Origin of the sequence: Ruegeria sp. HKCCA0370 (assembly GCF_013033705.1) — a bacterium.
In the GTDB taxonomy this organism is placed as follows: domain Bacteria; phylum Pseudomonadota; class Alphaproteobacteria; order Rhodobacterales; family Rhodobacteraceae; genus Ruegeria.
Genome location: NZ_WQEP01000003.1, coordinates 287,161 through 344,559 on the forward strand (window position 1 = coordinate 287,161; position 57,399 = coordinate 344,559).

General features: G+C 59.2%; 54 protein-coding genes (2 of these 54 cut by a window edge). 36 read left to right on the forward strand and 18 right to left on the reverse strand.

What is annotated here, in order from left to right:
• The 3 genes from GOW31_RS09940 to GOW31_RS09950 form a co-directional block, all read left to right on the forward strand.
• On the forward strand, positions 1-694 hold the 3' portion of the coding sequence (locus GOW31_RS09940) for an aromatic ring-hydroxylating dioxygenase subunit alpha (protein ID WP_171169716.1). 464 nt of this gene lie to the left of the window's left edge; 694 of the gene's 1,158 nt are visible here — the last part of the coding sequence; its start codon lies beyond the left edge, outside the window; it ends in the stop codon at positions 692-694.
• Positions 695-950: 256 nt separating this feature from the next.
• Positions 951-1,190 carry a hypothetical protein gene (locus GOW31_RS09945; protein WP_171119331.1) on the forward strand — a complete coding sequence of 80 codons (240 nt, stop codon included), beginning with the start codon at positions 951-953 and terminating at the stop codon, positions 1,188-1,190.
• A gap of 45 nt (positions 1,191-1,235) precedes the next feature.
• Positions 1,236-2,267: a GlxA family transcriptional regulator gene (locus GOW31_RS09950; RefSeq protein WP_171169717.1), complete on the forward strand. Its 1,032-nt coding sequence runs from the start codon at positions 1,236-1,238 to the stop codon at positions 2,265-2,267.
• On the opposite strand, the gene GOW31_RS09955 is transcribed toward GOW31_RS09950, so the two are convergent.
• From GOW31_RS09955 to GOW31_RS09995, 9 genes are all read right to left on the reverse strand, one after another.
• Positions 2,226-2,789, reverse strand: coding sequence for a sarcosine oxidase subunit gamma (locus GOW31_RS09955; protein ID WP_171169719.1), 564 nt, complete (start codon positions 2,787-2,789; stop codon positions 2,226-2,228). The genes GOW31_RS09950 and GOW31_RS09955 overlap by 42 nt on opposite strands.
• Entirely contained in the window at positions 2,782-5,736 is a 2,955-nt protein-coding gene (locus GOW31_RS09960; RefSeq protein ID WP_171169721.1) for a sarcosine oxidase subunit alpha family protein, read from the reverse strand. Before GOW31_RS09960 ends, GOW31_RS09955 begins: the two co-directional genes overlap by 8 nt.
• Entirely contained in the window at positions 5,733-6,020 is a 288-nt protein-coding gene (locus tag GOW31_RS09965) for a sarcosine oxidase subunit delta (protein WP_171169723.1), read from the reverse strand. The genes GOW31_RS09960 and GOW31_RS09965 overlap by 4 nt, the downstream gene beginning before the upstream one ends.
• A 12-nt stretch (positions 6,021-6,032) precedes the next feature.
• Positions 6,033-7,283, reverse strand: a complete 1,251-nt coding sequence (locus tag GOW31_RS09970) for a sarcosine oxidase subunit beta family protein (RefSeq protein WP_171169725.1) — start codon at positions 7,281-7,283, stop codon at positions 6,033-6,035.
• 213 nt (positions 7,284-7,496) lie between these two features.
• Positions 7,497-8,741 (reverse strand): gephyrin-like molybdotransferase Glp, encoded by a 1,245-nt coding sequence (gene glp, locus GOW31_RS09975; RefSeq protein ID WP_171169727.1) that lies wholly within the window; start codon positions 8,739-8,741, stop codon positions 7,497-7,499.
• Positions 8,734-9,081 carry a hypothetical protein gene (locus GOW31_RS09980; RefSeq protein WP_171169729.1) on the reverse strand — a complete coding sequence of 116 codons (348 nt, stop codon included), beginning with the start codon at positions 9,079-9,081 and terminating at the stop codon, positions 8,734-8,736. The genes glp and GOW31_RS09980 overlap by 8 nt, the downstream gene beginning before the upstream one ends.
• A gap of 330 nt (positions 9,082-9,411) precedes the next feature.
• Positions 9,412-10,842: an NAD-dependent succinate-semialdehyde dehydrogenase gene (locus GOW31_RS09985; protein WP_171169731.1), complete on the reverse strand. Its 1,431-nt coding sequence runs from the start codon at positions 10,840-10,842 to the stop codon at positions 9,412-9,414.
• Between the two features lie 81 nt (positions 10,843-10,923).
• Entirely contained in the window at positions 10,924-11,889 is a 966-nt protein-coding gene (locus GOW31_RS09990) for a LysR substrate-binding domain-containing protein (protein ID WP_152460344.1), read from the reverse strand.
• Between the two features lie 2 nt (positions 11,890-11,891).
• On the reverse strand, positions 11,892-12,665 hold the full coding sequence (locus GOW31_RS09995) for an aspartate dehydrogenase (protein ID WP_171169733.1): 774 nt from the start codon (positions 12,663-12,665) through the stop codon (positions 11,892-11,894).
• A gap of 146 nt (positions 12,666-12,811) precedes the next feature.
• On the opposite strand from GOW31_RS09995, the gene GOW31_RS10000 reads away from it, so the two are divergent.
• The 8 genes from GOW31_RS10000 to GOW31_RS10035 all read left to right on the forward strand — a co-directional run bounded on the left by GOW31_RS10000 (position 12,812) and on the right by GOW31_RS10035 (position 21,826).
• Entirely contained in the window at positions 12,812-13,765 is a 954-nt protein-coding gene (locus GOW31_RS10000) for a dihydrodipicolinate synthase family protein (RefSeq protein WP_171169735.1), read from the forward strand.
• A gap of 105 nt (positions 13,766-13,870) precedes the next feature.
• Positions 13,871-14,413, forward strand: a complete 543-nt coding sequence (locus GOW31_RS10005; RefSeq protein ID WP_152460347.1) for a 3-hydroxyanthranilate 3,4-dioxygenase — start codon at positions 13,871-13,873, stop codon at positions 14,411-14,413.
• 23 nt (positions 14,414-14,436) lie between these two features.
• The gene (locus tag GOW31_RS10010) at positions 14,437-15,411 is read left to right on the forward strand and encodes a TRAP transporter substrate-binding protein (RefSeq protein ID WP_171169737.1); all 975 of its coding nucleotides are present in this window, start codon (positions 14,437-14,439) and stop codon (positions 15,409-15,411) included.
• A 63-nt stretch (positions 15,412-15,474) separates the two neighbouring features.
• On the forward strand, positions 15,475-16,008 hold the full coding sequence (locus tag GOW31_RS10015) for a TRAP transporter small permease (RefSeq protein WP_171169739.1): 534 nt from the start codon (positions 15,475-15,477) through the stop codon (positions 16,006-16,008).
• Positions 16,005-17,264 (forward strand): TRAP transporter large permease, encoded by a 1,260-nt coding sequence (locus GOW31_RS10020; RefSeq protein ID WP_171169741.1) that lies wholly within the window; start codon positions 16,005-16,007, stop codon positions 17,262-17,264. The genes GOW31_RS10015 and GOW31_RS10020 overlap by 4 nt, the downstream gene beginning before the upstream one ends.
• Before the next feature lie 120 nt (positions 17,265-17,384).
• Positions 17,385-17,933, forward strand: coding sequence for a thioredoxin family protein (locus GOW31_RS10025; RefSeq protein WP_171169743.1), 549 nt, complete (start codon positions 17,385-17,387; stop codon positions 17,931-17,933).
• A 3-nt stretch (positions 17,934-17,936) separates the two neighbouring features.
• The gene (locus GOW31_RS10030) at positions 17,937-18,314 is read left to right on the forward strand and encodes a VOC family protein (protein ID WP_171169745.1); all 378 of its coding nucleotides are present in this window, start codon (positions 17,937-17,939) and stop codon (positions 18,312-18,314) included.
• Between the two features lie 143 nt (positions 18,315-18,457).
• On the forward strand, positions 18,458-21,826 hold the full coding sequence (locus GOW31_RS10035; protein WP_171169747.1) for an AAA family ATPase: 3,369 nt from the start codon (positions 18,458-18,460) through the stop codon (positions 21,824-21,826).
• Positions 21,827-21,911: 85 nt separating this feature from the next.
• On the opposite strand, the gene GOW31_RS10040 is transcribed toward GOW31_RS10035, so the two are convergent.
• Together GOW31_RS10040 and GOW31_RS10045 are read right to left on the reverse strand one after the other, a co-directional pair.
• Positions 21,912-22,919 carry a D-cysteine desulfhydrase family protein gene (locus tag GOW31_RS10040; protein ID WP_171169749.1) on the reverse strand — a complete coding sequence of 336 codons (1,008 nt, stop codon included), beginning with the start codon at positions 22,917-22,919 and terminating at the stop codon, positions 21,912-21,914.
• 206 nt (positions 22,920-23,125) lie between these two features.
• Positions 23,126-23,818 (reverse strand): Crp/Fnr family transcriptional regulator, encoded by a 693-nt coding sequence (locus tag GOW31_RS10045; RefSeq protein WP_152460355.1) that lies wholly within the window; start codon positions 23,816-23,818, stop codon positions 23,126-23,128.
• A 187-nt stretch (positions 23,819-24,005) separates the two neighbouring features.
• Here GOW31_RS10045 and hemA point away from each other — a divergent pair, with 187 nt between their 5' ends.
• Positions 24,006-25,229, forward strand: a complete 1,224-nt coding sequence (gene hemA / locus GOW31_RS10050) for a 5-aminolevulinate synthase (protein ID WP_171169751.1) — start codon at positions 24,006-24,008, stop codon at positions 25,227-25,229.
• 55 nt (positions 25,230-25,284) lie between these two features.
• Here hemA and GOW31_RS10055 read toward each other — a convergent pair whose 3' ends face one another.
• From GOW31_RS10055 to GOW31_RS10080, 6 genes are read right to left on the reverse strand one after another with little or no spacing between them, the layout of a single operon-like run.
• Positions 25,285-25,572: a cytochrome C oxidase subunit IV family protein gene (locus tag GOW31_RS10055; protein WP_171169753.1), complete on the reverse strand. Its 288-nt coding sequence runs from the start codon at positions 25,570-25,572 to the stop codon at positions 25,285-25,287.
• 4 nt (positions 25,573-25,576) lie between these two features.
• Entirely contained in the window at positions 25,577-26,125 is a 549-nt protein-coding gene (locus tag GOW31_RS10060) for a cytochrome c oxidase subunit 3 (RefSeq protein WP_171169755.1), read from the reverse strand.
• Positions 26,122-28,044, reverse strand: a complete 1,923-nt coding sequence (locus GOW31_RS10065; RefSeq protein WP_171169758.1) for a nitric oxide reductase activation protein NorD — start codon at positions 28,042-28,044, stop codon at positions 26,122-26,124. Before GOW31_RS10065 ends, GOW31_RS10060 begins: the two co-directional genes overlap by 4 nt.
• An 8-nt stretch (positions 28,045-28,052) precedes the next feature.
• A complete protein-coding gene (locus tag GOW31_RS10070; RefSeq protein WP_371813739.1) occupies positions 28,053-28,862 on the reverse strand; it encodes a CbbQ/NirQ/NorQ/GpvN family protein in 810 nt (269 codons plus the stop codon).
• Positions 28,863-28,867: 5 nt separating this feature from the next.
• A complete protein-coding gene (locus tag GOW31_RS10075; protein WP_171169762.1) occupies positions 28,868-30,235 on the reverse strand; it encodes a cbb3-type cytochrome c oxidase subunit I in 1,368 nt (455 codons plus the stop codon).
• Between the two features lie 16 nt (positions 30,236-30,251).
• Entirely contained in the window at positions 30,252-30,701 is a 450-nt protein-coding gene (locus GOW31_RS10080; RefSeq protein ID WP_152460362.1) for a cytochrome c, read from the reverse strand.
• Between the two features lie 267 nt (positions 30,702-30,968).
• Here GOW31_RS10080 and GOW31_RS22035 point away from each other — a divergent pair, with 267 nt between their 5' ends.
• Complete coding sequence (locus tag GOW31_RS22035; protein WP_254441680.1) at positions 30,969-32,081, forward strand: Hint domain-containing protein; 1,113 nt, start codon at positions 30,969-30,971, stop codon at positions 32,079-32,081.
• 18 nt (positions 32,082-32,099) lie between these two features.
• On the opposite strand, the gene GOW31_RS10090 is transcribed toward GOW31_RS22035, so the two are convergent.
• Positions 32,100-33,296, reverse strand: a complete 1,197-nt coding sequence (locus GOW31_RS10090) for an NnrS family protein (protein ID WP_171169764.1) — start codon at positions 33,294-33,296, stop codon at positions 32,100-32,102.
• 245 nt (positions 33,297-33,541) lie between these two features.
• Here GOW31_RS10090 and GOW31_RS10095 point away from each other — a divergent pair, with 245 nt between their 5' ends.
• The 23 genes from GOW31_RS10095 to napA all read left to right on the forward strand — a co-directional run.
• A complete protein-coding gene (locus tag GOW31_RS10095; protein ID WP_152460364.1) occupies positions 33,542-35,218 on the forward strand; it encodes a cytochrome D1 domain-containing protein in 1,677 nt (558 codons plus the stop codon).
• A 124-nt stretch (positions 35,219-35,342) separates the two neighbouring features.
• On the forward strand, positions 35,343-37,127 hold the full coding sequence (locus GOW31_RS10100; protein ID WP_171169766.1) for a NapC/NirT family cytochrome c: 1,785 nt from the start codon (positions 35,343-35,345) through the stop codon (positions 37,125-37,127).
• A gap of 55 nt (positions 37,128-37,182) precedes the next feature.
• Entirely contained in the window at positions 37,183-37,584 is a 402-nt protein-coding gene (locus GOW31_RS10105; protein ID WP_171169768.1) for a plastocyanin/azurin family copper-binding protein, read from the forward strand.
• Between the two features lie 198 nt (positions 37,585-37,782).
• A complete protein-coding gene (gene cobA, locus GOW31_RS10110; protein ID WP_152460367.1) occupies positions 37,783-38,544 on the forward strand; it encodes a uroporphyrinogen-III C-methyltransferase in 762 nt (253 codons plus the stop codon).
• Entirely contained in the window at positions 38,537-38,920 is a 384-nt protein-coding gene (locus GOW31_RS10115) for a cytochrome c (protein ID WP_171169770.1), read from the forward strand. The genes cobA and GOW31_RS10115 overlap by 8 nt, the downstream gene beginning before the upstream one ends.
• On the forward strand, positions 38,917-40,062 hold the full coding sequence (locus GOW31_RS10120; protein ID WP_171169772.1) for a cytochrome D1 domain-containing protein: 1,146 nt from the start codon (positions 38,917-38,919) through the stop codon (positions 40,060-40,062). Before GOW31_RS10115 ends, GOW31_RS10120 begins: the two co-directional genes overlap by 4 nt.
• Before the next feature lie 3 nt (positions 40,063-40,065).
• Positions 40,066-41,055: an AsnC family transcriptional regulator gene (locus GOW31_RS10125; protein ID WP_171169773.1), complete on the forward strand. Its 990-nt coding sequence runs from the start codon at positions 40,066-40,068 to the stop codon at positions 41,053-41,055.
• Entirely contained in the window at positions 41,052-41,501 is a 450-nt protein-coding gene (locus tag GOW31_RS10130) for an Lrp/AsnC family transcriptional regulator (RefSeq protein ID WP_171169774.1), read from the forward strand. Before GOW31_RS10125 ends, GOW31_RS10130 begins: the two co-directional genes overlap by 4 nt.
• On the forward strand, positions 41,498-41,980 hold the full coding sequence (locus GOW31_RS10135; RefSeq protein WP_171169775.1) for an AsnC family transcriptional regulator: 483 nt from the start codon (positions 41,498-41,500) through the stop codon (positions 41,978-41,980). Before GOW31_RS10130 ends, GOW31_RS10135 begins: the two co-directional genes overlap by 4 nt.
• Positions 41,981-41,983: 3 nt before the next feature.
• Positions 41,984-43,198, forward strand: a complete 1,215-nt coding sequence (nirJ, locus tag GOW31_RS10140; protein WP_171169776.1) for a heme d1 biosynthesis radical SAM protein NirJ — start codon at positions 41,984-41,986, stop codon at positions 43,196-43,198.
• 76 nt (positions 43,199-43,274) lie between these two features.
• The gene (locus GOW31_RS10145) at positions 43,275-44,798 is read left to right on the forward strand and encodes a nitrite reductase (protein WP_171169777.1); all 1,524 of its coding nucleotides are present in this window, start codon (positions 43,275-43,277) and stop codon (positions 44,796-44,798) included.
• Complete coding sequence (locus GOW31_RS10150; RefSeq protein WP_171169778.1) at positions 44,755-45,018, forward strand: hypothetical protein; 264 nt, start codon at positions 44,755-44,757, stop codon at positions 45,016-45,018. The genes GOW31_RS10145 and GOW31_RS10150 overlap by 44 nt, the downstream gene beginning before the upstream one ends.
• 89 nt (positions 45,019-45,107) lie before the next feature.
• On the forward strand, positions 45,108-45,572 hold the full coding sequence (locus tag GOW31_RS10155; RefSeq protein ID WP_217356658.1) for a DUF2946 family protein: 465 nt from the start codon (positions 45,108-45,110) through the stop codon (positions 45,570-45,572).
• 44 nt (positions 45,573-45,616) lie between these two features.
• Positions 45,617-47,740, forward strand: a complete 2,124-nt coding sequence (locus GOW31_RS10160; RefSeq protein ID WP_217356662.1) for a NosR/NirI family protein — start codon at positions 45,617-45,619, stop codon at positions 47,738-47,740.
• A gap of 14 nt (positions 47,741-47,754) precedes the next feature.
• A complete protein-coding gene (gene nosZ, locus GOW31_RS10165) occupies positions 47,755-49,662 on the forward strand; it encodes a TAT-dependent nitrous-oxide reductase (protein WP_152460377.1) in 1,908 nt (635 codons plus the stop codon).
• Between the two features lie 3 nt (positions 49,663-49,665).
• Complete coding sequence (locus GOW31_RS10170; protein ID WP_171169781.1) at positions 49,666-50,922, forward strand: nitrous oxide reductase family maturation protein NosD; 1,257 nt, start codon at positions 49,666-49,668, stop codon at positions 50,920-50,922.
• Positions 50,912-51,805 (forward strand): ABC transporter ATP-binding protein, encoded by an 894-nt coding sequence (locus tag GOW31_RS10175; RefSeq protein WP_171169783.1) that lies wholly within the window; start codon positions 50,912-50,914, stop codon positions 51,803-51,805. The genes GOW31_RS10170 and GOW31_RS10175 overlap by 11 nt, the downstream gene beginning before the upstream one ends.
• Positions 51,802-52,623 carry an ABC transporter permease gene (locus tag GOW31_RS10180; protein WP_171169784.1) on the forward strand — a complete coding sequence of 274 codons (822 nt, stop codon included), beginning with the start codon at positions 51,802-51,804 and terminating at the stop codon, positions 52,621-52,623. The genes GOW31_RS10175 and GOW31_RS10180 overlap by 4 nt, the downstream gene beginning before the upstream one ends.
• On the forward strand, positions 52,620-53,135 hold the full coding sequence (locus tag GOW31_RS10185; protein ID WP_171119369.1) for a nitrous oxide reductase accessory protein NosL: 516 nt from the start codon (positions 52,620-52,622) through the stop codon (positions 53,133-53,135). The genes GOW31_RS10180 and GOW31_RS10185 overlap by 4 nt, the downstream gene beginning before the upstream one ends.
• Positions 53,132-54,031, forward strand: a complete 900-nt coding sequence (locus tag GOW31_RS10190) for an FAD:protein FMN transferase (RefSeq protein WP_171169785.1) — start codon at positions 53,132-53,134, stop codon at positions 54,029-54,031. Before GOW31_RS10185 ends, GOW31_RS10190 begins: the two co-directional genes overlap by 4 nt.
• A gap of 136 nt (positions 54,032-54,167) precedes the next feature.
• On the forward strand, positions 54,168-54,674 hold the full coding sequence (gene napF / locus GOW31_RS10195) for a ferredoxin-type protein NapF (RefSeq protein ID WP_254441681.1): 507 nt from the start codon (positions 54,168-54,170) through the stop codon (positions 54,672-54,674).
• Positions 54,671-54,964, forward strand: a complete 294-nt coding sequence (locus GOW31_RS10200) for a chaperone NapD (protein WP_171169787.1) — start codon at positions 54,671-54,673, stop codon at positions 54,962-54,964. Before napF ends, GOW31_RS10200 begins: the two co-directional genes overlap by 4 nt.
• Positions 54,961-57,399, forward strand: the 5' portion of a protein-coding gene (gene napA / locus GOW31_RS10205; RefSeq protein ID WP_171169788.1) for a nitrate reductase catalytic subunit NapA. The gene runs 54 nt beyond the window's last position; the window shows 2,439 of its 2,493 coding nt (coding positions 1-2,439); its start codon is at positions 54,961-54,963; its stop codon lies off the right edge, out of view. The genes GOW31_RS10200 and napA overlap by 4 nt, the downstream gene beginning before the upstream one ends.

Below are 57,399 nucleotides of genomic sequence, written 5' to 3' on the forward strand. Positions count from 1 at the left end.
CGTAAATGTGGATGGCAACGCCCCGGAGTTCGAAGAGGTCCATCGCGAGTTGATGGAACGCTGGAAAGATTTTGAACAGCCCATGCATCATGGCGGTGCCGGCGCGTCTGTCCGGCTCGAGCTGGAGTCGAACTGGAAACTGGCGGTCGAGAATTTCTGCGAAAGCTATCACCTGCCCTGGGTTCACCCGGGTCTCAACAGCTATTCGCGTCTGGAAGACCACTACAACATCAATGAACTGGGCAAGTATTCGGGTCAGGGCACCTACGTCTATCGCCAGTTCGAAGGTCAGAACGGCGAAAAGCTGGATGACTTCCAGAATCTGAGCGAAAAGTGGAACGAAGGGGCGGAATACATCGTCGTGTACCCGAACACCTTGCTGGGTGTTCAACGCGACCACGGATTCGCCTTCATCATTGATCCGATCACGCATGAACGGTCGAACGAAAGGATCGAGCTGTACTACGCCAAAAAACCGGAAGACGCACCCGAGCACGAAGCGTTGCGCGCAAAGAACGCGCAGCTTTGGAAAACCGTTTTCGAAGAGGATGTGTTCGTGGTCGAGGGCATGCAGAAAGGCCGTCATGGCGTCAAATTCGACGGTGGCCGTTTCTCGCCCGCGATGGATGGCCCAACGCATTGTTTCCACCACTGGGTGGCCACTCAGATCGAAAAAGCCCGTGCCGAGGCATAAGCGGCTTTCCGGCCGGATCATGGGCTGACGGCGCCACGGATGCGCCCTGCTCGATCATTTGCAATCAGGAACATCGCAGATGCAGGCGATGTTCCGCGATCGCGCAAAGACGCATGCGGATGCGCCTGATGGGTTCATCACAGGCCGGTCCGCATCGTTGACGGCGCTGGGAAATCAGTATTCAGGCGCAATAAGGTAGAAAGCGTATGATTGCGTACAGACCAACACACTTCGCGTTTCCGGTAAGAGGCTAACCTTGGATCTGCAAGAACTCGACAAGCACCTGTTGCAGGCTCATGCGGATAATGATGTGCCTGCGCTGATCCGGCTGTACCACGAGGCAGCCGACCGGGCCGAGCAAAACCAGGATCTCGACGCTGCTTGTTTTTACCTTACACATGCGTTTGTGTTCGCGCTGGAATACGGCGCGCCCGAAGCGGATGAGTTGAACCGAAAACTATACGAGCGCGGCCGCGCCCATCGTTTGGTGTTCTGACGAAATCGGTGTAGTTGGGGTATCGTGCTGGCAAAGAGACAAAGCATGACCCATTTTACCTTTCTGTGCCTCGAAGATTTCCCGCTTGCTGCCTTGTCCATGGCCATCGACCCGCTGCGCGTGGCCAATGAGATCAGCCGCAGCGATGGTCTTGGCTGGACTGTCGTTTCGGAAGATGGACAACAGGTTATGTCCAGCTCACGCCTCAGCATCAACCCTGACAAGGCATTGTCCGAGGTGGAAGAAACCGACGTCGTGCTGGTCTTTGCCGGGGCATCAGCCCGGTTGAAGGATCGCAAGGCTTCGGGCGGAGCGCTGCGACGGCTATTGTCCCGTGGCGCGCGGATCGGTTCGGTCAGCGGCTCACTTTTTGCGCTGGCGGAAGAAAAGTTCTTCGATGGTTACAGTTGTAGCGCACATTTCTGTTACACCGCTGCTTTGAAGGAACAATTCGACAGGGTGAACCTGTGTGACACGCTCTATACGATAGATCGCAACCGAATGTCCTTTGCCGGGACTTCAGCGGTGTTTGAGTTCATGCTGGGCGTGATTTCGGACGAGGTGTCCGATGCGGTTGCCGTCGAAACCGCCTGCTGGTTCCAATACGCGACGTTGCGCGATGCGGATACGTTGCAGGTTTTGCCGGGCTACAGCAAAAATCAGACCCGCAATGCCCTGCCGCGCCCGGTTCGACGGGCCATCGAGTTGTTTGCAAACAACATCGAAAACAAGATCTCGATCGAGCAGGTTTCGAAGCGCGTTGGCATGTCCATCCGGCAATTGGAACGGCATTTCAAGAAGGAAACCGGGATCAGTCCCGGAGGGTACTATCGCAGGCTGCGACTGGATGCGGCGCGGCAAAAACTGCTTTATACCGACCAGCCTTTGCAGGAAATCGCGCTTTCGGTCGGGTATGACAGCGCCAGTTCGTTTTCAAGCAACTATCGGCGCGAATTCGGTCTGCCACCGACTCAGGAGCGCAAGGACCGAAGCCGCGGCGCCAGACACGCGGCTTTGTCCTTCGGGCACCGTCCTTCACAGGGCCCTGGCCACCTCGATCAGCATGTGGTGAACTGAAATCGCATAGCTGCGTGGCGCGTAGATCGAAAAATCCGTTCCCGCTTCATTGCAGCGCAGCAGGCATCCCACATGATGGATTGCGGTGCGGTTGAAGGCTCCGGCCTGCATCTGTTCGACATCCAGAACGGTCAGTCGTTGCAGCAAGCCTGTTGCACCCTGCCCGGTCATGTCGATGCGTGTAAACGCGTCCGACTGATCGGTCACCGACGCTATGCCGGCCAGCTCAGTTTCCATACGCCGGGCCAGGTCCAACGGGCCTGCAAAAGCTTCTTCGCACAGGTACTGATCCGGGCCCAGCCAGTGCAGGCTGCTGGTTTCGCCCTTTTCCCACCGCCCCGCCTCAGGCGCCGGGATTCCGCAAACGGTTTGAAGTTTGGCTTTGACGGTTTCCTCCTGTCCCAACCGGGCCGAGACGGATGCCAGCGCCACATCCTCCCGTTCCTGAAAGGTCAGAGTTCCGACCACGTCCCGTTTGGGTTCACTGCCGCCAATGGCGGTCTTGGTAACAAAATCACGCACGGAGCCGTTCTCCTTCGGGGTCAACGAAATGCGCGCTGACAAGCGTCGCTTTGATGTTGGTGTCATCCACCGGGCTGACAATCTGCACGGTGTCGCCCAATCGCTGCGCCCCGCGTTTTACAAAGGCCAGGCCGATGCAGCTGGACAGGTGCGGCGAATAGGCAGCCGATGTGACATAGCCCAGATCGTTTTCCGGCAGGTGTGGCGCATCCTCGTCGAACACATGGCCACCGGCCAGCACGGTATCGGCGTTGTTGACCGGCTGAATGCCGACCAAAGCCAGGCCATCCGGATCGGTCAGTGCTTCGCGTGCGCTGAGCGTCGCACCGATACTGTCTTTCTTGGCTGAGACCATGCGCCCCATGGCCAGATTGTGGGCGCTGGTGGTTCCGTTCAGTTCGTTTCCGGTGGCATGGCCCTTTTCAATCCGCAGAACGCCAAGCGCTTCGGTGCCATACGGCGTTACGCCAAAGGGCTCTCCAAGCGCCATCAGATGTCGGATCAGCGCGTCACCGTACCGGGTAGGCACAGCCAGCTCATAGGCCAACTCGCCCGAGAACGAGATGCGGAAAAGCCGCGCCGGGATCCCCCCGGCAATGGTCACCTCGCCACACGCCATAAAGGGAAAACCTTCGTTGCTGATGTCATGGCCGTCATCAACGACCTTTTGCAGCAACTCGCGGGATTTCGGGCCCGCTATGGCATATTGTGCCCAGGCGTCGGTGGTCGAAATCATCTGCACATCCATGTCCGGAAACAGGCATTGGCGCACGAACTCCATGTGGTGATAGACACCAACCGCGTTTGCGGTTGTGGTGGTGACCACAAAGTGATCCTCGGCCAGGCGGGCGGCGGTGCCGTCATCCATGGCAATACCGTCTTCGCGCAGCATCAGGCCATAGCGGGTTTTGCCCACCGGCAGTTTGGCGAAGCCGTTGCAATAGATCTTGTTGAGGAATTCCGCGGCATCCGCGCCCTGCACGTCGATTTTGCCCAGCGTGGTCACGTCGCAGACGCCGACACCGCTGCGTACAGCCAGAACCTCGCGATCCACGGATTCGCGCCAATGGGTCTCACCAGCCTTGGGGAACCATTGCGCACGCAGCCAGGGGCCCACCTCGACGAATACCGCGCCCTGTTCTTGGGCCCATTGGTGGCTGGGCGTCAGTCGCGTAGGTTTGAATTCTTTTCCGACCGAGCGCCCGGCCCAGGCCCCCATCGCCACGGGCGTGTACGGTGGCCGGAAGATGGTCGTGCCGGTTTCGGGAATGCTCTTGCCGGTGATCTCGGCCATCACGGCCAGCGCGCCGACATTCGCGGTTTTGCCCTGATCCGTCGCCATGCCAAGGGTGGTATAGCGTTTCAGATGCTCAACACTGCGGAAGCCTTCCTGTTCAGCCAGTTTGACATCCTTGACGGTCACGTCATTCTGGAAATCCAGCCAGGCGCGGCCTTTGCCGGGCACATGCCACAACGGGGTGATGCGGATTTCATCATCCTCGGCTTTCGGCAGGTCGACCGGGCAGGCCCTGATCCCCAGCCCGTCAAGCGCCGCAAGTGCCGCATTGGTGCCCGAGGCGATCGCCCCGTGGCTGGTCAGGTTGCCCGCGGCGGCACCGGCGACACTCATACCCTTGGGCAGTTCGACAGGTGGGATGAAGGCTGCGAGCGGTTCGAACCATTGCGGCCGGCCGCGCTGATGGCATGTCAATTGCACATTCGGATTCCACCCACCCGAAACGCCCAGACCGCTTACTTCGATGGGGCGGGTCTGACCATCGGCCATCTGCACGGTGATCGATTTCAGCCCCAAACGGCCCTGCGCGTTCGTGACCTGCGCCCCGGCCAGCAATTCACATTCGGCAATGCGCGGTGCATCGTGGCGCGGGTCGATCACGGCAACAACTTTGATCCCGGCTTTGATCAAATCCTGTGCGGCGCGGTGTCCTTCGTCATTGTTGGTGAAGATCGCCACGCGCTGGCCCGGTGTCGCAGCCCAGCGGTTTGCATAGGCCCGCATCGCGCCCGCCAGCATTATGCCCGGTCGGTCGTTGTTTTCGAAAGCAATCGGACGTTCGGTAGAGCCGGCACAAAGCACCGAGTGCTTCGCGTAGATGCGCCACAGAATCTGGCGCGGTTTCCCCGCCTCGGGCACCGCAAGGTGATCCGAGACCCGCTCAAGCGCGCCGTGAATGCCGTGATCATAGGCGCCGAACACGGTGGTGCGCGTCAGAAGGCGCACATTGTCCATCGACGCCAGCTCTCCCAGTGTCAGCGCGACCCAATCGGCATTCGATATGCCCTCGAACCGATCACAGTCAGACAACAGACGCCCACCCATCCGGCTGTCTTCGTCCGCCAGAATGACCCGCGCGCCAGACCGCGCCGCCGTCAACGCCGCGATCAGGCCGGAAGGACCGGCGCCGATAACCAAGACATCGCAATGCAAATAGCCCTTGTCGTAGATATCCGGGTCGGCCTCCTGCGTCAGGCTGCCCAGACCGGCCGCCTTGCGGATCATCGGTTCATAGAGCTTTTCCCAGAACGCCTTGGGCCACATGAAGGTCTTGTAATAGAAACCCGCCGTCAAAAAGGGCGAGAGCCGATCATTGATCGACAGCGCATCGAAGGCGAGTGAGGGCCAGCGGTTCTGCGATGTCGCCTCGAGCCCATCGAACAGTTCGACCGTGGTCGCGCGTGTGTTGGGCTCCTGCCGGTTGCCCGTACGCAGCTCGACCAGCGCGTTGGGCTCTTCCGAGCCCGAGGCCAGCACACCGCGTGGACGGTGGTATTTGAACGAACGGCCAACCAACCGCACGTCATTGGCCAGCAGCGCCGAGGCCAGCGTATCACCCTGATAGCCTTCGTAGGATTTGCCATCGAAGGTAAAGCGCAGCTTTTTGGACCGGTCGATCAGACCGCCCTGCAAACGATTGTTCTGGGTCATTTTCCCCGTCCCGTCTTGCGGGCTACATCCCGCGCCAGTTCTGTAGCCAGAATTTCATGGGTCAGCGTGTCGCGTGTCACAACAAGCCACGATCTGTCGCCCTGCTCGTGAAACCACAGCTCTCGGTGGGTTCCTGCCGGGTTGTCGCGCAGGTAGACATAGTCGTGAAACTCGGCGGCGGCCGTTTCGGATTGCCAGTCGGGTCGATTGATCAGGCTCGCGTCGCCCAGATAGGTGAATTCCGACGCGTCACGCGGGCCAAGCAGTGGATGATTGATGATCATGTCCGGGCTTCCTCAGTGCAGGTTGGGCTGTGCGCCCACGCCTTTTTCGTCAATCATCCGCCCGGTTCTGAACCGGTCCAGACGATAGGCAGTTGCAACGTCATGCGGTCGGTCGGTGGCCATCAGATGCGCGAAACAAAAACCAGATGCTGGCGTTGCCTTGAACCCGCCATAGCACCAGCCACCATTGAAATAGAGCCCTTCAATTCCGGTGTGATCTATGAACGGCGAACCATCCATCGACATATCCATCACGCCGCCCCACATCCGCAGCAGGCGCGCGCGGCCGATCATCGGCATCAGGGACATGCCGCCTTCGGCCACGTCCTCGACCACGGGCAGGTTGCCGCGTTGTGCATAGGTATTGTAGCCATCGATATCGCCGCCAAAGACCAGACCGCCCTTGTCCGATTGGCTGACATAGAAATGTCCGGCGCCATAAGTGATCACCCCGTCAAGCACCGGTTTCAGCCCTTCCGTCACAAAGGCCTGGAGCACGTGGCTTTCGATCGGCAGGCGCATCCCCGCCTGTGCCATCACGCGCCCGGAAGACCCGGCAACCGCCACGCCTACCTTCTTGGCGCCGATGTAACCCCGTGTGGTTTCAACACCCAGCAGTTTTCCGTTTTCGATGCGGAACCCGGTGACTTCGCAATTCTGGATGATGTCGACCCCCCGTTGATCCGCGGCACGGGCATAGCCCCAAGCGACACCGTCATGACGCGCCGTACCACCGCGACGATGCAACAGACCGCCCTTGATCGGAAAGCGCGCATCGTCAAAGCTCAGGAACGGATACATCGCACGAACGCCCTCTGCATCCAGCAGTTCCGCCCCAGAGCCGGTGAACATCATCGCGTTGCCACGACGACGATACGCGTCACGCTGCGCGTCCGTATGACAGAGGTTCAGAATACCGCGCTGACTGACCATCGCATTGTAGTTCAGGTCCTGTTCAAGATTTTCCCACAGTTTCAGCGACAGCTCATAGAATGGCTGGTTGCCATCCAACAGGTAATTGGCGCGAATGATCGTTGTATTGCGCCCGACGTTGCCGCCACCGATCCAGCCTTTTTCCAGAACCGCCACCTTGGCGGCGTTGTGTTCCCTGGCCAGATAGTATGCCGTCGCAAGGCCGTGACCGCCGCCGCCGATCACGATGAAATCATAGCTTGATTGAGGCTCGGGATCGCGCCAAGCCGGTGTCCAGCCCCGGTGCCCTTTCAAAACCTGCCGCATGATCGCGAGTGCCGAATACCGCATGAATATGTGTCCTTAACCCTCAGTGCGCCGAAGCATCATGTGCCGCCGGGAAAGCCCCAGTCACGACGTAATCCGTCACGGAGTTTATCGGTTGCGACAATTTTCAGGCCGGTATTCGGATTGATTGGCGCGCGATCGGGCAGTTTTCCGGGTGCCCACCATGACCGCGGCGTTGCAGTTGCAAGATAAATCGCATCGCACCTGTTGCGGGGATCAGAACCTCAACAATTCAATCGAATGCCCGGCGGGCAGGTCTTCGATCTCGGCCGGTATGATCGCCAACCCGTCTGCCTGCGCCAGCAAGGCAACACGTCCACTGTAGGAGGGCGCCATCAGACGTACATTGGGAAGGCCACGCGGCGAAGTGCCGTCAATCTGGACCGGACGATACTCCTGCCGACCCGCGCGACGCTGCACGGGTTCAGCCAGCACGGCCTGAACAGGTATCTGAGGTCTGTGGCACAAGCCTGCGCGCCGCGCCATCATCTGCGACCCGATTATCTGCCATGTCACATAAGCTGACACCGGGTTGCCGGGCAGACCAACGTAAAGAGCGCGCCCGCGCCGCCCGAACATGACCGGTTTACCGGGCTTCATCGCCACTTTCATGACATCGGTTTCACCGCCAATCGCGCTGAACAGCCGGGGCATGTGATCTTCATCCCCGACTGACACGCCCCCAGTCGTGACGATGAGGTCCGAGGCATCGCATGCCTCGCGCAGAACCTGTTCCAGACGGGTCGGGTCATCCTCGACCGATCCCCGGTCGGTCAGTTCGATCCAGGGTTTTTGCAACAGCGCCAGCAGCATATAACGGTTCGAGTTGTAGATTTGGCCGGGGCCGAGGGGTTCGCCCGGTTGACGCAGTTCGCTGCCTGTCGAAAAGATCGTGACCTTCAGTTTTCGAAACACCAGGACCTCACCATACCCTGCGGATGCCAGGGCGGCCATCTCGCGCGGTCCAATTTGACAGCCCCGTCGCAGGACCGGACTCCCGGCACAAAGATCTTCCCCCGCACGCCGGATATGCTGGCCGGGTTTCGGGCGGCGGCTGAATCGAATCCTGTCGATCAGAAGATCGCAATCTTCCTGCATCAGCACGGCATCGAATTCAGGCGGCACCGGAGCGCCCGTGAAAATGCGCAAAGCGCTGCCTTCGGGGGCATCATGGTCGCCGCAGTCACCCGCAGCCACGCGCCCGGCGATGGGCAGCTCGAACACCGGCCCGTCACCCAGATCACCGGTGCGGATGGCATAGCCATCCATGGCCGAGTTGTCGAAGGCAGGCATATCGACCTTGCTAGCGCAATCCTCGGCCAGAACCCGGCCTATAGCCTGTTCCAGCGGCAAAATCTCGGTTTCGGTAACAGGATCGGCGATGGAAAGACCGCGCTCAAGGGCGTCCTCGACAGTCAGATACATGTGGGCGTGGCGGTCACAGGCACATCCATCAGCCATTTTGAGTCTCCGAAAATATTAAGCGCCCTGCAAATCCCGGCTGTTCGGCCGGATCGGGATTGGGCAGGCCGGCCTTGAATTCTTCCAAATCCGAGCTGGGATCAGCAACGAACGGCAGCGTACCCATGCCATACCGTCCATGCGCGGCGCGACCTATGCCGTCATCGCCTTCTTGCTCGGACGACAAATCCGGCTCGGGTTGGCCGCAAAGCTCAGACACGCGCGCGCAGTCAGAGTTCATGCCAAGGGTGGACGTTACGGTGGGCAGCCCCGCCAACCTCTTGAAGCCCACGGTATCCCCGGCAGGGGTTGGTGCAGATAGCGTCAGCCAAGTGTTCATCCGTCCCTCCGGAACTCAGGCCGCCCGGCGGGACCCCCCGCAGGTCAGCCGAAACGCTGATCATCACCGGCAAAAGGACGCGATGGTTTTGTCGCACAGTCCGGCCAGAAATTCCCGGCCAATGGACAGCAAGGCGGGTTTACTGTCATTGACATAGGTCATGATCCGCGTTCGGGCGCCCCATCAGAAAGGGCGCATTGCCGCCTCTGTCGGTTCCGCAGGTATTGAAATCGCAACCGCAGCGCTGCACTGGCCCTTTAGTCGGTTTCGAAAGGAAAAAGGCCGGCTTGGTCGCGAAAAAGTCGACAAGTGCAGGTGTCGGGGTCTTTTTCAGCAGATCTTGGCCGAATGCCAGACGTTTTTGACCGTCATGTAATTCTCAAGGCCTTCGGTTCCGCCTTCCCGACCATAGCCACTGGATTTCACGCCCCCAAAGGGCGTTTCCGGCATCGATGCTTCAAGCGTGTTGATCGACAAATTACCGACCTCGACCTCGTCAATCAGACGGTCGATGTAATCCGCCCGATTGGTGAAAGCGTACCCCGCCAGCCCGTAGGGAACTGAATTCGCCAGATCGACCGCCTCATCCAGCGAAGCCACCGGGTTGATCACCGCTACCGGTCCAAACGGCTCTTCGCGCATGATCCGCGCTGCTTTAGGAACGTTCAATAACACCGTGGGTTCAAAGAAATATCCCCGCTCACCAAGCCGCGATCCCCCTGTGGCAAGCGTTGCCCCCTGTGCCACTGCGTCTTCAACCAGCTCTGACAAGGCTGGAACGCGCCGGTCGTTGGCCGTTGGGCCCATTTCAACGGTTGCGTCAAGCCCATTGCCGACGACCGTGGCTTTGGCCCTTGCAACAAACCCGGCCGCATAGGCGTCAAAAATGCTCTCATGCGCGAAGAAACGGGTTGGCGAAGTGCAGACCTGACCGGCATTGCGCATTTTGCGGACCGCGCCTGAAACGGCCGCCGATTGCACATCCGTATCTTCGCAAACGATGACCGGCGCGTGGCCGCCCAGCTCCATGAGCACTCGGGTATCGTGTTGGGCCGCCAAAGTGGTCAAATGACGCCCGACGGTTGTCGATCCGGTGAAGGCCACCAGGCGAACGGGGTCCTGCGGGATCAGATGGCCGGATATCTCGGATGGTTCACCGAAAACCAAATTCAGAACCCCTGCTGGCAGACCGGCATCTTCGAACGCTTTTGCTATGTGCAAAGCGCCGGCAGGCGTTTCTTCTGCCGCTTTCAGGATCACCGAACAGCCCGAGGCCAAAGCACCGGCGATTTTCCGGGCAGGTTGGCTCATGGGGAAGTTCCATGGCGAAAATGCCGCGACAACGCCGACAGGCTGGTGATGAACTGCAAATTTGTGACCCTGCGCCGCCGGAATGATCCGCCCATAGGTCCGCATCGCCTCGCCCGCATCCCATTCAAAGAACTCGGCGCCGCGAATGACCTCCAGCCGGGCCTGCTTCAAAGGCTTGCCATGTTCCAGAGTAATGGAATGCGCGATTTCTTCCTGCCGCTGACGCATGAGGGCTGCCGCCCGCAGGATCGTATCCGCGCGCTCCCGCGGCGATGTGCGGCGCCACAGTCGAAAGCCTTCGACGGCCGCTTGCAGCGCGTCGTCCAGGTCTTTCACCGATGCGCAAGGCAATCGACCGAGTTCTTCCTCGGTTGCCGGATTGACAACCGGGATATCGCGCCCGGTTTTTCGCCACGTGCCGCCAATGAACAGCCTGAGCTCTGGATACATGAAACCGGCGCCTCCATTTTCCTTGATTTTTGATCGCGCGATGCCTCGCATGAGTTCAAGCGCATTGCGCGAATACGGATATCAAATTGGCGAATATCTGGTCTGTCTGCTCTGCGCCGCCCTATGCAGAGCCGTTTTGAAAGCGCGCCCCGCAGGCGACAGATCGTCGTCGGCACGGAAGGACACTCCAATCGGCCCCTGCCCGAAAGGAACCTCCCAGGCGAGCTGGGCAAGATGGTTGTTTTCGATATCCTGGACGACGACCTCGGCAGGCATAAGGCCGATCAGGTCGCGGGATTGCAGCAGCGCCCGGTTCGTCAGGTAGGACACGGATTCAATGGCGACCGGTGGCACATATTGCTGCTGGCCGACGAAAAAATGATCCGCCTGACGTCGCAACGTAGTTTCTTGCGGGGGAAGAATCCAGCCAAACGGCTTGGTTTGCGCAAAGGTCACGGCGTCCCGCCCCGCAAGCGGGTGTTTAGGGCCGACAATGGCCAATATCCGATCCCCGAACAGTTTTTCCTGTCGAATCTTGTCGCGATGCCGGTGCGACGGCAGGCGTCCTACAACCATGTCGATCTCACCCGACAGCAACCGGGGCATGAGCACCTCGTTGGTCCCTTCGCTGATCTTGACTGCAACGTTCGGGCGGTCTTTCAACAGCAGTTCAATGGCGGCAGGTAGCAAGCTAGTTGACGCTGCAAGCAGTGTTCCCACCACGACACGGCCGGAATTTCCTTCGTTCAGATCGTCCAGTTCCTGCGCGGCATTGGAAACCTGAGCAAATATCAGCTTCCCGTGACGTATGAGAGTTTCGCCAAAAACCGTTGGCACAACGCCTCGGTTGGTGCGCGTGAACAGCTTGACTTCGAAATCCAGTTCAAGATCCTGAATCATCTTGGTTGCCGCTGGCTGAGATATTCCCAGTTCACGCGCTGCATTCTGAATGTTCCCATGCGCGCCAACTGCAACCAGCAGACGCAGCTGTCGCAGCTTCAGGCGGGTCAAGGCGCGGTCAACGATGCGAGAGTGGCGTCCAACCATGGCTACAGAACAATCGGCTTGCAAAGCTGATCCAGCTTGGACAGCACGCTCATGGCCGCAAGCGCCGAGCTTCGCGGGTTGTCGGGCAGCGCGGTGCCGCTGATCCGGAACTGAAACGTGCCGAAATCGCCTTCGGCCTCGACCTCGTGAATGTTCTTGTGGATCGTCGGATCGGCGATCAGACGAACCTGTGTGTTATCGAACCCCACACCCGCCAAGGCGACGGCGGCGGCGACATTTGCGTTCTTGGGGTAAGCCAGCGCCGCCTCTCGTGCGGAACCCTGAAAATGGGTTTCAGCCGCGGTGATGTTGCCGAGGTCAAGACTGTGTTCGGCAAGTGATCCCTTCCATCCCGCCGGCGGCTTGCGCCCCACATATGTGACGGATTTGAGCGGCCCGACCGCTGCGGCGCTGAGACAGTCCAGCCCGCCTATGGCACCGCTTGCCAGATGCAGCCGCGCCCCGCCCTTTCGCGCGGCCCTGTCCAGCCGGTTACTGACCTGCTGATCCGCAAGTGCGCCAGCAGAGACACTGATGATATCCAGCCCTCGTGCCAGAATGTCCGGACCCAAACCGGCCAATGCCTCGTGCCCCGCGCAATCCAGAACCATTTCGATCCCGGCCGGCAGGTCATCAACCGAACCGACTGACTTGGGCGATTTTGGATCAACGCGGTGTGGTCTGACCAGAATGGCTGCCAACTCATGCCCATGTTCTGGCAACATGCGCTGCACAAACTGCGCGATTGCGCCGGTTCCGATGACTGCGATCTTCATGTCTGGACCCTAGACTAGCATTGAAAAAATCTGAATTGGTAAGTTGGTGGTATATGTTTTTCAGATAACCATTTCCCTGAAATGGCACTGGACCGACCCGCCTGGTGTGTTTTGTTCCTGATGAAGCCACGGGGACCACTTTGGAAATGAAATACTCAAAACACGACGCAAAGGCCTATGCCCGCGAACATATGACTGGGATATGGGCAGCGGCACTGAACCCGTTCAATGATGACCTGTCTCTGGATGAATCGGGACTGCGTGCAAACATCCGCCATTGGATCGATGATCTGGACATCCAGGGCCTTTTCGTCGCCGGCAAACAGGGCGAGTTCTTTTCGATGAGCATCGAAGAGCGCAAGCGCAACTTCGAAATTGCCGTTGACGAATGCGCAGGCAAAGCCGGTGTAATCGTCTCGGTCTCGGACCAGAACATGAATACGGCCTTGGACCTGGCGCATCACGCCCAGAACTGCGGTGCGGATTACATCGTACTGCACGCGCCGGTTCTGAGCTTTGTGCACGATCGCGGAGAGGTTTTGTACCAGTACTACAAGCGTTTTTGTGACGAACTGGATATCGGCATCGCCATGTGGAGCCATCCAGACAGCGGCTATTTGATGCAACCCGAAGAATGCGCTCGCATTGCGGACTTACCCAATATCGTTGCGATAAAATACTCGGTCCCGCGCGAGATGTACGTGAAGCTGACCCATATGGTGGGCGACAGGATCCATGTCTCGACCTCGGCTGAACATGAGTGGCTGGACAACATATTGGAACTGGACTGGAAGCTCTATCTCTGCTCGTCCCCGCCCTATCAGCTGCAAAGCAAGGTCGATCAGCGGATGAACGAATACACGCGTCTGGCCTTTGTGGAAAAGGCCGATGAAGCGCGACGTGTCTTTGACAGTCTGAACCCTGTCCGCGACGCGATGAAACGCGCGCGTCCTGCGGGCAAACCCACTGCATTCGGGAAGTACTGGCAAGAGTTGCTGGGTCAGGTCGGTGGCCGTGTACGTCCGCCGATGCTGGAACTGACCGACGCCGAAAAAGCGATCATTCGCAAAGCATTTGATGAAAGCGGGCTGCGCGTCTGAGCTGGGTGAGGCCGGGCAGTATAAGGAAATCGGATAGCGAGATGCTGATAATTTCTTTGCGGTCATGAAAAAACGCGCCAAACTTTCCGGGATAGGGAGTGGGACATGTCAAAACTGAAAGCGTTCAACTTTAAGGCCTGGATCGACGAACACCGCCATCTGCTCAAACCGCCCGTAGGGAATCGTCAGGTTTGGGAAGACGCCGATCTGATGGTCACTGTTGTGGGTGGTCCGAACAAGCGAACCGATTACCACGATGACCCGGTGGAAGAATTCTTCTACCAGCTTGAAGGCGACATGGTGCTGAAAATCTATGACGGAGAGGAGTTCTATGATGTTCCGATCCGAGAAGGCGAGGTTTTTCTGCTGCCTCCGCATGTGCGCCATTCACCACAGCGCCCTCAGGAAGGTTCGATCGGGCTTGTGATTGAACCCAAGCGCCAGACCGGAGAGCTGGACGCCATCGAATGGTATTGCTTTGAATGCGGATCACTGGTGCATCGAGCGGAAATGCAGCTAAAGTCCATCGTTGATGACCTGCCTCCGGTTTATCAGAAGTTCTATGCCTCGGAACAAGACCGCACCTGCCCCAATTGTCAGGCTGTGCACCCGGGAAAGGAACCGCCCGAGGGCTGGGTCACGTTGTAAAACAAGATCAAACAGGGGAAGTAATGAGACATTTTGCAAAAATCGCCGCCTCTGCGGCTGCGTTGGCATTGGCGTCCGTGGCCGCTCACGCCGAAGAGTTTCGGTTGGGTCTGATCACGCCGCCACCGCATATCTGGACCAAAGCCGCCGAAGCGTTTGGGGCCGAGTTGAATGAGGCCAGTGGTGGCGCGCATTCGGTATCGGTCTTCCCGGCCCGCCAGTTGGGGAACGAGGCCGAAATGCTGCAACAATTGCAGACCGGCGCGTTGGACATGGCTTTCATGACCGTGGCTGAAGTTTCGAACCGCGCGCCCGAGTTGGGGGCGTTCTATGCGCCCTATCTGGCAGATGACATTGGACACGCGGGGCGCATCCTGCGATCCGATACGGCCAAATCCATGCTGGAACCCTTGCCGGGGCAGGTTGGTGTCGTTGGACTAGGATATGGGATGGCAGGATTGCGCCAGATCGTCAGCCGGGGCGAGGTTTCCTCCGCCGAAGATCTATCGGGCCTGAAACTGCGGATCACGCCTTTCACGCCGATCCTCGACTTCTACAACGCGGTGGGGGCGGCACCCACGCCCATGCCCTTGCCTGCCGTCTATGATGCGCTGGCCAATGGTCAGGTCGACGCCATCGACATGGACGCCGAGCTGATCTGGGTTCTGAAATATTATGAACACGCCGACACGATCGTGCAGTCGGATCACATGATGTTCCCGATGGTCGGGCTGGTATCGGCCAAGGTCTGGGCTGGTTTGTCTGAAGAAGACCGCGCGATGATCGCGGAACTCATGGCCAAACATGTCGACAGCACCATTGATGCCTACGTTGAAAACGATGCCAAATGGCTGGAGCAGATCGAGGGCACTGGCAAAGCCTACAAAAAGGTTGATGCCTCGTTCTTTGGCGACGCGATCGAAGAGTGGAACGGGATCTGGTCCCAGAAGACCTCTTCCCTTGACGCTTTGCGGCAGACTGCGGCAGAAACAAAATAACGAAAACGGCATGACGAAAGGGGCGCAGCTCGATCCTGCGCCCTTTTTCACGGGAGAACAGCGATGTTGTATCGGCTGTCGGCAGGCTTGGCGCGGGTCGAGTTGTGGTGCGCTGCCTTTCTGGCAGTCTGCATTACGGTTCTGATTTTGTTGAATGTCGTGACGCGCACGGCGGGCAACGCCCTGTTCTGGGTTGATGAGCTGGCGATTTACGCGATGGTCTGGATGACTTTTCTGGGCGCGTCTTCCGCATTGCATCATCGCAGTTCGGTGTCGATCTCCATCGTTTCCGACAACGTGCCGGAGCGCGCGAAACCATTGATCCGCAAGGGTGTGGACGTGGTCGTGTTTGCTTTTTCCCTTGCGATGCTGTGGTTCTGCTGGCGCTGGTTCCTTCCGCTGGACATTGCCAGCAACGGATTTGACGTGGCGGCGTTTCAAGGTCAGACATTCAATTTCATCTATGCCGAGCCGACATTGACCCTGGGCCTGCCGAAGTACCTGTTCTGGTTGGTGATGTGGCTTTTCGCACTGGGCGCGACGCTGCATTCCACCATGCATCTGCTGAGCACCCCAGAGCAAGAGGCCCAGCCATGAGCCCCATCGTCTTTCTGGCCACTTTACTTCTGTCCGTGCCCGTGGCGATCGTGCTGGCAATCACGGCCATCTGGTACATCTGGGAAAGCGGCAACACGGTTCTTTATGACAGCTTCGCGCAGAAGATGTTCGGCGGTCTTGAGAATTACGGCCTGCTGGCAATTCCTCTGTTCATGTTGACCGGGGAATTGATGAACGAAGGCGGCATGACCCGGCGCCTTGTCACGCTGGCGCGGGTGTTTGTCGGCGGGTTTCGCGGCGGGCTGGCCTATATCAACTTGCTGGCAAACATGTTCATGGCGGCAATCATCGGGTCTGCGACGGCGCAGATCGCGGTGATGTCGCGCGCCATGGTCCCCGCGATGGAGGAAGAAGGCTATGACAAGGGTTTCGCCGCTGCCACGACGGCCGCGGGCGGACTGCTGGCTCCGGTCATCCCGCCGTCGATGATGTTTGTCATCTTCGGTGTTCTGGCTCAGATCCCGATTGGTGACATATTCATTGCAGGAATCCTGCCCGGTTTGATCCTCGCCGGGGCATTTGCATCGGTTATCACCCTGATCGGGTGGTGGCAGAACTTTCCGAAAGGGCATTGGATGACGCGTGCCGAAGCCGTCCAGGCCTTGATCAGCGCGGCCCCCGCCCTGCTGATCCCGATGTCGATCATAGGCGGCATTCTGTTCGGGATCGCCACACCGACCGAATCCGCCGCAATCGCGTCCCTGATCGCGTTTCTGGTGGGCTGGTTGGTCTACGGGGACCTGAAGCCGAGCAACCTGGCACAGATGTTCAAACGCACGGCGGCCAACGCGTCGATGATCCTGTTCATGATCGCGGCCGCCAGCGTGTTCGGCTGGGTCATCATCTATGAGGAAATACCGCAGCAACTGGCTGGGTTGATCACCTCGATCACTTCGGACCCGTTCGTGTTCCTGCTGATCGTGAACCTTGCGCTTTTGCTGGTTGGAATGGTGATCGATGGCATCGCCGCGATCATCCTGATCACTCCGATCCTGCTGCCGATTGCAACCGGTTCATATGATATCAGCCCTTATCAGTTCGGCATTGTTGCTTGCCTGAACCTTGTGCTTGGGCTGCTGACGCCCCCGGTCGGGATCGGATTGTACATCGCCTCGTCCATGAGCGGCACATCGCCCGGTTCAATCCTGAAATCGCTTTGGCCTTTCCTGATCGCAGTAACTTTGGTGTTGCTTCTGCTCAGCTATTACCCAAGCCTGTCAACGCTGCTGATCTGAACCAGATACGTTTGCAGGCGCATTCCGTCGCAGACATGACGCCGGGAATCTCGCTCTACTTAACTGCGCCCGTCAGCTAAGCTGGTCTGAACATGCCAATTGGTCACAAAAAGGACAATCATGCTGCTCGACACTCCGATCTGCGATTTCGGTTGGAACGCCCCGGACTTCACGCTCAAAGACCCGAACGGTCGGGCCTTCAAGATGTCCGATCACCTGCAAAACGGGTTGCTGATCGCCTTCATCTGCAATCATTGCCCCTATGTCAAAACGATCACGGACCGGCTTGCCCAGGACACGGACCTGCTGATGTCCAAGGGGATCGGCGTGTTGGCGGTCATGTCGAACGACTATCGCGACTACGCCGAAGATTCGCCGCCAAACATGTTGGAATTCGCACGGCAGAACGGCTTCAACTTTCCATATCTCGTGGACGAGGATCAATCCGTAGGAAAGGCTTATGGTGCTGTCTGCACTCCGGATTTCTTCGGTTTGAATGCGGATGGAAAGTTGCAGTACCGGGGCCGTCTGGACAATCTGGGCCGCGGCCAGACTGGCAAGCGCGAACCAGAATTGGTCAATGCGATGCTGCAAATTGCCGAGACCGGGCAAGGCCCCCAAGATCAGACACCCTCAATGGGATGTTCGATCAAATGGACCCGAGGCTAGGCCATGGGGATCACGTCACTGGATCATGTCAATCTGCGCACCACGCGTTTGGATGAGATGATCGAATGGTACTGCAACGTGCTGGGGATGCGGGTCGGGCCACGCCCACCCTTCCCCTTTCCCGGAGCCTGGCTTTATGTCGAAGAAAACGCCTTCGTGCATCTGGTCGGTGCCGAGGCCGAGGCCACGGGTTCGGACACAGACCTGAAGCTTGAGCATTTCGCTTTTTCGGCGACAGGGTTAGATCGGTTCGAAGCGCATCTCAAAACAAATGGCGTCTCCTATCGCCGTGTGGAACTGACGGCAATCGACACCGTTCAGTTGAACGTCTGGGATCCGGACGGCAATCACATTCACATCGATTTTCGGACCGGCGAATAGAGATGGCAGGATCCAATACCGTTTCGTGCATGGAAATTTCCTCACCCTCAAATTGAACACTTGACCGGAATTCGCGGGTCGTCCTTGATAGAGGGGTGTTTTCCCGGACTGTGCCCGGGGCTGGTCCTTTCAACCAGAGGGAAATGGGGAATGCTTGGATCGGCCTGGTCGCGGCCATGCATGGTGGTCAAATGGCTGACATAGATGAATGGCTGATCCGAAACGGCTTGTCCAAATATGTCAACGCCTTCTCCCGGCACGAGGTCGAACTGGGTGATCTGCCGGAACTGAGCGACGATGACCTTGTCACGATCGGCCTGCCCATTGGACCCAGGCGCCGCTTTCTGAAAGCAATACGGGATGAAACCGGGCAGCCTGCGGGATCACATCGCGCGCATCAGGAACCCAACATCATTGCAGAGCGCAGACAGCTGACGGTCATGTTCATCGATCTTGTTGGGTCGACGGCGATATCGCAAAAGCTGGATCCTGAAGATCTGGCCGAGGTTCTGAGGCTGTTCAAAGAGACCTGCGCCGCTGCGGTCGCCGCTTTTGACGGGCATATCGCCAGTTACTATGGCGACGGCATCATGGTGTTTTTTGGCTTTCCGCATGCGCATGAAGACGACCCGGAACGCGCCATTCATGCAGGTCTTCGGATCGTTCGCGAAATTCCGGAAATCCGCACGCATGCTCATCTTGAAGTCCGCATAGGGATCGCGACCGGCCTGGTTGTCGTCGGTGACCTGCGGGGAGAGAAGATGTTCGAGGATGGAACCGCCATGGGCGAGACCCCGAACCTTGCCGCACGGCTTCAATCGATGGCTGATCCGGGGACAATGATCGTCGCGCCGACGACACGGGAATTGGCGGGTGATGCGTTCGAATATGTGCGCCGTGGCACGTTTCAATTGAAAGGCTTTGCCAAAGAGGTCGAAGCCTGGCAGGTCACCGGCACGCGCCAGACTCTCAGCCGTTTTCTTGCGACAGACGACGCCCGGATGAGTTCATTGGTCGGGCGCGCGCAGGAGCATGAAACCCTTCAAAGCAAGTGGAGGCTGGCCCGTCAGGGTCAAGGTCAGGTGGTGCTGGTCTCGGGCGAGGCGGGCATAGGAAAGTCCAGGCTGATCGAAGAGCTTCGCCGCACGATCCCGGACGCAAAACACCGACAGCTTCGATTTCAGTGTTCGCCCTTTCATGACGCAAGCGCGTTGTACCCGATCATTCGCCAGCTTGAAAACGCGGCCGAACTGCGGGCCGGTGACAGTGCGGACGAAAAATTGAACAAGATCCACGGCGTTCTGGGCGATCCTTCTGAAGGGTCTCTGAAACTGGCTGCGGCACTGTTGTCGGTCCCGTTTGAACACAGGCTTGGCCCGCTGGACTTGACCCCTGAGCAGATCATGAAGCAGACGCTGGACATGCTGGTCAATCATGTGATCGGCTTGGCGCAGGAAACCCCGACCCTGTTGCTGTTTGAAGATGCACATTGGATTGATCCAACGACAAAGACTCTGCTTGATCAGCTTGTAACCCGGATAGAGGACGCGCGCCTGCTGATGGTCATGAGCTATCGGACAGGCTTTGATCCGGACTGGCCACAATCGCACAACCTGATGCACGTCGCGCTTCAACAACTGGATTTCGCGCAGGTCAAAGAGATCGTGAACGATGTTGCCAAAGGCAAGACCGTCCCGGACGAAGTTCACCGTCTGATTGCCGCCAGATCCAACGGTGTCCCGCTGTTCGTAGAAGAGGTGACGAAGGATCTGCTGGAATCCGATCTTCTGACCGAACGCGCCGACGCCTATACGATCGACCGGTCCACGCCATCACCCACTGTGCCGAAAACACTGCATGACGCGTTGATGGCTCGTCTTGATCGACTGAGCTCGGCCAAGGAAGTGGCACAGATCGGCGCTGTCATTGGCCCGCAATTCTCTTATCCGATGATTGCAAGCGTGTCCCGCTTTGATGAACGGGCGTTACGTTCCGGTCTGGATTTGCTGGTGGATGCCGGGATCGTGATCGTTTCAGACTCAGAGCCCGAGGAAACGTTCAGTTATCGTCACGCTCTCATTCGCGACACCGCTTACAACAGCCTGCTGAAACGCGAGAGGCGAACGCTGCATGCGCGTGTGGTCCAAGCACTGAACTCTGCCTCGTTGCGCGAAAACTCTGCCGGTCCGGAAATTCTGGCTCATCACTACACGATGGCAGATATGCCGGACGAAGCGATAGAACACTGGTATCTGGCCGGGCAACGTGCCGTTGAACGCTCGGCCGGGATTGAAGCAGCCACTCAGCTGGGGCGTGCGTTGGCGTTGCTTGAACAGCAGGAAGACTCGGTTGACCGCGACCGCATGGAAACAAAGATCCAGACATTGCGGGCCGGCGTTCTGCGCTCGACCGCTGGCATCGCGGCCGATGAAACGGGGGCGGTGTATGCCCGGATCCGCGACCTGTGCAATCGGCTGGGCGAAACCGAACAATTGTTCCCAGTGCTCAATGGTCTCTATGCGTATCATCTGGTCCGCGGCGAATACGACCTTGCCAAGGACGTTGCGGCGCAGTTGCTGGACCTGTCCAAGCTGACCGACGAAACGCATCACATAATGATTGCCCATCGGGCCATGGGTGCCGTCTTGTTGCATATCGGGCAGCAGGACGCCGCCTATGCACATCTGCGACAAGCGTTGCGCTTGTATGATCCTCAGCAGCATGGCCGTCTTGCCTATGTCTACGGCACGGATCATGCCGCCATTACATCCTGCTTCCTGAGCATGACGGTCTGGTTGCGCGGAGAACCGGACCGCGCGCTCGAGATTCAGCATCAGGCGATCTCGGCGGCGCAGAAACTCAATCACGCTCATAGCCTGGCACAGACGCTGACATATCTTTGTATGCTGCACCTGTTGCGGCGTGAACCTGAACAGGTTTACGACGTTGCCGCGCGCCTCGAGGAACTGGCGACCAAACACACCTTCCCCTTCATGACACTGACGGCGAATGTTTGGCGGTGTTGGGCGGACGCGCAGATCAAGCCAGGCCCGGAAACGATCCGAGCAATGCGCGAGGCGTCCGAAGCCTGGTGGGCCAGCGGGGCCGGAAACTACAAGCCGGTGTTCCTGACGGCCCTTGCCGAAGCGTCATTGAAGGCGAACGACCCGAAGGCGGCTCAGCGCCTGCTGGATGAAGCCCGTGAACAGCAGGTTCTGACCAATGAAGCCTGGGCTCAGCCCGAGACGGATCGGATACAGGCGTTGGTGCGGTCCATGGGCAGTGCCGCAGATGATCTGTTCACGGAGGCTCTGGAAACCGCACGCAAACAGCAGGCAAGAATGTTCGAACTGCGCACAGCGGTGGATTACGTGCAAACTTGCGACCGCTTTGGCTGCTCACCGGCCTCGCCGCCTGATCTTGGAAAGATTCTGGCTATGATCGTTGGCGGCGCGCAGACCCGCGATGTCGCGCGGGCCATGTCTTTGCTCAATCAATCGAAAGTGTCGTAGGGTACTTACCCGGCCAGTTCGGCGGGCAGCACCCTTCCATCCATCCTGTCGCCCCGCAGGACCACAGGCGCAATGCTTCGCTGTTTCAACTCGGTTGCAACTCGTCCTGGTATCCGAACAACGCAGGTTGACCACCCGTGTGCAGCAGAACAACTTTCTGGCCTTTTTCGATGACACCTTGTTCAAGCAGCCCAAGAAGCCCTGCAAAGGTTTTGGCGGAATAAACAGGGTCAAGAAAGATGCCCTCGGAGCGCGCCATCAGGGTCAACGCCTCGCGGGTTGCGCGACCGATCCGTCCATATCCGGGCGCCAAGGCGCCGTCCCAGGTACAGATGTCTTCCATGACCAAAGCAGGGTCGAAACCCATCATGGTCGCCAATCGCCCCAGGACGTTTTGCAGTCGCGCGTGCTGCTGGTTTTGATCGCGACGCACGCATATGCCGTAGACAGGCGCAGTCTGTCCGACCAAACGCAATCCGGCCAGGAACCCACCATGGGTTGCCCCGCTTCCCGACGGCACCACTGCGGCGTCGAAATCGCTGATCTGAGTATGCAACTCGGCCGCCCCCACCACATAGCCCAATGCCCCCAGCGGAGGGTGATCTATGCCCAGATGGATAACGTATGGCTTCCGACCCATGGCAACCAGTTCCTCGGCGCGTTCGTGAAGAGCGCCGTCCGCGCCCGCCTCGTCCTCGCCCTTGGGATAGCCAATATGTTCCGCCCCCAGAAGCTGTGCCAGAAGAACATTTCCGGATCGATGGTAGTATTCTCCCATATTCGTCACCCGGTCTTCCAATTGAAGAACGGATGACATTCCCAGCTTTGCCGCCGCAGCTGCCGCGGTGCGCACGAAATTGGATTGCACGGCACCTGTGATCAGGATGTTGTCCGCCCGCTGCCTCAGCGCCTCGCCCATATAAAATTCCAGCTGGCGGGTCTTGTTTCCGCCGAAGCTGAGCCCGGTCAGGTCGTCGCGCTTGATCCACAGATCCAGCCCCAGTTGGTCAGAAAGACGCTCAAGCCGTTCGACAGGTGTGACCGATGTCATCAACCTTGCACGGGGATAGTTTGAAAGCGCTGCGTCTATCATGGACCAGGTGCCCCTTCATTTTCATGCAAAAGACTCGTGCCGATGGATGGCACTGCTGATCAGGATAGTGAGGTTTAGGAAAGCGTGGAAGACGGCCGGTCACGCGCAAAAGCGCCCGACTGAAGCCCCCGTTGGAGCTGGCCAGTTTCGGATAACGGGTTTTCCGTGAAATTGCAGCGCCGAAGGGTCCGGCCGCCGGTGATCAATCACCTCTCGCTGGTGTCGCTTTCGGCGTAGTTGCGCAAATCGTCCATGTCGGCGATATCCGCGTGGTTCCTGTTGATCTTGACGCCAACGGGTTTCAACCGCGAAAACGCGCGGCTCAGGCTTTCGGGCTTCATCCCAAGACGTCCGGCGATAAGCATCTTGTCGTAGGGCAGTTCCACCTCGCACCGACCGGAATCGCGATCGCACAGATTCAACAGAAACTCTGCAACGCGTTGCGCCCCGGTTTGCGCCTTCAATTGTTCCAGCTGCGCCACCAGAGCATGCAGATGCGTGAACGTCGCAGCCAGAATTGAAACGCCGATTTCCGGGTCTTCCTTCATCAGGGACAGCAGCACCGGGCTGGGAATATGCATCACTTCACAGGCTGAAACGGCTTCGGCGGACACGGGATACGGCACGTTGCGCAGCGCAACGGCCTCACCAAAGCTTTCTCCGCGGGTGAAAACGCTCACCACCGCTTCCGCTCCGGTCGGAGAGATACGGAACAGCTTGACCCAACCCGCCAGCACGACGTGCACGGCCTTGGCTTCTTCCTCTTGCAGAAAGATCGTCTCGCCACGGTCATATTGCCGCCAAATCGCTTGCCGCAGCAAAGTATCCACATGCTGATCTGGCAGGCTGCGCAGAAGCAGAGACTGCCGCGCAATCGCCTTTTGTGCCTCGTGTGACATGAAGGCACTCCCTTCTTCATCCAGTCCGGGCGATGGCCCGGGATATCATCCCCAATGCCCTGCTATGCCAAAGCCGGCGTGGCAGTGCCAGTCTTTTTCTTGACGATCAACTTGACAATTGTCATGTCACGGGGCCCGTCGCTGCCCTAGGGTCGGCTCGCAGCCAGTTATCCGGGGAGCATGTCAGATGGATTTCGAGCGATTTTTCAGCCAGAGCCTCGACGCTTTGAAAGATGAAGGAAACTATCGGGTTTTCATCGACTTGCAGCGACGTTGCGGAGCCTTCCCGAACGCTCGCCAGACCGATGGTTCGATCCAGCGGGATGTGCGTATCTGGTGCTCGAATGACTACCTTGGAATGGGGCAACACCCTGCGGTCATCAACGCCATGCACGATGCGCTGGAGCGTTGTGGCGCCGGTGCGGGCGGAACGCGCAACATTTCGGGCACGACGCATGACCACGTGCTGCTTGAGGCAGAGTTGGCAGATCTCCATGGCAAAGAGGCCGCTTTGCTGTTCACCTCGGGCTATGTATCAAACTGGGCCGCTCTGGGAACGCTGGCTGCGAAGATCCCCGGTCTGATCGTTTTCTCTGATGCGCTGAACCATGCCTCGATGATCGAAGGCATCCGCCACTCACGGGCGCAGAAGGTGATATGGAAACATAACGATCTTGCGGATCTGGAGGCCAAACTGGCCGCCGCCGACCCCGACGCGCCCAAGATGATCGCCTTTGAGTCCGTTTATTCCATGGATGGTGATATCGCGCCGATCAAGGAAATCTGCGACTTGGCCGACAAATACGGCGCGATGACCTATCTGGATGAGGTTCACGCCGTCGGCCTCTATGGCCCGCGCGGCGGTGGTATTGCCGAGCGTGAGGGCCTGATGGATCGCTTGACCGTGATCGAAGGCACGCTGGGCAAGGCCTTCGGCGTGGTTGGTGGGTACATCGCAGCCTCGGCGGCGCTGTGCGATTTCGTTCGCAGCTTTGCCAGCGGCTTCATCTTCACCACGGCCCTGCCACCTTCGATCGCGGCCGGCGCTGCCGCATCTATCCGGCATCTGAAGCAGTCAAGCGCCGAGCGTGATCTGCAAAAGGCCCGTGTGGATCAGGTGCGCGCCCGTCTGGATGCGGAAGGGATACCGCATCTGCCGAACCCCAGCCATATCATCCCGGTGATGGTGGGCGACCCAGTGAAGTGCAAGTTCATCTCGGATACGCTTCTTGAAGAATTCGGCATCTACATTCAGCCGATCAACTATCCCACTGTCCCCAAGGGCACCGAACGTTTGCGGATCACGCCGTCCCCGGTCCACACAGATGAGGATATCGATCATCTGGTTGGTGCCTTGTCGGCGCTCTGGCAGCGTTGTCAGATCGCGCGGATCCCACAGGCCGCTCAGTAACCAGCCCCCCCTTTGCTTGATTTGTGCCGCCTCTCGGGGCGGCATTTTTTTTGCCTCAGATCAGGTAGAGCGCAAAAATCACTACGGAAAATCCGGTCAACACCAGGGTGAACCCACGCAGCCAGCTTTGGCTGTTCTCCAAATCCAGGTAGTGTTTCAGGATCACGCGGGCCTTAATCAGCGCCAGCAACAGGATACCGCCAGCGATGATCGCGGTTGGTGCCCCAATCAAGGTCAGCAGCGCGGATCCCACGCTGAGGGCCAAGAGCGCAAGCCAGGCCTGGGTCAGAGGGTTCGGCGGCCCTTGGCGAGGTTCTTTGGTCAAAGATGAAGGTTGGGCCATCTGACTATCCCAACAGATAGATCACTGGAAACAGCATGATCCAGACCAGGTCCACCATGTGCCAAAACTGTGCGCCCGCTTCGACGCTAGTGGGGTCGTCGCGCCAGGCCACCAGCAACAGAATTCCAACCCCGGCGAGGACATGCGCGGCATGAAAGCCGGTCAGCATATAATAGAACAGAAAGAATGGATGCGTTTCGTATCCTATCCCCTGAGACGCCTTGTCGGCGTATTCCGCACCCTTGATGATCAGGAACACGACACCCAGAAGCGCCGCAAGGATCAACGCAAACCGGGCCCGCAAACGTTGCATGTTCCGCCGCCAATGCAGCGCCTGTGCGGCCAGATAGCCTGACGTCACCAAAACCGCCGTGTTCAAGGCTGCACCGGTGCGATGCAGATGCGACTGCGCCTCGGCAAAACCTGCCGGATCGGTCAGACGCACCCCCATGAAGGCGATCATCCCCGCGCCAAAGACCAGCAGTTCCGAAATGATCAGAACCCACATCAGGAACTCGCCCGGCAGTTCGTCGATCAGAGAGGCATCACTCATGCGCCGACCAACTGGCGATAGATCTGCGGCAGGGCCATGGTCAGGCGATGCGGATCTGGGATGACGGCGAAACCGCCCTGCCCGAACATGCGCGGAAACCAGCTTTTGCCGGTTTTATCGATGGTGACGCCGAACACTGACTGTCCGGCCCGGCGCGCCTCGCGTATGGCCATGCAGGTATCTTCGATGCCGTGACGCCCCTCGTAATGGTCCAGGTCGTTTGGCTTGCCGTCTGTGATGACCAGCAGCAATCGGCGCTTGCGGGACTGGCTGGCCAGATCTGAGGAACAGTGCCGGATTGCCGTGCCCAACCTTGTATAATGTCCGGGGCGCAGCGACGCGATGCGCTGTTCAACTTTGGTTCCCATCGGTTCGTCAAACCGTTTGCAACGCTGCACATAGACGCGCTGACGCTTGAGGGAGCTGAACGCATGAATGGCGAAATCGTCACCGCAAGCGTTCAGGCCCCAGGCCAAGGCCGCCAGCGCCTCGCGTTCGATATCGATCACAGCACGCCCCGTGACCGCGCTTTCGGTGGATCGGCTGACATCCAGCAGGATCGACACCGCCAGATCGCGGGCCTCGGGGCGGGATTGCATCCAGACGCGTTCCGTCCCTTCACCATTTGCGCAGCGGTCAACCTGCGCCCGAACGGCGGCTTCCATATCCAGCTGGTCACCGTCCAGATGGCCCCGGGTCATCACGCGCCCCGGGCGCAGCGCCTCGAATTGGCGCTTGACGGCGCGAATGCGGCGCGCAGTGGCCGGATCCTTGCTGAACTCGGCGGCATCGTCGCGGATATCGGCTTCCGAAAGCAGAACGTTCACATGATCCGGCAGGTATTGACCCGTCCGCACGTCCCATTCGGGATATAGAATACGGCCTGACAGGCGTTCGCGGTTGACGTCTTCGGGCGCCAGATCAAGGTGAAGCTTCAACTTGGTAGGCGGCGCCTTGGAAATCTGGCCAAGACCGATCTCTTCCTGATCGTCAGCCGCCTTCTTGGCGTTGTCGGGATCGTCGTCATCGATGCGACGGTTGATATTCAGAAACTCGGCCCAACTGAGGATGGCTTCGAACTTGTGCAGAATGAAACTGTCGCTGCGCTCGGCCTGATCCGATTTGCGGCGCCGGGCACGGTATGTCTTTTCGCCGGATTCCTCTGGCGGGCCTTCGGTATCGGGGTTTTCAACATCGTTGTGTTCCGAGAACCCAACTGCGCGCAACTCCGGCCACAGGGGAACCGGGCGCATCGGCTGATAGCCGCGCGGGGCGATCAGGTCGTCGTCAAGTGCCAGAAGGTGCTCGGCCTGATCCGACAGGGGCTTGGGATCGCCCAGCATATGATGGATCAGTTCTTCAACCGCGGCCTCGGCAGGCGGCAGGCTGGGGATATCGCGCTGATACAGCACGCCCTTGCACAGCTCGGAATACAGTGGACGCAAGCCAGGCGCATCGTCCAGAGTCGCCTCGACCATATGCCGGGCGGCGATCAAGGCACGCAGGTCGGCACGCAGTGGATCATCTTCGTCAATTCGGGTTCCGGCATGGGCGGCGGCGGCGGCCAACCAGACAAAGAGCGCGCCGTTTGCCTCGCGTGCGGGAAATACTGCCAGACGGTCGGGCAGACGCAAAACCTCTCCGTCGAACGAGGCGCGCGGCATCAATTCCACTTCGGTTGCAAGTTTGCGGCGCCAACTCAGGCGGTGACGCGAAACCTCGGGTGAGACCGGGCGCAATTCAACGCCCGGACTACCCCCAAGCCCCCGAAAGAGGACTGCCAGCCGCCCCGCGACCTCGGAAAGGTCGACCGCGGCTCCAACATGCACCTGGGGTGCATCGAGGCGGCTGGCAAGGGTGTGCCACAGTTTCCCGATCGTTTCTTCGGGTTCCCATGGCTCAAAGTCGATCCTGACCATCGCCGGCCTCACCCAAAGACGGCGGTGACAAGATCGAGGAGCCCGCGTTTGATATCCTCGTCATCGGTCAGAGGTTCGATCATGGCGGCAAGGATGGCGCGGTCGGTGGACATGCCCTGCGCGATCAGCGTCGCGGCATAGACGACCAGCCGGGTGGACACGCCCTCCTCGAGGTCCTGACCCTTGAGCCCGCGCAGCTTGCCCGCCAGCCGTACCAGCGGCTTGCAGCGTTCCAGCGGCAGGCCGCTTTCCTGCGCGACCACTTCGGCTTCCATCTGAGGTGAGGGAAAGTCGAATTCCAGCGAGATGAACCGCTGCCGGGTCGAGGGTTTGAGGGTTTTCAGGATATTCTGATAGCCGGGGTTGTAGGACGCCACCAGCATGAAACCGGGCGCGGCCTCAAGCTCTTCGCCGGTGCGGTCGATCGGCAGGATGCGCCGGTCGTCGGTCAGTGGGTGCAGCACCACGGTCACGTCCTTGCGCGCCTCGACCACCTCGTCGAGATAGCAGATCGCACCTTCGCGCACCGCGCGGGTCAGAGGGCCATCGACCCAGACGGTTTCGCCGCCCTTCAGCAGATAGCGTCCGATCAGGTCGGCGGCGGCCAGATCGTCGTGGCAGGCCACTGTATAAAGCGGGCGGCCAAGTTTCACAGCCATATGGGCCACAAACCGGGTCTTGCCGCAGCCCGTCGGGCCTTTCAGCAGAACCGGCAGGTCGTTTTTGTAAGCGGCGGTGAAGACATCGCATTCATCGCCCTGGGCGAGGTAGAAGGGGGCGTTTGCCGCCCCCTCTTTCAGGTTCATGGAGCCATCCATATCCATCACTCCGCAGGGGTTTCGGCTGCGCCGGGTTCAATGACCTCTTTCCGGGGAACCCAGATCGAGTAGATGAACAGCAACGCTCCAAGGACCACGACCACACCGGAGCCAAGACGCATCCAGTAGAAGATCGCGATTTGGTCCTGCACGTCCATGAAGTAGTCGCCGACCACACGCTGCATGTGCGTCTGCACGGTTCCACCGAAGGTCAGGACGAAGGTCATGAAGACCATGCCGCTGGTCATCAGCCAGAACGAACCCATATTCAGAACCTGATTATAGGGATCACGGTTCTTGAGGATCGGCATCGCGTAGCTGAAGATAGCCAGATTGAGGCAGACATAGGCTCCGTAGAAGGCCAGGTGCCCGTGTGCCGCGGTGATCTGCGTACCGTGGGTGTAGTAGTTCACCCCGTGCAACGTGTGCAGGAAGCCCCAGACACCGGCGCCGAAGAAGGCCAGCGTGGCACAGCCCAGCGACCACAGCAGCGCGGCCTTGTTGGGGTGGTCCCGACGGCCCTTCCAGACCATGACGAAGGCAAAGGCCATCATCGCGAAGAACGGGATCACTTCGAGGCTTGAGAAGATCGACCCGATCCACTGCCAGTATGCAGGCGTACCGATCCAGTAGTAGTGGTGGCCGGTGCCGAGGATGCCCGAGAACAGCGCGGCGGCGACGATGACATAGAGCCATTTTTCGACCACCTCACGGTCAACACCGGTCAGCTTCAGCATCAGGTAGGCCAGGATCGAGGCCATGATCAGCTCCCACACACCTTCGACCCACAGGTGGACGACATACCACCAGTATTGCTTGTCCAGCGACAGGTTGCCCGGGTTGTAGAAGGCGAACAGGAACAGCAGCGCCAGACCCCAAAGGCCCAGAAGCAGGATGTTGGTAATGGCTGTCTTCTTGCCTTTCAGAACGGTCATCGACACGTTGTAAAGGAAGATCAATGCAGCCACGACGATACCGGCCTTGACCCATTTGGGCTGTTCCAGGAACTCGCGCCCCTCTTTGCCCAGCAGCCAGTTGCCTTCGAACAGGTTGAAGACATAGGTGACGACCACGCCCAACGTGCCGACAACAAGGATGATCAGTTGCAGATAGGCCAACTTGGGCGAGTGGATCTCGCGCTCGGCTTCTTCCGGGATCAGGAAGTAGGCCGCACCAAAGAAACCCAGGATCAGCCAGACGATCAGGGAGTTAGTGTGCAGCATCCGCACGATGTTGAACGGCAGAAGCTCGCTCAGGAAATTGGGGAATACATAGATGAAACCGGCCAGAAGGCCGCCGATCACCTGTATCGCGAACAACGCCATGGCTACCGCAAAGTAGGCATAGGCGATTTTTTGGGATTCGTATTTCATTGTTTCGTTCCCTTTCTCAGCCTGCCTCGTTGGGCGGCCAGCCCTGCGCGTCGATGTTGTCCGTCCAGATCAGGAAGTTGGTCAGGTCACGGAGTTCTTCGTCGCTGAGGTTGAAATTGGGCATTTGCCGACGACCGGGAATGCCGGTCGGTTGTGCTTCCATCCAGCCCTTGAGGGATTCAAAGGCTGATTCCGGGTCGTCCAGCACGCCCCAGCGGGTCATCACGTTGCCGACTTCCGGAGCAAAGTAGGCCCCTTCACCCAGAATCGAATGACAGTTCACACAGGCGTGTTTTTCCCAGACATGCTTGCCCCGGACCACACTGTCATCCAGCTTTGCGGCATTTTCGGAATTGACGATATACCAGTGGGAATGGGCCGAAAGGGCCAGAAAGATGAGAATGAAGAACAGTGACCCGCCATAAAAAATATTGCGGGCCATGCTCTTTGTCATGACGTCTCGCATTGCGCTCTCCTTTGCGCAGATTAGCTAGTGTCTGCAACATGACGGGCGGGACGCGGGAGTGCCTTAACGAAAGTCAAGACTTCTCAAGTATGCTCTGGAACGAGGTCGGATGCCTGACAAACAGCAAGAACCACGAAAAAGCCTGGGGTTCGCCTTGATATCTGAACCAATCGTGAGGAATGTCGCGTCGACATTTTAGTATGGCAGAGTTATCCAAGCGCTTGAGAGAACAAGTGTAAATTCCGTGTCAGAGAGTGATGGGTTAAAATGGCAAACTATTCCTATATCGGTTATACGCCCGGCGTAATCACGGTGAATACGATTGGGCCGGATACGGTTACATTGGATGTCAATTTTGATCCTGACACGGATCGTCGTTTGTTCAGCGTGACAGACGCAGCCGGTGGATTTATTCAAAACGGCGGCGGACCACCCACTGTCGATACTGGCGATGTTTTCAACGGTGACCGCTTCGACAACGAAGACGGCGATGATCTGACGCAGACCGGCACCATCACCACCCTTGATGGCTCGACCACCTTTCTTAGTGGCCCAATTTACCTGGAAGAATCCTATATTCTGTCCAAACCAGGCGGGGGTACGATTACAGTTTATCGTGTGGAAGTTGACGGAACTTTGGGTGGTTACATAACCTCTGAACCCCTTGTGCCCGGCACGACATACTCGATGAACATCGTGAATGTTACGCCGACCAATGCTCCTGACACAACTGATCCGACCACTATCATTGACGTGCCGTGCTTCGTAGCCGGAACGTTGATAATGACTCCAGAAGGTCCGAGGTCCATCGAGGATTTGAAGGTGGGTGACGTGGTCGTCACCGCCGACAACGGACCGCAACACATACGCTGGATTGGCACGCGACATCTGGATCAGGCGGCGCTTCGCGCCCGTCCCAGGCTGAAGCCCATCCGGATCGAGGCCGGTTCACTGGGCGATCACTTGCCCCAGCGTGATCTTTTCGTGTCACCGCAACACCGTATGCTGGTCCGGTCGCCGATTGCCGTCAGAATGTTCGACGCCGAAGAGGTTCTTGTTCCTGCTCACATTCTTGTCGGCGTGCCCGGCATTTCAATCGCTGATGACACCCGTGCTGTGACCTATGTCCATCTTTTGTTCGACCGTCACGAGATCATCTATGCGGAAGGCGCACCTTCCGAAAGCCTGCTCACCGGTGCGCAGGCCTTGTCCAGTGTTCACCCGAACGCACGGGCGGAAATTCTTGAATTGTTCCCTGAATTGGATCAGCGCAATTACGTTCCGCTGGCCGCACGACGGATACCGGAAAAAGGGAAACGCGCTCGGGCTTTGGTCCATCGTCATATCAAGAACGCGCGGCCACTGGTCGCTGAACGATAAGCGCCGCCCGAACAGGCGTCAGGGCTGTTGCACGGCGCGGGGGCCGGTCAGGGCAGGCCACATGGCAAACAGATACAGCCCCATTGCCGCGATCCAAAATCCATCCGCTGTCAGCATCGCCGTCATGTACCCTCCTGTCATGTCGGATCCCAGCCAACGCACAAGCGCTGCAACCGCCATCAAACCATAGGCAATCGCCATGGGCTTTGGCGCGACAAGGGGGCGACCGCTGTGGCCCAAGGCGGCGCGGCTCATTACGGCAAGGGTCATGCCACCAACGCAACCAATGCCCAGAACGTGGAGCGCGCCGATCTCATTTCCCATCCCGATGGCCGCCACCCCCCAGAGAATCAGACCCAGCGCCAGCATCCCCAGACCCAGATGCAGCGCGATCAGGATCGGTTGACGCAAGGCCCAGCCTGTTCTCCAACGCGCCATGCGCATCAGTTGAACACTGCCCATCACCAAAGCAACGGCCCCCGCAACAGGCCCGACATCAAGTGCAAGCACAAGCAGGGGCAGCAACAGCGCCAGAATCATCGTCGCCCTGTCCAGCCTGGCCACGGATACCGGCCACGATGCTTCGGGTTGACCCGCTCTTTTCATGGCATTGCGTGTGAAAGCCGGCGTAATCCGGCCACCCAGGATCGCGATCATCGAACACAAGGTCAAAAGCCCGGCCCGAATGCCGGTATTCAGCGTATCCACCGTGACCCCCATCCATTCCAAATGAACCATAACGTTCGAAGCCAACATCAGAACCAGAAGATACAGAAACACCATATTCTGCGGCTTGGGCCGGCGAACCAGTTGACTGGCAATCTTCAGCGCCAGAATGGGAACAAAGCTCAGGTCCACGAGTGCGACGAACAGGGGTGGCAACACTCCGGAAAACCAGACCGCCAGACGCCCGGCCATCCAGATCAATGCGACAAGCGTGATAAAGCGAGCCCGCGCCTCGGGCGTACCGGTCCAGTTCGGCACGGCGGTCAGAAAAAACCCCCCCAAGGCGGCCGTTGCATACCCGAAAATCATCTCATGCGCGTGCCACATCACCGGGGGCATCGCGTAACTCTGTTCCATGTAGGGCATCAGCCCGTCGAGCGACGCCAACCATACGCCCCACGCGACTCCTGCAAACATACCGTAAAGACCCGCCGAAAGAAAAAAGACCCGAAACCCTTCACTGAAAACACGCGCGATTACAGCTGTCATGCCTGCTCTCCATAGCTTTTCCCGCCGTTGAACAATGTGTAGTGCCCGCATGACCCGGCGCCCTTAACCAAAATCAAGACTGGGCTTAAACATGTGTGAGAAACACAAGATTTATTGGGGGTTTTGATCTGTGTTTTCTTTCCAAAGTGCTTTGTCTGCACCCTTGCCGTTGACTTTGGTCAAGGATGACATCCACGTGATGTTTCACTCTCGACACCGCCTCACCACGCATATGGAGAGTGATCATGTCACTTGGAATCAGCTACAACAAACCCGGCCGCGCCTTAGGGGTCGGATTGGCAATGTTGTTGGGCAGCGTCGCTGCTCCGACCTTCGCCGAAGAGCCAACTTTGAGCGAAGAAGCCTTTGAATCGTCTAAACAGCTCTATTTCGAACAATGCGCAGGCTGCCACGGCGTATTGCGCAAAGGGGCCACGGGTAAAAACCTGGAACCGCATTGGAAGAAGACCGCAGCCGACGGCACTGTAACCGAAGGCGGCACCTTGCAACTGGGACAGGAACGCCTTGAAAAGATTATCGCCTGGGGAACCGAAGGCGGCATGAACAACTTCTCGGACATCATGACCGAGCAGGAAATCAAGGATATGGCGACCTATATCATGATGGAGCCGCCAAAACCACCTGAAATGTCGCTGGAACAGATGATGGCGACGCGTAAGGTCTATGTCGAAGAAGAGGACTATCCGACCGAGCCGCTGCACGGCCGCAACTGGGAAAACTTCTTTGTCGTCATCGAACGTGACGTAGGCAAGGTGGCCGTGATCGACGGCGACACCAAAGAGGTGCTGACCCACATCCCCACTGGCTACGCCGTGCACGTTCTGAAAGCGTCCGAACACCACAGCCTGACCGAGCCGGAACACCCCGGTCGCTTCTGGTACACAATGGGTCGCGACGGCAAGATGACCAAGATCGACCTTTGGCAGACGCCGGACAAGATGTTGGTATCCGAAGTCAAGATTGCATATGACGCCCGTGACGTCGCCGTTTCCGGCGATGGTAAATACGTCATCGGTGGTGGCTACTGGCCGCCGCACTTTGCAATCGTTGACGCGAAGACCATGGAACCGGTCAAGGTCGTATCGACCCGCGGCGTGAACGTTGATGGTGAGTATGTGGAAGAAGCCCGTGTGGCAGCCATCTACACCACTCCGAATGAACCCACCTGGATCGTTGCCGTGAAAGAGCTGGGACAGTTGTGGCAGGTCGATTACACCGATCTGGACAACCTTCGGATCGACAAGATCGACAGCGCCAAGTTCCTGCATGACGGGTTCTTCGATCCGACAGGCCGGTATTTCCAGATCGCCGCAAACGCGTCGAACAAGATGGTGGTTGTCGATACCGAAACCCACAAGCTTGAGGCGATGATCGACACAGCCGCGCTGCCGCACCCTGGTCCGGGCGCCAACTGGGTCGACCCGAACTGTGGCCCTGTGGCGGGCACAACCCACCTTGGTGTCGGTACCGTGACCGTTTGGGGCAACGATCCTGAAAACCGTCCGGATGACGCCTGGAAAGTCTGCTACGAAGTGGAAACCGACGGCCCCGGCCTGTTCGTCCGCACCCACCCGAACTCGGATTACATCTGGGCTGACCAGACTAAGCATCCGGAACCGGAAGTGCAGCAATCCGTGCAGGTCATTTCGAAAGAAACCGGCGAAATCGTGAAGACGATCCAGATCACTGAAGACGAAGGCAGCGCCGCTGTTCACTTCGAATTCAACGCTGACGGTACCGAGGTATGGGTTTCCAAGTGGAACCTGTCGGACTCGAAGGAACCCAATGGTCAGATCGTGATCTTCGACGCCAAAACGCTGGAAGAAATCGGCCGCATCGATGGGCTTTATGCCCCGACCGGCAAGTTCAACGTCTACAACCGGTCGAACCACGTCACCTGACGAGGTCAGGACGACCACAGGAAAGGGCGGGCCCCTCGCCCGCCCTTTCCTTGTTTGAGTCATCAGCCAAACTCACCGGCCTGCCACCAAGGGCCAGACAATACAGCCAAAACGGAGCCCGGATATGACCTCCGAACCGGAAAAGAAAAAACCGATCTGGCGCCGGTATTTCCTATGGGGAATGCCTGTGGCCGGTATCGCCGGGGCCTTTGCCGCCGGCATCATCTTCTGGGGCGGGTTCAACACCGCAATGGAAGCCACGAACACCAAGGAATTCTGCATCTCATGTCACGAGATGCGAGATTTTGTTTACGAAGAATATACCGGCACGATCCATGACGTGAACCGGTCGGGTGTGGGGGCTGTTTGTTCCGACTGCCATGTTCCCAAAGACTGGACACATAAGATGATCCGTAAGATCAAGGCGTCCAAAGAGCTGTATGGCAAGATGGTCGGTACCATCAACACCCGTGAAAAGTTCGAGGCCAAACGTGTACATCTGGCCATGAACGAATGGGAGCGGATGAAGGCCACAGACTCGCGCGAATGCCGCAACTGTCACGATTTCGAATCGATGATGCCCGAATTCCAGAAACCACGCGCCCGTCAGCAGCACCTCAATGCGATGACTGTCGGACAGACCTGTATCGACTGCCACAAGGGGATTGCACACTCGGATGCACGCGACCGGGCGGACGAAGAGTATCTGGAAAAGCTTGAAGCACCGAATCCGGACTTCATCCGGCCCATCCCCCCGGAATATCTGGCCAGTCTCGAAAAGATTGAAGCCAAAGAGGCCGCTGAAGCAGAAGCAGAAAAAGCCGCCAAAAAGGCTCAGCAAGAGGCCGTTCAGGCCCAGATCGCAGCGGCTGTTGACGCTGCTTTGGATGAAGAACGCGCAAAAACCTCCGGTGAAGACGCCGCGGCGCCCTCTGGTGGAGCAAGCGACGTTGGGTCCAACATCGACTGGAACGCAGTGGCCGCGGCGGATCTGAAACTGTTTTACCCTGGTCAGGCCTCGTTTGAATGGGTCCAGAACGGCAAGTTCCATGGTGGCGCGCGCCCCCTGACCAAAGGCGGGGATCAGTGCACCACCTGTCACGCCAAGGAACTGGACACCATCGGCAACAAGATCGTTGCGGGTGGAGATCTGGAACCGACCCCGATTCCGGGCAAACGCGGTGTCATCGACGCAACCGTTCAGGCGGCGCATGACGACGAAAACCTGTACATTCGCCTGCAATGGCCGGACGCGGGTCACAACCCTGCCCCGTTCGTCGATGGCGGCAAGATGGACCCGGACAACCAGATCAAGGTTGCCATGATGATTACCGGCACTGGTATCGAGCTTGGAGATCAGGTGGGATGCTGGGCTTCGTGCCACGCCGACAACACCTATATGCCTTTTGCGCCCGAAGCGGATGCGATCGCGGCCAATGCGGATGTTGCCGGTCGCCTCAATGCCACGGACACCGTTACCAAATACATCAGCGAAAGCCGCACGGATGTTGAGGTCAAGGGTCGCCGCGGCAAAGCCCTGGGGGGCTGGGACAAGATGAAGGCCGAGGAACAGATCGAGCAGTATCTGGCCGACGGCACCTATCTTGACCTGATGCGTGTCTACGCCGACGGAAGCGCCACCAATGGCTATCTGTTGGAGCAGCGCGTGGTCAATGATGGTGAAATCGCCGCATCGGCCGAACTGTCCGGTGGCATGTGGACCGTGGTGTTTACGCGCCCCCTGAATTCGGGCGCGCCCGGTGATGTGCCATTGGAGGCAGGCAAGACCTATACCGTTGGCTTTGCCATCCACGACGATTTTACCGCAGCACGGTTCCACCACGTGACGCTGAATACCAGCCTGGCGCTGGATGATGACAGCGCGTTCATCAACGTGGTCAAACAATGACGGATCGGGGCCGGGTCAACCGGCCCCGGCCACTCTTGGAAAGGAGTCATGGACCATGAAACCCCAACGCCTTCTTCCCGCGCTGCTGCTTCTGGCCGCGCCCGCCTGGGCGGACGAAACCGCCGAAATCTGCGCCGAGGCCGAAGAGCGCTATGTGGAGTTGTTCGGTCAGCCTTCGTCGGCCGTCGAAGACGCCGAAGTGGTGCTGATGTACAAATACAATTTTTGCCCATCCGAATTGACCGTGAGGGCAGGTACAACTGTCCGATGGGTGAATGTCGACAAACGCACCAGCCATTCCGTCCTGTTGAAGGATGGCAGCCAACCTGAAAGTGATCGCCTGTTCCCCGAGGAATCTGTTGAACTGACCTTTCTCACGCCCGGCTCACAGGACTATCTGTGCGGCCCGCATTGGGAGACACAGAACATGATCGGAATGATCACCGTCGAACCCTGAAACAAGGCACAATACAGGCAGGATGAAGGAGCGCGGGCGCAAATCCCGCGCTCCTTAACTTATGTCAAGGAGGTTGGTTTTCGATTGGGCCAATCTTCCCCCATGACACGCCCGGCTCACCCAGCAACGTCTTGCAAACGCAACGGATCTGCATGGGATACCGGGTCTCGAAGACTTTCAGACCAAGCGAGTTTGCACATGAGCGGTAAGGTTTTTCTGATTGGCGCAGGCCCCGGCGACCCCGAGCTGATGACCCTGCGCGCACTGCGGATGCTGCAAGAAGCGGATGTCGTGGTTTATGACCGGCTGGTGTCCGCCGACATTCTGAACTTGCACGCGGAAAGCGCCAGGCTGATCCCTGTCGGCAAGGCCCCCAAATGCCACACCGTTCCGCAGGACCGCATCAACGAAATACTGCTTGAAGAAGCCAGCGCAGGTCACACGGTCGCCCGGCTGAAAGGCGGCGACCCCATGATCTTTGGTCGCGGTTCGGAAGAGGCTGCCTATCTGATGGCCCGCGGTGTCGCTGTCGAATACGCACCGGGCATCACGGCGGCCCAGGGGGCGTCTTGTTCGACGGGTGTGCCGCTGACCCATCGCGGGCTGGCGACCTCGGTTCAATATGTCACCGGACATCGGCAGGCCGACAAAGTGCTGGATCTGGACTGGAAACGTCTTGCCGATCCGGACTCGACACTGGTGGTCTATATGGGCGTCGCCAATATCGGTCAGATCGCCATGGGGTTGATGACCGAGAACCTGCCAGGCTCGACACCGGTTCTGGCGGTGGGCAAGGCCACGACACCTGATGAGCGTCGTCTAGTGTCACGACTTGACCAGTTGGCCACGGATGTGCGTGCAGCCGACCTGAAGGCGCCGACGCTGTTTATCATTGGCAAGGTGGTTTCGCTTTATGCCGAACGGCCTGTGGCCGAGCTTCTGGAACAGGCCCATGGCTAAGCTGGGAAGACGAGATCAGGGGACTGTCCCAACATGCACCGACAGATCGCCGGGTCGCTCGGGGTGGGCGGCGCGAACCGGTCTGACCATTACGGTTCTGGCCGCGACCTCTGCTTTCGCGGCGGATGTCATCGATCCCGATACCCTGAAAAGACTTGTGCATCAGGATTGCGGTTCCTGTCACGGCCTGTCCCTGAAGGGCGGTCTTGGTCCCGATCTGCGCAGTGAGACACTTGAACACTACGACGCGGATGTATTGACCAGCGTCATCCTTGACGGCATCCCCGACACCGCAATGCCCCCGTGGCGGCCCCTGATCAGTGAAGAAGAGGCCGAATGGATCGCCCGTTACCTGCTGGAACAGGAGGCACAATGAAACACTTCATTCTTGGCCTTGCAGCCACATTGATGATGACTACAGCGCAGGCTGAACCGACCGCGACAGGCGACCTTGGCCTGGTCATCGAACGCGCCAAGGGCTCGGTGCTTCTTGTGGATCAATCCGACCGCGCAGCTCTGGCCCGGATCGAGGGATTGGGTGATCTGTCACATGCGTCTTTGGTCTATTCGCCCGATGAACGGTTTGCCTATGTGTTTGGCCGCGACGGCGGGCTGACCAAGATCGACATCGTGACCCGCCAGATCGTGAACCGCGTCGTGCAGGCCGGCAACGCCATCGGCGGGGCGATTTCGGACGATGGCAAGCTGGTGGCCGTGTCGAATTACGAACCCGGTGGCGTGCGCGTATTCGATGCGGACACGCTTGAGATGGTCGCCGACATCCCGACCGACAGCAAAACCATCGGCCTGGTCGATGCGCCCGGTCGGCGGTTCGTTTTCACGATGTGGGATACCGGGGAAACCTGGATTGCCGATTTCGCAAAAGGCGCACCAGAGATCACCAAGATCCCGGACATGGGCAAGAACCCATATGACGCGCTGATCACTGCCAATGGCCGCACCTATATCACCGGTCTGTTTGGCGAGGACGGCCTGACCGCGCTGGATCTGTGGGCCGAAACCCCCGAACCGATCCGCGTTCTGCCCGATTACGGGCGTGGTCAGGAAGAAATGCCGGTCTACAAGATGCCTCATCTGGAAGGCTGGGCGCTGACGGGTCGCGAGTTTGTTTTGCCCGCTGTCGGCCATCACGAGGTTCTGTGGATCGACGCCGACACTCTGACCGAAACGGGGAGGACCAAAACCCACGGGCAACCGGTCTTTGCCATGGCCCGTCCCGATGGGCGGCAGGTCTGGGTGAATTTCGCCCACCCGCTGAATGACACCATTCAGGTGATCGACAGTGTCAGCAAACAGATCATCCACGAATTCAAACCCGGCCCGGCGGTATTGCACATGGAGTTCACGCCACGCGGGCATGAAGTCTGGATCAGCGTGCGCGATGCCAACAAGGTCATGGTCTACGACACGCACAGTTTTGAAAAACTGCGCGAGATCGACGCGGACAGCCCGTCCGGCATCTTCTTCACCGCCCGTGCGCACAGAACGGGGCTGTAACCGATGCGACATATCACGGACCCGATCGACCGCCGCCTGCTGGACGAATTTCAGCGCGACTTCCCGATCACCGAGAGACCGTTCCAGATGTTGGGTAACGCACTCGGGCTGGACGAAGCCGAAGTCATTCATCGCTTGTCCCGAATGCGCGCCACAGGCCGTATTACAAGGGTTGGCGCCACCATCACGCCCGGCGCGGTGACGGCCAGCACCCTGGCTGCCGTGGCGGCTCCGGAAGATCGGTTGGAGGAGGTCGCCGCCCTGATCGATGCCGAGCCCGGGGTGAACCACAATTATCAACGCGAAGACGCTTGGAACCTGTGGTTTGTCGCGACCGGACCGGACCGCGCGCATGTCAACGATACCCTGGCGCGGATCAGTCGATCCACCGGATTGCAGGTGCTGGACCTGCGGCTGGTGCGCCCTTTCAACGTGGATCTTGGTTTTCGCATGACAGGCGGAGCCAAAAACGTACCCACGGCACGAAAGGTCGATGCATCCGTCATGCGCAAGGGCGATCGTTGCCTGCTACAGTCTCTGAGTTCCGGGCTATTTTTGGTCTCAGAACCCTACGCCGCTCTGGCTCGTTCGCTGAAACGGGATGTGACAGACGTGATGGAGCGGGTCGAAGCCCTGCATGCCGCCGGAATAATCTCGCGGCTCGGCGTCATTGTGCGTCACCGGGCGCTTGGCTGGTCGGCCAATGCGATGGTGGTCTGGGACCTGCCGGCAGAACAGATTGAAACCGCGGGTCCGGCTTTGGCCGCCTTCCCGGGGGTGACCCTGTGCTATGAGCGTAATCCGGTTCCCGATGTCTGGCCATATCGCCTGTATTCCATGATCCACGCCCGCACACGCAATGAGGCTTTGGATGTTCTGGCCGGTGCGATTGCATTGCCCGAATTGGCCGGAGCACGGAACAAGGTCCTGTTCTCAACCCGCTGTTTCAAACAGACCGGCGCGCTGATTCAAGCAAAGGAGGTCGCCGCATGACGCTGGACCAAACGGATCGCGCGATCCTGAATCGTATGCAAGAGGATCTGCCGCTTACTTCACACCCTTACGCAACCGTCGCCGCAGAGCTTGGCCTGTCCGAGGCGGAATTGCTGTCGCGTCTGAGCCGCATGAAAGATGACCGCGTCATCACGCGCTTCGGTCCGTTTTTCGACGCCGCGGCCATGGGTGGGGCTTTCTGCCTTTGCGCAATGGCCGTTCCAGACGAAGAATTCGAAAGCGTCCTGACCAAAGTCAATGCATATCCCGAGATCGCACATAACTATGAACGCACGCACCGGCTGAACATGTGGTTCGTGCTGGCCACCGAAACACCCGAGGGGATCGAGGCCACCGCCGATGCCATCGAACGGGAAACGGGAGTCAATGTTCTCCGTTTCCCCAAACTTCAGGAATTTTTCATCGGCTTCCGGGTGGCGGCATGATCGACGCAACAGACAGACAGATTATCGAGTCGCTCCAAGGGGGACTGCCCCTGGTGGCCGCGCCCTATGCGCAGGTCGCTGCCGATCTGGGCCTGACCGAGGCCACCCTGCTGGACCGGCTGGCCGCGCTGAAGGCGCGCGGGGTGATCCGACGGATCGCAGCAGCCCCCAACCATTACAAGCTGGGCATGACATCGAACGGCATGACCGTCTGGGACGTGCAGGATGACCTGATCACCGAACTGGGTGCTCATATCGGGGCACTGCCTTTCGTCACCCATTGCTATGAACGGCCCCGCGCCCTGCCAGACTGGCCCTACAACCTGTTCGCCATGGTTCATGGCAGCTCGCCCGACGAGGTCGAGGACAAACGCGGCCAGATCGCCGCGATTCTGGGATCGGCCTGCCGCGGCAGCGACATCCTCTATTCCACGCGCATCCTGAAAAAGACCGGGCTGCGCCTGAAACAGAAAGGCTGAAACATGTTCCGCCTGACCGAATACATGCATCAGCTGGTCAAGCCGACACCGGTGCGCAAACGGCGCCCCGGCCCGGTAAAGCCGGTTGTGATCTGGAATCTGACGCGGCGCTGCAACCTGAAGTGCCGCCATTGCTACACCGTCTCGGCGGATGTGGCGTTCCCGGGTGAGCTCAGCCACGAGCAAGCCATGGTAACCCTTGAGGATCTGGGCCAGTTTCGCGTCCCGGCCCTGATCCTCTCGGGTGGGGAACCACTGGACCGGTTCGATTTCTTCGACATCGCAAAACGGGCCCGTGATCTGGTGCCAATGCTGGCCTTGTCGACCAACGGCACCCGGATTTACGACGAAACCGCCGATATGATTGCGGATGTGGGCTTCAACTACGTCGGCATCTCGCTGGACGGGATCGGAGCGACGAATGACTGGTTCCGTGGCGTCGAAGGGGCTTTCGCAGACGCCTTGCGCGGCGTGCGAGAATGCAAAAAGCGCGGCATCAAGGTTGGCCTGCGGTTCTGCCTGACCGAAGGCACGCAACATCACTTGCCTGACTTGCTGAGCCTTTGTGATGATGAAGGTGTCGACAAGTTCTACCTGTCGCATCTTGTCTATGCGGGGCGCGGCGACAAGAACCGGGGCGAAGATGCCGCGCATCAGCGCACGCGCAAAGGCCTGGATCTGTTGCTGGAACGCGCCTGGGAAGCCGCATCGGGCGGTCGTCCGCTGGATATCGTGACGGGGAGCAATGACGCTGATGCCGGGTATTTCCTGAACTGGATTCGCACGCATTTCGACGCCGAAAAAGCGGCACATGTGCGCGCGCACCTGGCCGCGTGGGGCGGGAACTCAAGTGGTTTGGGCGTCGCTAATATCGACAACCTTGGCCGGGTCCATCCAGACACTTACTGGTCCGATTACACGGTGGGCAACGTAAAGACCAAATCGTTTTCCGAACTCTGGACCAGCGATGATCCGATGCTTGCCATGCTCCGCACCCGCCCACGCCCGCTGAAGGGGCGCTGCGGAGCCTGCGAACTCAAGGACGTGTGCGGCGGCAATACCCGCATCCGCGCCTTGCAATTGACCGGTGATCCATGGGCCGAGGATCCGGCCTGCTACCTGTCCAACCAGGAAATCGGTGTGGATGAAGCAGGGGAACGCCTTCAGGTCACACCGTTTCGGGGGAAAAGCCATGATCCGGCGCATCAGTTCTTTTGACACCGTAAGTGCGAGGCTTTCAACCGCTGCGCCTGTGGCGCGTGCGGGAACCTCCGGCGGGAGTATTTTTGAAAAGATGAAGATTGGGGCATTATGCTCGATCCTTGGCGCGGGTGTCGCCTGGGCGGATGCGCAATCGGATTACGCTGAGCATTGCGCCTCATGCCACGGCGAAAACCGTCTGGGCGGGGTTGGCCCCGCGCTGATCCCGGAAACGCTCAAACGCATGCGCGGACCGCGGGTAGCTGCCGTGATTGCAGAAGGACGCCCGGCGACACAAATGCCGGCCTTCTCGCACGAGCTGGATGCTCTGCGAATCGAAGAGCTGGCGGGCTGGTTGAAATCGCCTTTGGAATCCGACCCCGAATGGGGCGAGGCCGAGATATTGGCCAGCCGGACGCTGGACGAGGAATATGTGCCGGTGGATGCGCCCGTCTGGGACAGCGACCCGATGAACATCACGCTGGTGGTGGAAACCGGAGATCACCATGTCAGCGTTCTGGATGGCGACACGTTCGAGGTTCTGGACCGGTTCGAAACCCCCTTCGCCGTGCATGGCGGTCCAAAATTCAGCCCGGATGGGCGGTATGTCTTCATCATGTCGCGCGACGGGTGGGTCCAGAAGTACGACATTTGGGCGCTGAAACAGGTGGGCCGTGTGCGTGCCGGCTTGAACAGCCGCAACATCGCCATGTCGGGCGATGGCAAATGGGTGGCCGTGGCGAATTACCTGCCCAACAGCCTGACGGTGTTGTCCACCGAAGACCTTTCCGTCGCAAAGGTCATCGAGGTCAAAAGCAAGACGGGCCTGCCCAGCCGCGTTTCGGCTGTCTACCAGGCCCCCCCGCGGGAAAGCTTTGTTTTGGCACTGAAGGATGTACCCGAAATTTGGGAAGTGTTCTACGGCGCCAATCCCCCGCAATCCGGGCTTGGTCATGATTTCCGCATCGAAGGTCAGTTCAAGAACCCTGATCCTTTCCCTGTGCGCAAGATCACCACGGCTGACTATCTGGACGACTTCTTTTTCGACCAGAGTTATGAATATGTCATGGGGGCGTCCCGCGATGGCAAGGGCGGGCAAGTGATTGATCTGGTGATCGGGCACAAGGTGGCCGATCTGGATTTGCCCGGAATGCCGCATCTGGGCTCGGGGATCACATGGAAACACGGCGATACGACCGTGATGGCCACGCCGCACCTGACAGACGGCGCCGTGTCGGTGATCGACATGGAAAGCTGGGAAACCGTCAAACGGATCAAGACCGAAGGGCCCGGGTTCTTCATGCGCAGCCATGAGAATTCGCCTTATGTCTGGGCGGACGTTTTCTTTGGCCCCAACAAGGACGCGATGCACGTCATCGACAAGCAAAGCCTTGAAATCGTGAAAACACTGCGCCCTGCGCCGGGCAAGACCGTGGCCCATGTCGAGTTCACAAGAGATGGCAGCCACGCGCTGGTTTCGATCTGGGAAGATGACGGCGCGGTGATCGTCTATGACGCGCAGACGCTGGAAGAAATCCGCCGCCTGCCGATGCGCAAACCTTCGGGGAAATACAATGTCTGGAACAAGATCACCTTCTCGGAAGGAACCAGCCACTGAGGGGAAATGGCCGGTTTGGAAACTGGCCATTCTGCTGTATCCGGCCACGGCGTTGACCGTTGCCATCAACCTGTTTTTGCTCGGGCTTATCCTGCACAGCGTCGGGTTCGGCGCAATTGAACCGGTGCCGGCGATCCTCTGGTCGATTCCGCTGGGCATTCCTGCGGCATGGCTGGCCGGTCGGTGGCTGCGCGGATTGATGGACGAGGCCGACGGGTAGGTGCAAATTTTCAGACACCTGACCTAAGTCAAGTCTTCGCCTGGAAGAATCCCCTAAGTTTTTGAAAAGAACGCCGAGCTGGATTCTCAATGCCTACCGTCCGCCCCCCGCATAGCCTGTTTGATCGCGTGTCCCGCGCGGTGTGCGGTTTGGTGGGTATTTTCCTGTTGCTTTTGCAGATGCTTGGCCCGGTGCTGGCGAGTCCCGGGGACAGCAAGTGGATCGAGATCTGCTCGGAGGCAGGGGCGGTCTGGGTTGAAGTGGACCTTGAGGAAGGCACTGATGACCCGACCGCGCCTTGCCCGAAATGCGCCGATTGCGCGCTGTGCGCGGTGACAACGGCAGCCCCGCTGCCGGATCTGCCGCTGCTGATGCAGTCCGAAAATGTACGGATAGTACCCGCTGCAATCGGGGATCTGTGCATTTTGTACAACTCAAGGCGACTGTGGCCCGAAACCCGAGGGCCCCCGTTCGCGACCCAAGAAGAATCTGAACGCGTCCTGCGCGCGTCCATGGCGTCCACCCTAGCAATCGGAGGTGCGCCGTGGTCGTAAGTCGCGCAATCCATTTCCTGCTGGCTTTCGCTCTGTCCTGCCTGATGGCGATCAGTGCCCATGCCGACAGCCTGGCCAGTTTCCTGCCCGACATCGACCCTGCCGATCTGGCCCCCGGCGCCGATGCCTTTGGCCCGGTGCGCGATGACGTGAAGGTCGCCCCCGTCCTGAAGGGCGGCGAGACCGTTGCCTGGGCATTCCTGACCTCGGATTTTGTTGGCACGACGGGTTATTCCGGCAAACCGATCCACGTCGTTGCCGCCATCGACAACGATGCCGTGTTGACCGGAGTGCAACTGGTCAAGCACTCGGAACCCATCGTGCTGATCGGCATCCCCAATTCCCGCATGGTTGAATTGACCGAAGGCTATGCGGGCCTTGACCTGAAGGTTGAAGCCGAAACCGGGGGTGAGGGGCACGACCTCGACATCATCTCGGGCGCGACGGTCACGATCATGGTGATCGACGACAGCCTTGTGCGTGGCGGTATCAAGGTGGCGCGCGCATTGGGTCTGGGCGGCCTGTCACCGTTGCAGGCCGACGGGCCAAGGCGCGAAGTCGATATGGCGCAGAATGCGGTCTATGACTGGTCGACCCTTTCGGGTGACGGCTCGATCCGGCGGCTGACGCTGGATGTCGGGCAGGTCAATGCCGCCTTCGAGGCCACCGGAGACCAGCGCGCGATCAAGCGCCCGGAACCGGGCGAACCGGATGACACTTTCATCGACATGCATATGGCGCTTGTCTCGGTTCCGTCGATCGGCAAGTCACTGCTGGGCGACGCCGAGTACCAGAACCTCGTGAACTGGTTGGACGAGGGCGAACAGGCCATTCTGGCGCTGGGGCGCGGTGCCTACAGCTTCAAGGGGTCAGGCTATGTGCGCGGAGGGATTTTCGATCGGATCCAGTTGATCCAGGGCGACAACTCGGTCCGTTTTTTCGACAAACAGCAAGTACGCCTTGGCAAGGTTGCAGCCCCGGATGCACCCAGTTTCACGGAGCTGGACATCTTCAAGATCCCCGCCGATGCCGAGTTCGACCCGACCGAGCCGTTCCGCCTGCAACTGCTGGTACAGCGTGCCGTGGGTGCTGTTGAGAAAACCTTTCTGACATTCGATCTGGGCTACAAACTGCCCGACCGTTACCTGCTGCCCGTCGCAGCCCCAAAGATTGTCGACGATGCGACCGGCGAAGCCGCCGCCAAGGCTGCCCTGTGGCAGCGCATCTGGAAGGATCGCACCGTCGAAATCGCCGTTCTTGGCGTCATGCTGCTGGTCCTGACCGCGACGTTCTTCTTCCAGTTCCACGCGACGATGAATGCGCGGGTCTTCTACTGGTTCCGCATCGGCTACCTGACAATGACCCTGTTTTTCATCGGCTGGTACGCCAACGCGCAGCTGAGCGTGGTGAACCTGATGGCACTGGCGGGCAGCCTGCGCACAGGATTCTCGTGGGATGCGTTCCTGCTGGACCCGCTGGTGTTCATCCAATGGTTCGCCGTCGCCGCCGCACTGTTGTTCTGGGGGCGTGGCGCCTATTGCGGCTGGTTGTGCCCGTTTGGCGCGTTGCAGGAGCTGACCAACAAGATCGCCCGCGCGCTGAAAGTACCGCAATGGACACTGCCCTGGGGACTGAACGAGCGCCTGTGGCCTGCAAAATACATGATCTTCCTCGGTCTCTTCGGTCTCAGCTTTGTCTCGATCCCGTTGGCCGAGAAATACGCCGAGGTCGAGCCGTTCAAAACGGCGATCATTCTGAAATTCATGCGCGACTGGCCCTTTGTGGTCTTTGCGCTGGCCCTGCTGGGAATCGGGCTGTTCATCGAACGGTTCTACTGCCGCTATCTCTGCCCGCTGGGTGGAGCACTGGCGATCCCTGCCCGTATCCGCATGTTCGACTGGCTGCGCCGCTACAAGGATTGCGGCACCCCCTGTCAGACCTGCGCCAACGAATGCCCCGTTCAGGCGATCCACCCCACCGGTGAGATCAATCCGAACGAGTGCGTCACCTGCCTGCATTGTCAGGTGCTCTACCAGTCCGAGGACAAATGTCCCGTCGTTATCCGCCAACTGAAACGGCGGGCCAAGACAGGATCGGTCCAGATGAAGACCCCGCTCGGACAACCACCGGCGAACCATCCGAACGCCAAACCGCAATCCGTTTCCTAAAAGGAGGAACGAACATGTCGGAACATGACAACAAACTAACCGTCACACGCCGTGGGATGCTGGGTGCAACAGCAACCGGTGCCGTGCTGGCCGGGACCGGTCTGGGCTCGACCCTGATGACCGCGAAACAGGCGAGCGCCGCGGCCAATGCCAATCTCGAACCGGGCGAACTGGACGAGTATTACGGTTTCTGGTCCTCGGGTCAGACCGGCGAGCTTCGCATCCTGGGCTTTCCGTCCATGCGCGAGCTGATGCGGGTGCCGGTGTTCAATCGCTGCTCGGCCACGGGCTGGGGTCAGACCAACGAGTCACTGAAGATCATGACCGAAGGGTTGCTGCCTGAAACCAAGGAGTTTCTCGCCAAGCGCGGCATGAAGACCTATGACAATGGCGACCTTCACCACCCGCACATGTCGTTCACCGACGGCACCTATGACGGCCGTTATCTGTTCATGAACGACAAGGCCAACACCCGCGTCGCGCGTGTGCGCTGTGACGTGATGAAATGCGACAAGATCACCGAGATCCCGAACGCCAAGGCGATCCACGGTCTGCGTCCGCAGAAATTCCCGCGCACCGGCTATGTCTTTGCCAATGGTGAAGATGAAACACCGCTGGTCAACGATGGCAGCGTGCTGGACGATCCGTCGCAATACGTGAACATCTTCACCGCGCTGGACGGCGACACCATGGAAGTGGCATGGCAGGTGATCGTGTCGGGCAACCTCGACAACACCGATTGCGACTATCAGGGCAAATACGCCTTCTCGACCTCGTACAACTCAGAAATGGGCATGAACCTGGCCGAGATGACCGAGAACGAGCTGGACCACGTCGTCGTCTTCAACATCGCCGAGATCGAAAAAGGCATCGAAGCCGGCGATTATCAGGAGTTGAAAGGCGTCAAGGTTCTGGACGGGCGCAAGGGTCAGAACAAGAAATACACCCGTTACATTCCGATCCCGAACTCTCCGCACGGCATCAACACCGCGCCAGACGGCAAGCACGTCTGCATCAACGGCAAGCTGTCGCCGACCGTCTCGATCATGGACGTCACCAAGCTGGACGCCCTGTTCGAAAGCGACGCCGACCCGCGGTCCTGCATCGTAGGTGAACCGCAGTTGGGTCTTGGCCCGCTTCACACCGCCTATGATGGTCAGGGCAACGCCTTCACCACGCTGTTCCTGGACAGCCAGATCGTGAAGTGGAACATCGACAAGGCCATCCGCGCCTACAATGGCGAGGACGTGGACCCGATCATCTCGAAGGTCGACGTGCATTATCAGCCGGGTCACAACTCCACCTCCATGGGGGAAACCAAGGAAGCCGACGGCAAGTGGCTGATTTCGATGAACAAGTTCTCGAAAGACCGGTTCCTGAACGTTGGTCCTCTGAAACCTGAGAACGAACAGCTGATCGACATTTCGTCGGATGAGATGAAAGTGGTGCATGACGGCCCGACCTTTGCCGAGCCGCACGACTCGATCATCGTTCGCAGCGACATCGTGAACCCGGTCAACGTCTGGGATCGCAACGATGTTACCTGGGAAGACGCCCGCAAACAGGCCGAAGCCGATGGCATCGATCTGGAAGAAGGTGCGGAAGAACCGATCCGGGACGGCAACAAGGTGCGGGTCTACATGACTTCGCAGGCGCCGACCTTCAGCCTTGAGAAGTTCACCGTCAAACAGGGCGACGAGGTCACGGTTTACATCACCAATCTCGATGACGTGGACGACGTGACCCACGGCTTCTGCCTGGGCAACTACGGCATCGCGATGGAAGTCGCACCGATGGCAACCGCTTCGGTCACCTTCACCGCCGACCGTCCGGGCGTGCACTGGTTCTATTGCCAATGGTTCTGCCATGCGCTGCACATGGAAATGCGCGGCCGGATGCTGGTCGAACCGCAAGGAGCCTGACCCATGCGCTGGCCCCTGCTCATACCGCTCCTGCTCGGCTCGCCCCTTTGGGCGGCGGATTGGGATGTGCCCAACCGGGCGGGGGCCATCAATGAAATACTGGCTCAGGCGGCGGACGGAGACACCCTCCGCCTGAGCCCCGGTGTTTATGCCGAACATCTGGTTCTGGACCGGCCCGTCACCATCGACGGGTTGGGACAGGCCACCATTGACGGGCAAGGCACCGGCAGCGTCATCACCGTAACCGGCCCGGGCGTGACCGTGCGCGGCCTGACAGTGATCGGCTCGGGTTCAAGCCATGACGGGATCGACAGTGGCATCCAGCTGACCAAGACGGCCCGCGCGCCGGTGGTCGAAGACAATGTGCTGCTGGGCAATCTTTACGGCATCGACATTCATGGTGCCAAGGACAGCATCGTGCGTGGCAACCGGATCGAAGGACGTCAGGACCAGCGGATGAATGACCGTGGCAATGGCGTTTATGTCTGGAATGCACCCGGTGCGCGGGTTGAGGACAATGATATCCGCTATGGGCGCGACGGAATCTTTGTGAACTCGTCCAAGAAGAATACCTTTACCGGCAACCTGTTCCGCGATCTGCGCTTTGCCGTGCATTACATGTATGCCGATAATTCGGTGGTCAGCGACAATGTCTCGATCGGCAACGATCTGGGCTATGCGGTGATGTTCACGACCAATGTGAAGGTCGCAGACAACGTCTCGATCGGTGACCGTGAACATGGCGTGATGCTGAACTATGCCAACAAGAGTCAGATCACCGGTAACGTGGTGATCGGTGCCAAGGAAAAGTGCACCTTCCTTTATAACTCCAACAAGAACGAATTCACCGACAACTGGTTCCAGGGATGCGGCATCGGCATCCACTTCACCGCCGGCAGCGAACGCAACCGCATCGTTGGCAATTCCTTCATCGGGAACCGGACACAGGTGAAATACGTCTCGACCAAATGGGTCGAGTGGTCCGAAGACGGGCGCGGCAACTACTGGTCCGATTTTGCCGCCTATGATGTGGATGGCAACGGCATTGCCGATGCCCCCTATCGCCCCAATGACTCGATGGACCATGTGCTGTGGACCCAACCCGCAGCCAAACTGCTACTCGGCTCTCCTGCCGTGCAGCTGGTGCGCTGGTCGCAATCCGCCTTTCCGGCACTGTTGCCCGGTGGCGTGATGGACAGCAATCCATTGATGCAACCCCTTGAACCCCCAGCTATGGAAAAGGTGCCTCATGACGGATAAGGCCCTGATTATTGACCATGTCAGCAAGGACCGGGGCAAGACCCGCGTTCTTGATGATATCACCCTGTCACTTGCCCCCGGTCAGCGCGTTGCGCTGCTGGGCCATAACGGCGCTGGCAAGTCGACCCTGATCAAATCCATCCTTGGCCTGACGCCGATCCAAGGCGGAGCCATCCGGATCGGAGACGCCACCCCCGGCAGCGCCAAGGCGCGGCGGGAAACGGCCTATCTGCCCGAGGCGGTATCCTTCCACCCGGCCCTGACCGGGCGCGAGCAACTGACCCTGTTTGCAAAATTGTCCGGCACCAGGGCGGATGTGGCCGGTCTGCTGGAGCGCGTAGGTCTGAGCGATGCCCTGGACCGCCGGATCGGCACCTATTCCAAAGGCATGCGGCAACGTCTGGGCCTGGCACAGGTTCTGCTGGGTCAGCCTAAAGTGGCTTTGCTGGATGAACCCACCAGTGGGTTGGACCCGATCTCGCGTCAGGATCTCTATGCCATCATCGACGAGCTGGCCGCGCAGGGCACCGCCGTGCTGATCGCCAGCCACGCGCTGACCGAGGTCGAGGCCCGCACCGACCGCATCGCAATCATGCGCAAAGGCCGGATGGTCGCCGATGACACGCTCAACAACCTGTCGGCCCTTGCAGGCCTGCCGATCCGTCTGAAAGTACGTGCAAGCGCCAACGCCGACGTGCTGGCCGCCGAACTGGGCGGCAACAGGATCAACGGCGCTTCGGTCGAGCTGCTGTGTTCCCCCGCCGACAAGATGGAGGCCCTGCGCCGGATCGCCGGATTGGGCGATGCCGTGGCGGATGTGGAAATGACCCCGCCCAAGCTGGAAGACCTCTATCGACATTATGCACAGGAGGAGAGGCCATGACCCGCTTCCTCGCCATCACCCGTACCGAAATGCTGATCCTTCGCCGCAATCGCTGGCTGCTGGTGGCGACGCTGATCATGGTGCTGTTCGCGCTGGCCCTGACCTTTGCAGGCAGCGCACCAACCGGCACACTGGGTGTCGATATGCTGACCATTTCAGTTGCCTCGATGACCACTCTGTCGGTCTATCTCGCACCGCTATTGGCGCTGATGATTTCGTTCGACGCCATCGCCGGCGACGTGGACCGGGGCAGCCTGTCACTGCTGCTGTCCTACCCCGCCGGGCGCGGAGAAATCCTGTTGGGCAAGTTCACCGCCCATCTTGCAGCGCTGGCCTTTGCCATGACGGTCGGTTTCGGTACCGCCGGCGCGGTGGCGGCCTTCTTTGGCGGTGCCGGGCCGGAAAGCCTGATGGCGTTGGTCCGTCTCATCCTCACATCCATCCTTCTGGGCGCCGTGTTTCTGGCGCTGGGATACCTGCTGTCAGCCCTGGCAAAGGGGGCCACGGCGGCGGCAGGTCTGTCGGCCGGGCTCTGGCTGGTTTTTGTCGTCCTCTATGATCTGGGCCTGTTGGGGGCCGTCGTCATGGACAAGGGCGGCACCTTTACCCAATCCGTCTTTCCATGGGTGATGGTGGCCAACCCGGCCGACGCATTCCGTCTGTGGAACATCGCCGCAACGGAAGGCGTGGCCATGGCATCCGGCATGACCGGGGCGGCACAGGCCTTGCCCATCTGGGCCGCGCCTGCATCGCTGCTGATCTGGCCGGTGATCGGCTTTGCCCTGGCGCGGCTGGCATTCCGGAGGGTCGAGCCATGAAACCCCTCGTCCTGATTGCCTTGATCGCGTTGGCGGCCTGCAAGGAAGACCTGGCCGAGGCCCCCGATCCGGTGGATCTGACCCCGGACGCGCTGAGCTATTTCTGCCAGATGAACATCGCCGAACATGGCGGCCCCAAGGGGCAGATCCATCTGGAAGGATATCCCGCACCGTTGTTTTTTGCGCAGGTGCGCGACATGGTGGCATACCTCAAAAGCCCTGAACGTGATGCCGACATCACAGCCGTCTATGTCAGCGACATGGGTATTGCGCCAAGTTGGCGGCAGCCGGGTATCTCGAACTGGATCGCCGCGGATGGCGCGACCTTTGTTGTCGGCGCCAATGTGGCAGGTGGCATGGGCGCCCGCGAAGTGGTGCCTTTTGCCGATCCTGCCGATGCTCAGGCATTCATTGAGATCTACGGCGGAACGGCACTGGGCCTGCCGGACATTCCGGACACCGAAGTGCTTGGCCCTGTCGATCTTGAACTGTCGTTGGAGACCCCCGTATGACCGCCTTGTCGCGCCGCCGATTTCTGATCATCTCAGCCGCTTGTGCTGCGGCCACACCACTTGCGGCCTCGGACGCGCGCTGGCACGGGACCGCGCTGGGTGCCGCCGCCAGCCTGCGCCTTGTGGGCCTGACGGACGCCGAAGCTGCACCCATCATGGCCGCCATGGAGACCGAGATTGCCCGGCTGGAAAACATCTTCAGCCTGTATCGTCCGCAATCGCAGCTCAGCCGGTTGAATCGCGATGGTGTGCTGACGGCGCCCGCTCCTGAATTGTTGAAGGTGCTAAGCCTCAGCTCAGCGCTGCATCAGGCATCGGGTGGCGCATTTGATCCGAGCATTCAACCCGTGTGGACGGCTTTGGCTGCGGGCACGCGCCCGGATGATCTGGTTGAAGTTCAGCAGGCGATAGGCTGGGAAAAGGTAATTTATGACGCCTCGGCCATTCGCCTTCCGGTGCCCGGAAAATCGGCGCTGACGTTGAACGGTATAGCGCAGGGCGCGATCACCGACCGGATCGCCGACCTGCTGCGTGCTCATGGTCTGCGTGATGTTCTGGTCAATATGGGAGAGGTTGCCGCCCTGGGTGCGCGTGGTGACGGTGCGCCATGGAAAGTGGGATTGGCGGCGCCGGACCAAACGGTTCTGAAGCGGATTGAATTGAACGATCGGGCAGTGGCGACATCTTCAACGCTGGCGACTCAGATCAGCCAGGGAGTCGGACACATCATTACCTTGGATGGGCCTTCAAGCCGCGACAGGACCGTTTCGGTTTCTGCCCCGAAAGCGGCCATTGCGGATGGGTTGTCCACTGCACTTTGCGCGGCATCCGCCGGCAGAGCCAAAGAGATCCTGGAGTTCTTCCCCGACGCCCGTATCGAATTGAACGTTTTATGAAGAATTACAAATCTCAGACCGAACAAAAAAAATAAAAAAAAGTATGATATAGGTCAATTCGTGCGCTGCTTAAGGCAGCTAGGAAGTAAGGACGCGAACCTATCAATCCAATTTCGAGTCGCCAGCTATGAGCCAGATGACCAGCAGACGCGCTTTTCTAAGCGCGCGTGTCCTGCGGGAGGACCCAGATGCGATCCGTCCGCCGGGTGCAGTTGCAACTGGCTTCAGCGATCTATGCATGCGTTGCGATGACTGCGCCGCGGCTTGTCCTGAAGACATCATCACATTCGACGATGCCGGTTTCCCCGTTCTGGACCTGTCCGCAGGCGGTTGCACCTTGTGTGGTGACTGCGCTGACATTTGTCCGACCCCGGCGTTGCTGTCGGAACGTGTTGCCGAATGGCCATGGCGCGCACGAATCGATGACACAAGCTGCCTGTCGACGAACGGCGTAAGCTGCCGCCTGTGTCAGGACAATTGCGAACAGGATGCCATCCGCTTTCGCCTGCAACTGGGCGGACGCGCGGAACCAGCGCTTGAAACAGAAACCTGCATCGGCTGCGGAAGTTGTTCCGCCGCCTGCCCCACTGGGGCGATCGTGATGCACCGCCCCGCCCCACTACACCCGGAGGTGAACCAATGAATATTTGTGGCTGTCTGGTCCACATCGCCCCCGATTACACCGATACCGCACGCGCGGCGATGGCCGAAACCCAGGGCGTCGAGCTTCATGCCGAAGCCGAGGACGGCCGTTTCGTAGTTGTTGTCGAGGATACGGCCGACAGGTTGGCCTCGGACACCATCATGGATCTGCACCAGATCCCAGGAGTGATCTCACTGTCACTGACTTATCACCATTTCGAAGATCTCGCGGAGACGGCTCCGCGTCCTGATGCTCCAAGCCAACCGTCCAGCAGGAGGCCCATGCAATGACCATCTCTGAATCCCGTCGTACATTTCTGAAAGCGTCCGCAGCGGCAGCCACTGCCTCGGCTGCGGGCATTCCCATGGCCACAGGTCAGGCCAACGCTCAGGTCGGCGCGCCCGATATTCGCTGGGACAAGGCTGCTTGCCGGTTCTGCGGTACAGGCTGTTCGGTTCTGGTGGGCACCAAAGAGGGTCGAGTGGTGGCCACGCAAGGTGACCCGGACGCACCGGTGAACAGGGGCTTGAACTGTATCAAGGGCTATTTCCTGTCCAAGATCATGTACGGCAAAGACCGCCTGACCACACCGCTTTTGCGCAAGACCAACGGCCAGTATGACAAGAATGGCGAGTTCGAACCGGTCAGCTGGGATGAAGCCTTTGATGTGATGGCCGCCAAATGGAAAGAGGCCCTTGCCAAGAAGGGTCCGACCAGCGTGGGGATGTTTGGTTCGGGGCAGTGGACGGTCTGGGAAGGCTATGCCGCCGCCAAGATGATGAAGGCCGGGTTCCGGTCGAACAACATTGATCCCAATGCGCGTCACTGCATGGCCTCGGCCGTGGTTGGTTTCATGCGCACTTTCGGCATTGACGAACCGATGGGGTGCTATGACGACCTTGAGCACGCCGATACCTTCGTGCTGTGGGGATCGAACATGGCCGAGATGCACCCGATACTGTGGTCGCGCCTGACCGACACCCGCCTGACGAAACCGGGTTGCGAAGTGCATGTGCTTTCGACTTTCGAGCACCGCTCGTTCGAGCTGGCCGATAATGGCATGGTCTTTGCACCGCAAACCGATCTGGCAATCCTGAACTATATCGCGAACTACATCATCCAGAATGGCGCGGTGAACGAAGAGTTCGTCAAGAACCACGTCAACATCACCAAAACCGCCACCGATATCGGTTACGGCCTGCGGGACAACAACCCCCTGCAACAAGAGGCTGAAAACCCGAACTCGGGCAAGTTGGAGCCGATCAGCTTCGAGGAATATGCCGAAGCCGTTTCGAAATACACGCTGGAATACACCTCGGAACTGTCCGGTGTTCCGGCTGACAAGCTGGAGCGTCTGGCCAAGCAATATGCCGACCCCAACCGCAAGGTGATGAGCCTGTGGACCATGGGCTTCAACCAACATACCCGCGGGTCCTGGGTGAACTCGCTGATGTACAACGTGCACCTGCTGGTGGGCAAGATTTCGGAACCCGGCAACTCGCCCTTCTCGCTGACCGGTCAGCCGTCGGCCTGCGGTACCGCGCGCGAGGTAGGCACCTTTGCGCACCGCCTGCCCGCCGACATGGTGGTGATGAACGAAAAGCACCGCGAGATCTGCGAATCCGCCTGGAACGTGCCCGCCGGCACCATTCCTGACAAGCCCGGTTTCCACGCCGTGCTGCAACACCGCAAGCTGAAGGATGGCGATCTGAACGCTTATTGGGTTCAGTGCACCAACAACATGCAGGCTGCGCCGAACATCAACGAGGAAGGCTATCCCGGCTACCGCAACCCGGAAAACTTCATCACTGTTTCAGACCCCTACCCGACGGTCACTGCGGTTTCCGCTGACCTGATCCTGCCCACCGCCATGTGGGTCGAGAAGGAAGGCGCCTATGGCAACGCCGAGCGCCGCACCCAGTTCTGGCGGCAGCAGGTCAAGGCCCCGGGCGAGGCCAAATCGGACCTGTGGCAGGTGATGGAGTTCTCGAAACGCTTCACCGTCGAAGAGGTCTGGGGCGAAGAATTGCTGGCCACCATGCCCGAGCATCGCGGCAAGACCATGTATGACGTTCTTTTTGCCAATGGCAGCGTCGACAAGTTCCCGCTGTCGGAAACCGCCAAAGGCTTTGACAACGACGAATCCGAGCATTTCGGCTTTTACGTGCAGAAAGGTCTGTTCGAAGAGTACGCCAACTTTGGGCGCGGCCATGCGCATGATCTGGCACCATTCGAAACCTACCACCAGGCCCGCGGTCTGCGCTGGCCGGTCGTGGATGGCAAGGAAACGCTCTATCGTTTCCGCGAAGGCTATGACCCCTACGTGTCCGAGGGTGCCGGCGTGGAGTTCTATGGCCACAAGGATGGCAAGGCCAAAATCATCTTTGCGCCATACGAGCCCGCAGCAGAGGAGCCGGATGCGGAATTCGATCTGTGGCTGTGCACCGGTCGCGTGCTGGAACACTGGCATTCAGGGTCGATGACACGCCGGGTGCCGGAACTGCACCGCGCCTATCCCGCTGCCGTGGTCTACATGCATCCGCAGGACGCAAAGGATCGGGGATTGCGCCGGGGTCAAGAGATTGTTCTGTCGACCCGCCGCGGCGAGGTCACCAGCCGTGTCGAAACCCGGGGTCGGAACAAGGTGCCACGCGGTTTGGTCTTTATGCCGTGGTTCGATGAGCACCAGCTGACCAACAAACTGACGCTGGACGCAACCTGCCCG

What these genes read in the sequence shown, in the direction of transcription:
- GOW31_RS09990 (WP_152460344.1), bottom strand. Translation starts at nt 11,889, where the DNA reads ATGGTTGGACGCCACTCTCGCATCGTTGACCGCGCCTTGACCCGCCTG.
- GOW31_RS09950 (WP_171169717.1), top strand. Translation starts at nt 1,236, where the DNA reads ATGACCCATTTTACCTTTCTGTGCCTCGAAGATTTCCCGCTTGCTGCC.
- GOW31_RS10155 (WP_217356658.1), top strand. Translation starts at nt 45,108, where the DNA reads ATGCCTACCGTCCGCCCCCCGCATAGCCTGTTTGATCGCGTGTCCCGC.
- GOW31_RS10010 (WP_171169737.1), top strand. Translation starts at nt 14,437, where the DNA reads ATGAGACATTTTGCAAAAATCGCCGCCTCTGCGGCTGCGTTGGCATTG.
- nosZ (WP_152460377.1), top strand. Translation starts at nt 47,755, where the DNA reads ATGTCGGAACATGACAACAAACTAACCGTCACACGCCGTGGGATGCTG.
- GOW31_RS10200 (WP_171169787.1), top strand. Translation starts at nt 54,671, where the DNA reads ATGAATATTTGTGGCTGTCTGGTCCACATCGCCCCCGATTACACCGAT.
- GOW31_RS10115 (WP_171169770.1), top strand. Translation starts at nt 38,537, where the DNA reads ATGGCTAAGCTGGGAAGACGAGATCAGGGGACTGTCCCAACATGCACC.
- GOW31_RS10160 (WP_217356662.1), top strand. Translation starts at nt 45,617, where the DNA reads ATGGCGATCAGTGCCCATGCCGACAGCCTGGCCAGTTTCCTGCCCGAC.
- GOW31_RS10185 (WP_171119369.1), top strand. Translation starts at nt 52,620, where the DNA reads ATGAAACCCCTCGTCCTGATTGCCTTGATCGCGTTGGCGGCCTGCAAG.
- GOW31_RS10035 (WP_171169747.1), top strand. Translation starts at nt 18,458, where the DNA reads ATGGGGAATGCTTGGATCGGCCTGGTCGCGGCCATGCATGGTGGTCAA.
- GOW31_RS09995 (WP_171169733.1), bottom strand. Translation starts at nt 12,665, where the DNA reads ATGAAGATCGCAGTCATCGGAACCGGCGCAATCGCGCAGTTTGTGCAG.
- GOW31_RS10005 (WP_152460347.1), top strand. Translation starts at nt 13,871, where the DNA reads ATGTCAAAACTGAAAGCGTTCAACTTTAAGGCCTGGATCGACGAACAC.
- GOW31_RS09985 (WP_171169731.1), bottom strand. Translation starts at nt 10,842, where the DNA reads ATGTATCCAGAGCTCAGGCTGTTCATTGGCGGCACGTGGCGAAAAACC.
- GOW31_RS10125 (WP_171169773.1), top strand. Translation starts at nt 40,066, where the DNA reads ATGCGACATATCACGGACCCGATCGACCGCCGCCTGCTGGACGAATTT.
- GOW31_RS10075 (WP_171169762.1), bottom strand. Translation starts at nt 30,235, where the DNA reads ATGAAATACGAATCCCAAAAAATCGCCTATGCCTACTTTGCGGTAGCC.
- GOW31_RS22035 (WP_254441680.1), top strand. Translation starts at nt 30,969, where the DNA reads ATGGCAAACTATTCCTATATCGGTTATACGCCCGGCGTAATCACGGTG.
- hemA (WP_171169751.1), top strand. Translation starts at nt 24,006, where the DNA reads ATGGATTTCGAGCGATTTTTCAGCCAGAGCCTCGACGCTTTGAAAGAT.
- GOW31_RS10170 (WP_171169781.1), top strand. Translation starts at nt 49,666, where the DNA reads ATGCGCTGGCCCCTGCTCATACCGCTCCTGCTCGGCTCGCCCCTTTGG.
- nirJ (WP_171169776.1), top strand. Translation starts at nt 41,984, where the DNA reads ATGTTCCGCCTGACCGAATACATGCATCAGCTGGTCAAGCCGACACCG.
- GOW31_RS10040 (WP_171169749.1), bottom strand. Translation starts at nt 22,919, where the DNA reads ATGATAGACGCAGCGCTTTCAAACTATCCCCGTGCAAGGTTGATGACA.
- GOW31_RS10130 (WP_171169774.1), top strand. Translation starts at nt 41,052, where the DNA reads ATGACGCTGGACCAAACGGATCGCGCGATCCTGAATCGTATGCAAGAG.
- GOW31_RS10100 (WP_171169766.1), top strand. Translation starts at nt 35,343, where the DNA reads ATGACCTCCGAACCGGAAAAGAAAAAACCGATCTGGCGCCGGTATTTC.
- GOW31_RS10145 (WP_171169777.1), top strand. Translation starts at nt 43,275, where the DNA reads ATGAAGATTGGGGCATTATGCTCGATCCTTGGCGCGGGTGTCGCCTGG.
- GOW31_RS10070 (WP_371813739.1), bottom strand. Translation starts at nt 28,862, where the DNA reads ATGGATGGCTCCATGAACCTGAAAGAGGGGGCGGCAAACGCCCCCTTC.
- GOW31_RS09970 (WP_171169725.1), bottom strand. Translation starts at nt 7,283, where the DNA reads ATGCGGTATTCGGCACTCGCGATCATGCGGCAGGTTTTGAAAGGGCAC.
- GOW31_RS10000 (WP_171169735.1), top strand. Translation starts at nt 12,812, where the DNA reads ATGAAATACTCAAAACACGACGCAAAGGCCTATGCCCGCGAACATATG.
- GOW31_RS10015 (WP_171169739.1), top strand. Translation starts at nt 15,475, where the DNA reads ATGTTGTATCGGCTGTCGGCAGGCTTGGCGCGGGTCGAGTTGTGGTGC.
- GOW31_RS10150 (WP_171169778.1), top strand. Translation starts at nt 44,755, where the DNA reads ATGTCTGGAACAAGATCACCTTCTCGGAAGGAACCAGCCACTGAGGGG.
- GOW31_RS10190 (WP_171169785.1), top strand. Translation starts at nt 53,132, where the DNA reads ATGACCGCCTTGTCGCGCCGCCGATTTCTGATCATCTCAGCCGCTTGT.
- GOW31_RS10065 (WP_171169758.1), bottom strand. Translation starts at nt 28,044, where the DNA reads ATGGTCAGGATCGACTTTGAGCCATGGGAACCCGAAGAAACGATCGGG.
- GOW31_RS10025 (WP_171169743.1), top strand. Translation starts at nt 17,385, where the DNA reads ATGCTGCTCGACACTCCGATCTGCGATTTCGGTTGGAACGCCCCGGAC.
- GOW31_RS10105 (WP_171169768.1), top strand. Translation starts at nt 37,183, where the DNA reads ATGAAACCCCAACGCCTTCTTCCCGCGCTGCTGCTTCTGGCCGCGCCC.
- GOW31_RS10180 (WP_171169784.1), top strand. Translation starts at nt 51,802, where the DNA reads ATGACCCGCTTCCTCGCCATCACCCGTACCGAAATGCTGATCCTTCGC.
- cobA (WP_152460367.1), top strand. Translation starts at nt 37,783, where the DNA reads ATGAGCGGTAAGGTTTTTCTGATTGGCGCAGGCCCCGGCGACCCCGAG.
- GOW31_RS10030 (WP_171169745.1), top strand. Translation starts at nt 17,937, where the DNA reads ATGGGGATCACGTCACTGGATCATGTCAATCTGCGCACCACGCGTTTG.
- GOW31_RS10060 (WP_171169755.1), bottom strand. Translation starts at nt 26,125, where the DNA reads ATGAGTGATGCCTCTCTGATCGACGAACTGCCGGGCGAGTTCCTGATG.
- GOW31_RS09960 (WP_171169721.1), bottom strand. Translation starts at nt 5,736, where the DNA reads ATGACCCAGAACAATCGTTTGCAGGGCGGTCTGATCGACCGGTCCAAA.
- GOW31_RS10090 (WP_171169764.1), bottom strand. Translation starts at nt 33,296, where the DNA reads ATGACAGCTGTAATCGCGCGTGTTTTCAGTGAAGGGTTTCGGGTCTTT.
- GOW31_RS10020 (WP_171169741.1), top strand. Translation starts at nt 16,005, where the DNA reads ATGAGCCCCATCGTCTTTCTGGCCACTTTACTTCTGTCCGTGCCCGTG.
- GOW31_RS10175 (WP_171169783.1), top strand. Translation starts at nt 50,912, where the DNA reads ATGACGGATAAGGCCCTGATTATTGACCATGTCAGCAAGGACCGGGGC.
- napF (WP_254441681.1), top strand. Translation starts at nt 54,168, where the DNA reads ATGACCAGCAGACGCGCTTTTCTAAGCGCGCGTGTCCTGCGGGAGGAC.
- GOW31_RS10055 (WP_171169753.1), bottom strand. Translation starts at nt 25,572, where the DNA reads ATGGCCCAACCTTCATCTTTGACCAAAGAACCTCGCCAAGGGCCGCCG.
- GOW31_RS10045 (WP_152460355.1), bottom strand. Translation starts at nt 23,818, where the DNA reads ATGTCACACGAGGCACAAAAGGCGATTGCGCGGCAGTCTCTGCTTCTG.
- GOW31_RS10080 (WP_152460362.1), bottom strand. Translation starts at nt 30,701, where the DNA reads ATGCGAGACGTCATGACAAAGAGCATGGCCCGCAATATTTTTTATGGC.
- GOW31_RS10095 (WP_152460364.1), top strand. Translation starts at nt 33,542, where the DNA reads ATGTCACTTGGAATCAGCTACAACAAACCCGGCCGCGCCTTAGGGGTC.
- GOW31_RS09980 (WP_171169729.1), bottom strand. Translation starts at nt 9,081, where the DNA reads ATGAACACTTGGCTGACGCTATCTGCACCAACCCCTGCCGGGGATACC.
- GOW31_RS10120 (WP_171169772.1), top strand. Translation starts at nt 38,917, where the DNA reads ATGAAACACTTCATTCTTGGCCTTGCAGCCACATTGATGATGACTACA.
- GOW31_RS09965 (WP_171169723.1), bottom strand. Translation starts at nt 6,020, where the DNA reads ATGATCATCAATCATCCACTGCTTGGCCCGCGTGACGCGTCGGAATTC.
- glp (WP_171169727.1), bottom strand. Translation starts at nt 8,741, where the DNA reads ATGGCTGATGGATGTGCCTGTGACCGCCACGCCCACATGTATCTGACT.
- GOW31_RS10135 (WP_171169775.1), top strand. Translation starts at nt 41,498, where the DNA reads ATGATCGACGCAACAGACAGACAGATTATCGAGTCGCTCCAAGGGGGA.